The sequence below is a fragment of the Thalassobellus sediminis genome (assembly GCF_044386045.1).
In the GTDB taxonomy this organism is placed as follows: Bacteria; Bacteroidota; Bacteroidia; order Flavobacteriales; family Flavobacteriaceae; genus Thalassobellus; species Thalassobellus sediminis.
Genome location: NZ_JBISCD010000040.1, coordinates 1,960,827 through 2,018,497, shown reverse-complemented (window position 1 = coordinate 2,018,497; position 57,671 = coordinate 1,960,827). Strand labels below are relative to the sequence as shown.

Here is a 57,671-nt window from a genome sequence, read left to right as displayed (position 1 = left end):
TAAATCATCTAACCAAGTTAAATTTTTATCTTCAAGATATTCGTAAAGCTTCTCGTTAGGCGCCATAATATCTTTAAAAACATCAACAAGAAATGCTTTATCTTCCTTAAAATCTGACACCTTAGTTTGCATATACTCTTTATACAAATCGCTAGATACAATGGCTTTAAAAATAACATCCACATACTCACTATCAAGCTCCCAGTTATTTATTTTATAAGCATCTAACCTATCTTTTAATTCTAGGTTATTTTTAAGCAACAGCAATAATTGATTGTTAACAAATTTCCTATTAGGATCTTTATCTTCTTTAGTTGCTAGATGTTTCTGTTGTTTTTTTTGTAAATCGTTTTCTGCTCTTTTTTGAACTTCAAGTAATAACGATATTAATAGTAGGTACAAGTTGTACATATTATCTATACTAAACAATAAAAACTTTTGATCTTTACTTAGGTCATCACTTTCACTACCTTTAAAAGCATACATAGTTTGCATTACCTTTACGCGAATATGTCTTCTGTTTAGCATAATAAAAAAGAACTTAAATTTTAAAAAACGTAATTATCATTAATTCCGTTCGGCAAAAATAATATTATTTTAAAAAACTACTTCATATTATTTACTTTATTATCTAATAGATTTTAAAGTATATTTAACATATACTAAATGTTAATACGAAGATGTGTTTTGTTATAAACCTTTATATTTGTGCTCTCACATTTTTTTATACATAAAAGTGAATCTCTAAATTTATTAATGAAAGAATTAAAACATCTAAATAAATATTTTTTAAAATACAAGGTGCACCTTTTAACAGGTATTGTTATCACAATTGTTGCTCGAATATTTTTGCTTTTTACACCACGATTGGTTAGAGAAATTTTTGTGGTAGTAGAAAAATATAAAGCAGGAGATGTTACCCAAGGAGCAACTATTGAAAGTGAACTAGCCCTAATTATACTTTACATTATTGGTGCTGCCATTGTTGGAGGTATTCTTACTTTTTTTATGAGACAAGCCATTATAAACGTGTCTCGATATATAGAATACGATTTAAAAAACGAGATTTATGCCCAGTACCAAAAGCTTTCTTTAAATTTTTACAAAAAAAATAGAACAGGCGATTTAATGAATCGGATAAGCGAAGATGTAATGCGTGTACGTATGTATGTTGGTCCTGCCATTATGTATAGCATAAATACGATTACACTTTTTGTAATAGCATTAATTTACATGTTTAATACCGCTCCTAAACTAGCGCTTTACACCATTGTTCCATTACCTATTCTATCTATAGTAATTTATAAATTAAGTAAAGAAATACATCAAAGAAGTACTATTGTTCAGCAATATTTATCAAAGTTATCAACTTATACACAAGAGTCTTTTAGTGGTATTTCAGTTATTAAAGCTTATGGTATTGAGCCTTTAACATCTACAAAATTTAACGAATTAGCAGCTACTAGTAAAGAAAAACAAATTAGCTTAGCAAAAGTACAGGCTTGGTTTTTCCCTATGATGATACTTCTTATAGGTATTAGTAACTTATTAGTTATTTACATAGGTGGCATGCAATATATTAATGGGGAGATTGAAAGCCTCGGTACTATTGCAGAATTTATTATGTACGTAAACATGCTTACATGGCCAGTAGCAACTGTAGGTTGGGTAACTTCTATTGTACAACAAGCAGAAGCTTCACAAAAACGGATAAATGAGTTTTTAAAAATTGAACCAGAAATTAAAAACACTATTGAAACTCAAACTGAAATTACAGGTGATATTAGCTTTAAAAATGTATCGTTTACTTATGATGATACTAACATTCAGGCTTTAAACAATATTAGCTTTAGTGTAAAAGAAGGCGAAACACTTGCTATTATTGGTAAAACAGGATCCGGAAAATCTACTGTATTAGATTTAATAGGAAGACTTTATGATATTGATAATGGCAGCATTAACATTAATAATATAGAAATTGACAAGCATAACTTAACAAGTTTAAGAAACGCTATTGGTTATGTCCCACAAGATGCCTTCTTATTTTCCGATTCTATAAAAAGCAACATCAAGTTTGGAAAAGAAGATGCCACCGATGCTAATGTTATTGAAGCTGCTAAAAACGCTCAAGTCCATAAAAATATTATTAAGTTTAATAATGGTTACGATACTATTTTAGGAGAACGTGGTATTACGCTTTCTGGAGGACAAAAACAGCGTATATCTATTGCTAGAGCCATTATAAAATCTCCTGAAATTTTATTATTTGACGATTGCTTATCGGCAGTAGATACCGAAACAGAGGAAAAAATACTAAATAACCTCAATAAATTGTCTGAAGGTAAAACAACAATTATAGTAAGCCATAGAATTTCTTCGGCTAAAAATGCCGACAAAATCATTGTTTTAGATAACGGAGAAATCGCACAAGAAGGCACACATGAATCACTTATTAACGCAGATGGTTACTACAAACACCTTTACTTAAAACAATTAAGTGAAACTGTTTCAAATTAAATTTTGACAATTAAAAACACCTAATTATTCCATTTGCTTTTTTTATGCTTTTAGCACTAAATAGTAATATTTCAAAAAGAAACTACAATATTTGTTGGTTAGTATTGGTTTTTTTTAGATTTTTGGTATACAAATGCTAATCGCATAAATCTCAAAACAACACTATGAATAATTATGATATGATGGAGAAAGAAGAAATTTTTTCAAAAGTATTAAGAGCAGGAAGACGCACTTATTTTTTTGATGTAAGAGCTACTAAAGCAGAAGATTATTATCTAACAATTACTGAAAGTAAAAAATTCACTAACGATGATGGATCTTTTCATTATAAAAAACATAAAATTTATATTTATAAAGAAGATTTTTCTGAATTTAAAGAGATTTTAGCAGAAATGACAGACTACATTATAAATGAAAAAGGAAATGAAGTGATTAGTGAGCGTCATCAAAAAGACTTTAAGAAGGAGTATAATAATGCACCTATAGCTACAGAAACAGAAGGCACTGAAACAACTGAAAGTTTTACAGATGTAGATTTTGACGATATATAATTAAATCCAATAATTTCATTTATACTAAAAATCCGTTACATTTTAATGTAGCGGATTTTTTTATGTTTTTAGCTGCAATTAAAGCTATGCAACCATACTACCATTTTTAACTTTGCACTCGGGATTTAATAAAACAACATCTTTTCCATTTACGGCACCTAAAACCAAACACTCACTCATAAACTTAGCAATTTGCTTTTTAGGAAAATTAACAACAGCTACTATTTGTTTTTTAAGTAAATCTTCCTTTTTATAAAGCGTTGTTATTTGAGCCGATGTTTTTTTTATTTCTAAATCTCCAAAATCAATAATTAGTTGGTATGCTGGATTGCGTGCTTCAGGAAAATCATTCACTTCTAAAATGGTTCCTACTCGTAAATCTACTTTTGTAAAATCTTCGAAAGTTATTGTATCGTTCATTGCCTAAAAATACAAATAATCACGAACTTTGTTAAAAATTCTTATTATGGCAAACACTCCTTCAAATATGATTCCTTTAGGAACCCAAGCACCCGATTTTAATTTGTTGGACACCGTATCTGACAGTATTTTATCGCTTCAACAACTAAAAGGAAGTACAGGTACTGTTATTATGTTTATATGTAACCATTGTCCGTTTGTAATTCATATAAATTCAAAAATAGTAGAAATTGCCAATGATTATAGGCTAAAGGGCATTCAATTTATAGCTATTTCTAGTAACGATGTTGTCAACTATCCACAAGATAGCCCTGAAAAAATGAAAGTTCTAGCTAAAAATGAAGGTTACCCTTTTCCTTATTTATATGATCAATATCAAGAAGTTGCAAAAGCTTATGATGCGGCTTGCACGCCAGATTTATATCTTTTTAATAAAGAACTAAAACTTATTTATAGAGGACAATTAGACGACTCTAGACCAGGAAACGGACTCCCTGTAACTGGCAACGATTTAAAACATGCTCTAGATTGTATAATTGAAGACAAAGAAAACACAGCCATTCAAAAACCTAGTATTGGTTGTAATATAAAATGGAAGTAATTAAAATTTTAATTGCCAAAATCCTATATCATGCCATTTACCAAATTTTAATCCAGCTTCTTTTAAATGAGCCACTTGATTAAAACCAAACTTTTCATGTAATTTAATACTTGGCTCATTAGGAATAGTTAACACTCCTAAAGCTATATGAAAATGACTTTGCTTTAATAGCTTTAACAACTCTTTATATAGCTTTGTTCCAATTTGTTTTCCGTGTGCTCCATGTTTTACATAAACTGTAGTTTCTACAGTATAGTTATAAGCAGGTCTTGCTCTAAACTTACTTCCATAGGCATATCCTAAAATTTCACCCGCTTCCTGATAAACAATAAAAGGAAATTCTGCTTTAATATCTATTATTTTTTTAGTAAAAGAATTTAATTTTGAAACCTCTAAATCAAAAGTTATTACCGTATTTAAAACATAATAATTATAAATATTTAGAAGTTCTTGTGCATCATCTATATGAACCTTTCTAATCATAAACAAATATTTAAATCCAATTATTACGTTTTAGCACATTTTCTATATGTGCATAATGATGGCTGCTATGCCATGCATAATTTCCAATATTAAAACTTAATAAAACTTCGCTATTCGTTTCAGGATGTATAAAACATCTATTTAAATCAGACTCATTGAACGTTTTAAGCAAATACACTAGCTTAGTGTGAATAGCTTTTAAATGCAATAAAGACATCTCTATTGGTGCTATTTTAGAATCTATTAATTCGGCCCATCGTTCTTCATGATATGCTTTAATAACAGGTTTACCTTCTGTTAAAGCCCATTTAAAACGTGTATAGCTATGATGATGACTATCTGACAAGTGATGTACGACTTGTCTTATTGCCCAGCCTCCAGGTCTATAAACTGTATCCAACTGTTCGTTGGTTAAATCTTTAACAAGATTTTCTAACTTATCAGGAAAATGCTCTAAAATGGAAATCCAACTTGCAATATGCTCTTTAGAAATATTTGTTGGGCAATCAAATTGACCTATTGGATATTTAAGTAACTGTAGTTCTTTCTCTGTCATAAAAACAAATATAGAAATTGTTAGGCAACTTCAAGAACTCCTTTTCTAACAAAATTTATTGCAGCATACAAACTATTAAAACGCTTAATTCTATCTTTAAAAAACAAGCTTTCAATCATAGAATTTAAAGTTTTAATCTTATCAGTAGATACTACCAAATACGATTTTAAAAAGTAGCTATGTTTAAAAAACTTTAACCAATCTGAAGCAACTAAAGAATAAGAATTAATCCTGTTAGAAATATATACTAAATCGTTACCATTAGTTCCTAAAAAACAAGAGATATCTTCTGTTATTATTTTACCATGATTGTCCCAATTAAAAACAACACCTCTATTTATTTCTGAAATAATAAATCCATCAAAAATAAATATATCTCCGAAGGGGTAATTAAACTCTTTTATAATTTCTGAATATATATACGTATTTTTTACACTTACCATACTTTAAAAATATTTGATAAAGAACTATTAAAAAAATATAATCGATAAACAAAGTATTACTTAGTTTATGTAACCAAAAAGCACCCAATAATTGAGTGCTTTTAAAAAGTATATTTTCCCTGAATGTTATTTTACATTCATTAACTCTACATCAAAAATTAAAGTAGCATCTGGTGGAATTACGCCTCCAGCACCAGCACTTCCGTAAGCTAAATGACTAGGGATTACAAAACGAGCTTTATCTCCTATTTTTAATAAACCTACACCTTCATCCCAACCTGGAATAACTTGTCCAACACCTAATTGAAAATCGATTGGTTGATTACGTTTGTATGATGAATCAAACACGGTTCCATCAGTTAATTGTCCTTTATAATGTACAGATACTGTTTTTCCTTTTTCGGCTTTTACACCAGAACCTTCTTGAATAATTTGATAGCGTAAACCACTATCTGTTTTATTAAAACCAGAAGCAATTTTTTCTAAAGCTGCTTCGGCTGCAGCTTTTGCTTCTGCTAATTTTGCTTCTCTAGAACCTTCAAAAGTTCTAAAAGCTTCAACAGCATTAAAAGCTTCAGCATCAGCTCCAAATCTTAAAATGTCTAAAGTATCAATAAGATCGCCTTGAGCAATAGCGTCAACAACATCTTGCCCTGATTGTACTTTACCAAAAACAGTATGTTTATTATCTAACCAAGCAGTTTCAACATGCGTTATAAAAAACTGACTTCCATTAGTTCCTGGTCCTGCATTTGCCATAGAAAGAACACCAGGTCCGTCGTGTTTTAAATCTGGATGAAACTCATCATCAAATTTATGTCCTGGATCTCCAGTTCCTGTTCCAAGTGGACAACCACCTTGAATCATAAAATCTGGAATTACTCTATGAAACTTTAAACCATTATAATATGGTGTTCCTTGAGGTTTAACCTTGTTTTCTAAGTTTCCTTCAGCTAAAGCTACAAAGTGACCTACTGTACCTGGTGTTTTTTGATATTCTAAAGCTACAAGAATTTCTCCTTTTGTTGTATTAAATTTTGCGTATAAACCGTCTTGCATTGTTCTAATTTTTAAGTAGCTGCAAAGATATAAAACAAAGTGTGAAGTACGAAGTTAGAAGTGTAAAGTTTAGTTTGCTACTTCGCTAATAAACTTGATACGGTATAAACGAAGTTCTTCATCGTCATAATCGCCATCAAACTCTTCAATTGCTGCATCAATGTTATCAGTCTCAGATTCCATAAAATAATCATGAATTTCTTCTTGCTGATCTTCATCTAGAATATCTTGAATCCAATAATCTATATTCAGCTTTGTACCAGAATAAACAATAACTTCCATTTCTTTAATAAAGTCTTCCATAGACATGCCTTTAGAAGATGCTATATCATCTAATGGTAATTTTCTATCAATATTTTGAATGATATATAATTTATTAGCAGAATTACTTCCTGTAGATTTTACAACTAAATCATCTGGACGCACAATATCATTTTCATCAACATAATTTGAAATTAATGCGACAAAATCTTTACCATATTTTTTGGCTTTTCCATCTCCAACACCATGTACATTAGCTAATTCGGTAAGATTAATTGGGTATTTTAAAGACATATCTTCTAACGATGGGTCTTGAAAAATAACAAATGGTGGGACACCTAGTTTCTTTGCATTCTTTTTACGCAAATCTTTCAGCATCCCCATTAAAACCTCATCTGCAACAGCTCCACTTCCTTTAGATGCTGTAATTATAGAACCATCTTCTTGTTCGCCTTCAAAAATATGGTCTTCGGTCATCATAAACGACTGAGGTTTTTTAACGAATTCTTTTCCAGATTCATTTAATTTAATAACACCGTAAGTTTCTATATCTTTTTTAAGATAACCTGCAACTAATACTTGCCTTAATAGTGCCATCCAATACTTATTATCTTTCTCTTTACCTTTTCCGAAGAAAGGTTGTTCATTAGTTCTATGAGAATTAATTAACGCATTTTCTTTACCTATAATTACACTAACTAAATCTTTAGATTTATATTTCTCATTAGTATTTTGAATGGTTTCTAACAAAAGCTGTGCATCATCTTGGGCTTCATGTTGCTTTTTAGGATGGCGTACATTATCATCCATATCGCCACCGTCTCCTGTTTCATTATCAAACTCTTCTCCAAAATAATGTAAAATAAATTTACGTCTGGAAATTGAAGTTTCGGCAAATGCAACCACTTCTTGCAATAAGGCTTGTCCAATTTCTTGCTCTGCTACTGGCTTACCAGACATGAATTTTTCTAGCTTTTCAATATCTTTATATGCATAATAAGCTAAACAATGTCCTTCACCTCCATCACGTCCTGCTCTTCCGGTTTCTTGATAATAACTTTCAATACTTTTAGGAATATCATGATGAATTACAAAACGAACATCGGGTTTATCTATTCCCATACCAAATGCAATGGTAGCTACAACAACATCTACATCTTCCATAAGAAACTTATCTTGATGACTTGATCTTGTTTTTGCATCTAAACCGGCATGATATGGTACAGCTTTTACACCATTAACTTGTAACACTTGTGCTAATTCTTCAACACGTTTTCTGCTTAGACAATAAACAATCCCAGATTTACCATCATTCTGTTTTACAAAACGAATAATATCAGCATCTACATTTTTTGTTTTAGGCCTTACTTCATAATACAAATTTGGTCTATTAAAAGAAGCTTTAAATGTAGTAGCGCCATTAATACCTAAGTTTTTTATAATATCTTCTTGTACTTTGGGCGTCGCTGTAGCTGTTAATCCAATAATTGGAATATTATCACCTATACGCTTTATAATATGACGTAAATTTCTATACTCTGGTCTAAAATCATGCCCCCATTCACTAATACAATGTGCTTCATCTATAGCTAAAAAAGACACTTTTACAGAACGTAAAAACTCTACATTCTCTTCTTTTGTTAGCGATTCTGGTGCCACATAAAGTAATTTGGTTACACCATTTACTATATCTTCTTTTACACGCTTAACTTCAGTTTTATTTAATGACGAATTTAATACGTGTGCTATACCCTCTTCATTTGAAATACCTCTAATAGCATCGACTTGATTTTTCATCAAAGCTATTAAAGGAGACACTACAATGGCTGTACCTTCTTGCATTAACGCCGGTAATTGATAACAAAGTGACTTACCGCCACCAGTTGGCATTATTACAAACGTATGGTTTTTAGACATGATACTTTCAACAACACCTTCTTGAAGACCTTTGAATTTATTAAATCCAAAATATTTTTTTAATGCAGAATGCAAATCAGTTTTTGCTATTGACATGAATTTTATAAAAATTTATTTTCACTAGTTTAATACACCTTAAAAAAACGATTTTTCAATTACCAATTTAATAGTGCATTTTGAGAACCCTCATATTTTTTTCGTTAGTTTTGTAACGAAATTTCAAATTACAATAAAAATTTAATTTGACTAACATTTAAAGATAATAAAATCTTTAAAAGGATCAACAATTATAAAATAATAAATTTTGAACAGCAAAAATTCCATTATTAAAATCGCTAAGCAAACTATTGAAATGGAAAGTAAAGCCATTTTAAATTTATCAAGCCTAGTAAATGATGATTTTGCAGATGCCGTAAATCTAATTTACAATTCTAAAGGACGTGTTATAATTACTGGTATTGGTAAAAGTGCTATAATAGCAAATAAAATTGTTGCCACTTTAAATTCTACTGGAACACCTTCGGTTTTTATGCATGCTGCCGAAGCTATACATGGAGATTTAGGACTTATTCTTAAAGATGATGTTGTTATTTGTATATCAAATAGCGGCAATACACCCGAAATTAAAGTACTTATTCCTTTAATAAAAAGAGCTAATAATAAAATTATTGCTATTACGGGTAATTCAGAATCTTTTTTAGGCGAGCAAGCTAACTTTATTTTAAGTTCTTATGTTGAGAAAGAAGCTTGCCCAAATAATTTAGCACCTACCACAAGTACAACTGCTCAATTAGTTATTGGTGATGGGCTTGCTGTTTGTTTATTAGAATTACGTGGATTTTCTAGTAACGATTTTGCTAAATATCACCCAGGTGGTGCGTTAGGTAAAAAACTCTATTTAAGAGTTAAAGATATTTCTTCTGTAAACGAAAAACCAAGTGTAAACTTGAATACCAGCATAAAAGAGGTTATTATAGAAATAACTAAAAAAAGACTTGGGGTTACTGCTGTAACTGAAGATGAAAAAATTATTGGTATTATTACCGATGGTGATTTACGTAGAATGTTAACCAAAGTTGATGATTTCTCTAAACTATCAGCTAAAGATATTATGGGAACAAATCCTAAAAGCATTAATGCTGATGCTATGGCTGTTGATGCCTTAGAAATCATGGAAGCTAATGACATTTCTCAAATTTTAGTTGAAGAAAATGGCAAGTATGCTGGTGTTGTTCACCTACACGACTTAATAAAAGAAGGTATTATATAATGGCAAAAAAGAACATAAATGAGATGTCTTTTTTAGACCATCTTGAAGATTTACGTTGGCATTTAATTAGAATATGTTTAGCAGTAGTAATTGTTGGTTCTTTAGTATTTATTTTTAGCAGGTTTGTTTTTGATGCTATTGTTTTTGCGCCATTAGAAATGGATTTTCCAACTTATGAGTTTTTATGCAAAACAGGACAGCTTTTAAATGTTGAAACCTCTTTTTGCAATAGCAAAATGCCAATGATACTTCAAAACAGAACCATGGCAGGACAGTTTTCTGCAGATATATGGACAGCAGTTTTAGGTGGTTTTATTATTTCATTTCCTTATGTTATTTATCAACTATGGAAATTTATAAGCCCTGGTTTACATGAAAACGAACGAAAACATTCTCGTGGCTTCATTATTATTTGTTCACTTTTATTCTTTTTAGGTGCTTTATTTGGATATTATATTATCACTCCGCTTTCTATTAATTTCCTAGCAAACTACAGCATATCTACTAAAGTAGATAATCAAATAGATATAAGTTCAATTATTGGGTTAGTAAGATCTTCTGTATTAGCTTCAGGTTTAATTTTCGAATTACCTATAGTCATATATTTCCTTACAAAAGTTGGTTTAGTTACACCACAGATTTTACGTAAATACAGAAAATTTGCTTTAGTAGGCGTATTAATTCTATCTGCAATTATTACACCACCAGATATTGCAAGTCAAGTAATTGTTGCTGTTCCTATACTTATTCTATATCAAGTAAGTATTTATATTTCTAAAATTGTAATTAGAAATCAAAAACGAAAAGAAAAACAACTTAGTTAAACAAAATATAAATTAAACCATCTGCTACAATAGTGTATATGATTTTACTATTTTTAGCGTTCAGTATATAAAATATGATTTTAAGAGCCGAAAATTTAATGAAGTCCTACAGCGGACGTAAAGTTGTAAAAGATGTTTCTCTTGAAGTAAAACAAGGAGAAATCGTTGGTCTTTTAGGACCTAATGGTGCTGGAAAAACAACATCCTTTTACATGATTGTTGGATTAATTAAGCCTAATGGCGGTCATATTTTTTTAGATAACACTGAAATTACTAAATACCCAATGTACAAGCGTGCACAAAATGGTATTGGTTATTTGGCTCAAGAAGCATCGGTTTTTAGAAAACTAAGTATTGAAGATAATATTTTAAGTGTCCTACAACTCACCAAACTGAGCAAAAAAGAGCAACTTCATAAAATGGAATCACTTATTGAAGAGTTTGGTTTAGGTCATATTAGAAAAAGTAGAGGCGATTTATTATCGGGTGGAGAACGTCGTCGTACTGAAATTGCTCGTGCTTTAGCAACCGATCCTAGTTTTATTTTACTTGATGAACCTTTTGCAGGTGTAGACCCTGTTGCTGTTGAAGATATTCAACGTATTGTAGCACAACTTACCAAAAAGAACATTGGTATTCTTATTACAGACCATAACGTACAAGAAACGCTTGCTATTACAGATAGAACCTATCTTATGTTTGAAGGAAGTATTCTTAAAGCTGGGAAACCTGAAGAACTGGCCAATGATGAAATGGTACGTAAAGTATATTTAGGTCAGAATTTTGAGCTGCGTAAAAAGAAAATTCGCGATTAAAATTATGATTTAATGATAATAAAAAAATTCGTTTATACTATACATTTTATTATCTACTTCGTCAAAATAAAGAATAATTGTATCCTTACTTTTAACTGATTCACAAATAACCCAATTAGTTTTCAACGTATAGATGCAGTCTTTATAATTTACTTTTAAATCACTTTTATAACCATTCTCCGAAATATCCTGACATTTTATGTTTTCAACAGTAACTATAACTGTTTTTAAACGTTCATTTACTATTCTATAATTATAAATATAATAACACAAAACACCTACTAAAAGCCCAACAAAACATTTAACTATGATTATGAGATAAGATGTTCTAACTTTATTCATAATTCTTTCAAACCTCTACTCTTATAAAGATTTTTTTTAATCAACTGCAATATATTCATGATCTCACCACAAAAACTAAAAACATTACCCCTTTCTTCTTTCTAAAAGCACCATCATCATTAATCCTAAAATAACACGTTCTTCATCATCAGAATCGATATCATTAAGTTTGGATAATTCAAATTTTCTTCCGAAGAAAGAAGGTTCTTTTTTCAACCTTACAATAGGTTTATCATTTAAATCAAGTACACTATAACTTGGATTAAAAAGATAGCCTGTAAAAAAACTTAAAACTGGAATTTCTCCAATTAAAGAGTCAAGTACTTTAACCCATGCATTATCTTCTCTAATATGATATTGAAGTTTTTGATGCTGATCTATCAACTCATACTCGGCTTTCCAAATAGATTTCCATCCTTTTCTAGCAACTTTACCTATTTCTTTACCGTCTTTATCTTTTATACTATATGCTGCAGAAAAATCAATCCATCTATCTGCTTTAATTCTATATTGTATATGTTGCTTACTTTCGTCATTATAAACTAGAACATCTTCTTTTAGTTTAAACATTTTCTGCTTTACAAAGGCTATTGTAATTCCTAAAGAATCTTTTGCCGTAAAATCGTTAGCTAGAGTACCAATATTAAATTTAAAGTTTACTGGATATTTAATGTCTTGCATATAAACTAAGGTTACTTATGAGATTCTTGAGACTGTTCTTTTAATAACTTCTTTTGATAGCGCCCTTGAACAACATCCGTAATTACCAAAATAGCTATTACGAAGTAGAAGGTTGTTTTACTCATAGATTCTATTGGCTCTCCAAATAACTTTAAATGTGCTAAATGCCCACCTTCTGTTACCAACATAATACCTACAATAAACAAAATAAATAAACCAAGTACTTCATACATTCTATTTTTAGTTAAGAATTCTGAAATTTTATCGGCTAAAAACAGCATAAGTAAACCACTAATTACAATAGCAATTGCCATAACTATAAACGCAGTTGTAGCATTATCTATTTCACTAGTTAAACCAATGGCTGCCAATATAGAATCAAAAGAAAACACAAGGTTCATTAAAACAATACTAAAAATTACTGCATTTGAAGTTTTAGCACCTTTTCCATCGTCTCCAACGGCATCACTTAAATCGTGTTTAGAAATCATATGCCAAATCTCTTTTATTGCTGTATAAATAATAAAGGCTCCTCCTGCTAATACTATTATGCTATGACCATTAAAAGCAAAACTTGCAACATCTTTAATCTCTCCTGATAAAAAAGAAAATGGATCTTGAAAAAAATCAATGATAGATACTAACACAAACAACAACACAATTCTTAAAGCAATAGCAATAAGAATCCCCACTTTTCTTACTCTTTTTCTATCAAGCTCAGGTGCTTTTTTTGATTCTAAAGAGATATATAAAAGGTTGTCAAATCCTAAAACAGCTTGTAACAAAACGAGCATAAATAGTGTAAAAATAATTTCGAGCATGATTATTATTTAGAAGTTAAATTGTCTAAAACAGACATGAATATGTATAAAACTATAATTAATGGAATAGCTGCAAATTGTAAAACTATTAACGATACCAAACATAAAATTACAAAGATGTAACGGGTAGCATTAGCTTTAAACCCCCAATCTTTAAATTTTAATGCAAATAATTTAATATTACTATTTAGTAGCCAACAGCTCAATATTGTTACACTTAGTAAAAACCATTTATTAAGAATTATGGCATTTATAACATCGCTATTTTGAAATTCTATTATTAATGGAAATGAAACTATAAGTAAAGTGTTTGCAGGGGTAGGCAAACCTTTAAAATAATTTTGCTGTTCTGTATCAATATTAAATTTAGCTAACCGGTATGCTGATGCTAAGGTAATTATTAAACCTAAAAGCGGAACAAGAGGCAATGCAAAACCTTCAGATAAATCTACTTCTCCCCAATCTGATTCTACAATTTCTAATAACTTATACATCACAATACCTGGCACTAATCCGCTAGTAACCATATCTGCAAGCGAATCTAACTGTACTCCTAACTCGCTCTGTACATTTAGTTTACGTGCTGCAAAACCATCAAAGAAATCGAAAAAAACACCTAAAAACACAAATAATGATGCAGTTATAAAATTGTTATTAACAGCAAAAAGAACAGCAATACATCCACAGAAAAGATTCAAAAGAGTTAATGCATTCGGAATATATTGCTTCATATTTTGAAATTTGTTTTTGTAAAAATAATAAACAATTTACGTCTAAAACAAGTATTAAACAATATCTATTACAATTTGAAGTTTTAAAGATTGTAAATTATGTGCATCTTTGTAAAAAAATTGCGATTGAAACCTTTTATAACGGTATTATTTTATATAATATCAATATCAATATTTAGTCAAACCGCTAGAAAATACTCTAATGAGTTTATGAATATTGGTGTTGATGCTGCAGCTCTAGGTATGAGTAGTGCTGTGACTTCTCATTCTGCCGATGTAAATTCTGGTTACTGGAACCCTGCAGGGTTACTAAAACTTGAAGACAATCAATTAGCTTTAATGCATTCTAGCTACTTTGCTAATATTGCTAATTATGATTACGCAGCTTATGCCATGCCTTTGGATGACAGAAGTGCTATTGGTGTTTCATTAATTCGCTTTGCAGTTGATGATATTTTAAATACCACACAACTTATTGATGAACAAGGTAATATTAATTACGATAGAATTAGCCTGTTCTCTACTGCCGATTACGGACTTACATTTTCTTATGCAAGAGAGCTTCCTGTTCAAGGGCTTAATTACGGTGTAAATGCGAAAGTTATTAGACGTATTATTGGGGATTTTGCATCGTCTTGGGGATTTGGTTTCGATTTAGGTATTCAGTTTGAAACTGAAAACGATTGGAAATTCGGAATCATGGCACGCGATATAACAACAACTTTTAACGCTTGGGCTATAGATGAAACAGAATTTGCTAAAGTACAAAACGCGGTAGAAGGCCAAAACCAAGAACTTCCAGAAACTACTGAAATCACCATTCCTAAATTACAAATTGGTATTTCTAAATTAGTAGATTTCAACTACGATTACACCCTTTTAACATCTGTAAATTTAAATGTAAGATTTGAAGAAAACAATGATATCATTTCATCGTCATTTGCAAGTGTTAATACTGCTTTAGGTTTTGAATTTGGCTATATAGACATGGTTTATTTACGTGCCGGTTTAGGTAACTTTCAAAATGAATTACAAATAGATAATACCGAGCAATTAAGCTTTCAACCTAGCTTTGGATTGGGGTTTAAATATAATGGCATTCAAATAGATTATGCTTTTACAGATATAGGCGATCAAAGTGTGGCTTTATATTCTAATGTATTTTCTTTAAAAGTAGATTTAAGTATCTTTCGGTAATAATTAATTATGAAAAAGACTCTTCTTGTATTATTTCTTTTATTAGTTATTAAAATAACAAATGCACAACAAAATGCATTATCTAACGAAGCTGAAATAAGTGTACTTACTATTGGACCTGGTGCTTTATTAAATGATGCGTTTGGACATAGTGCTTTTAGAATAAAAGACCCGCTAAATAATTTGGATAAAACCTATGATTATGGTCGATTCGATTTTGAAGCACCAAATTTCTACTTAAATTTTGCAAGAGGTAAATTAGATTATTCATTAGGAGCTAGTAATTATTATGACTTTCTAAGTTTTTACATAAAACAAAATCGGTCTGTTAAAGAACAAATTTTAAACTTTTCAGATGTTGAAAAACAAAAGCTTTTTAAGTTTTTAGTTAATAATTACAAACCTGAAAATAGAAATTATTTATATGAATTCTTTTTTGATAATTGTGCTACTAAAATTAAAGATGTTACCAAAATCGCAGTAAACAACACCATTGAGTTCAAACTTCCTATAAATTATGAAGAAAAAACGTTTAGATCTTTAATATATGAAAACGTTACCAGGAATTCTTGGGGAAGCATAGGTATTGATGTGGCTTTAGGATCTGTAATTGATAAAAAAGCAACTCCTGAAGAGTATATGTTTTTACCAGAAAACATATATCAATTCTTTGAAGTAGCTACAATAAACAATGGAAATACACCGCTAGTAAAAACTAGTAAAACACTTTACACTCAAAAAGAAACCATAAAAACAGATTCTTTTTTTACGAGTCCGTTATTCATTTTTGGTGTTATTGGCTTCTTTATCATCTTTATCACTTATAAAGACTATAAAAACAACAGACAAAGTAAATGGTTAGATATCACTCTGTTTAGTATTACTGGACTTATTGGCATCCTTATTTTACTCCTTTGGTTTGCTACCGACCACAAAGGCACCCACCAAAACTACAACTTACTTTGGGCTTGTGCTATTAACCTTTTTGTTATAGGTCAATTTTTCAAAAAGAGAATCAGTATTTGGTTTATAAAATACTTGAAATTATTAGTTATTCTTTTATGCTTACTAACCTTACATTGGTGCATGGGAGTACAAGTATTCGCTATTGGGTTAATACCATTATTAATAGCCTTATTTATTAGATATCTTTTTTTAATAAAACATTACAACAAACAATAATTTAATTATTGTCCTCTAAAGAAAATTATTGTACTAATTGTTTTTATAAGGATATTAATATCTAGAAAAAAGCTTTTATGTTTAATATAATATAAATCATACTGAAGTTTTAACAAGCTATCATCTACAGAAGAACCGTATCTAGTGTTTACCTGTGCCCACCCCGTTAAACCAGGTTTGATAATATGCCTAGTTTCATAAAAAGGAAGGGTTTGTGATAGTTCTCTAACAAAATAAGGTCGCTCTGGTCTTGGACCAATTAAACTCATATCACCTTTTAGAATATTTAAAAACTGAGGTACTTCATCTAATCTAGAATTTCTTAAAAACTTCCCAAAAGGTGTTATTCTAATATCATTCTTTTTTGCCCAAACGGCTCCATTCTTTTCAGCATTAGTTACCATTGTTCTAAACTTAATAATTTTAAAAAGATTACCGTTTTTACCTATACGCTCTTGATAATAAAACAGAGGTCCTGTGTTACCTATTAAATTACCTAAAAAAACAAAAGGTAATAAGATTATCCCACATAAAACTCCTAAAAAAGAAATAACAACATCAAAAAAACGGTGAAAAAATTGATACATTTTGTTTTGATTACTTCTACTAAATGGGAAATATTTATAAAAATCTTTTCCAACAAATTGTACTGGTACTCTGTAAGTCATATCTTCATAAACCTGCGTGTATTCTTTTATTGAAAAGCCGCCTTCTAATAGGGTTATAAGATCTTTATAAATTTCTTGAGTTATCGATTCTGAATTATAACTAGCAATAACAATTTCAGATATATTTTCATCTTTTATAACTTGATAAATTTGCTTAGGGTTATATTCAACTATTCCTTTAAACTTAATCTTCGCCGATTTTCTTACTTCACAATTTATAAAACCAACTATTTTATAATTAGGATCTGCACCTTTGAACGCCTTTACAATAGTTTGTATATTAGATGTTTCACCAACTATTAACACCTTTTTATAAAAACGGGGAGATACTATAAAAGTTATATAAGCTAATCGCCAAAAAAATAAAGCGCACAATATCGCAAAATAAAAATAAAGAATTTGTAATCTGTTATCGGGTAAAATAGGAGTGAAAAATGGTGTTAAAAAATAAAACAAAACAGTAACCGATGCCGTTAATATAATATTGGCTATTACTTTTTCTAATCGACTAGATTTTTGTAAATCATAAAGTTCAAAAATAGTTCCGAATAAAGATATATATAGAATTAATACAAATACCCACCTCCAGTTTTCTTTATTAATTGTAAAATAAACAAAATCAAATGTGTTACTTACAAAGTATAATACAAGAAGTATTGAAACAATATCGAATACACGCAATAACACTTTACGCTCGGAAATGTTGAAATGAATCCCTTTTTTAGACATTATCGAAGAGCTTTTTTTGAGAGACTGTAAATATAGTAAGTTAATTCAACTAAAACCAAATATCATTGCAAAACACTAAACCATTTTTGTTTAACGACTTCCCAATCATAATTTTCAACTTTTTCTCTAGCTTTTAAAACTCTTGTAATAGTATCTTCTGTATTATCAAATATATCTTTTAATGCCTTGAAAAACTCATTTATATTATTTGGATCAACTAATATGCCTTCTTTTTTATGATCTATTAAAAAAGGCATCCCACCAACAAAAGTAGAAACAATTGGTAACCCTAATGCCATAGCTTCAATTACACTTACTGGCATATTATCAAAATTTGTGGTATTAATAAAAACATTATGACTCTTAGATAAATGAATCCATTCTTTCTTAGATAGTTTACCTGTAAACTGAACATCTATATTTAATTTAAGCGCATGTTCTTTTGCTTTTTTAAGAGAACCGTCATTTTCAGGGCCAACCATACATAATGATGCTTCAAATCCTTCTTTAAGTAACAGACTTAAAACATCTATTGCCAATAATGGATTATAAATTTCTGAAAAAGAACGCACCCAAAGGAGTTTCGGTTTATCAAAAACCCTTTCTTTAAAAGAATAGTTTTTAAGTTCTATAGAATTAGGAATACATAATAAATTATTAAAGCCCTGCTTTTTAAACTCAGACTGAATATATTCTGAAGGTGTAATATTTTTGTAAGCATTATTAAATATCTTCTGGCTTAACTTTGGATTTTTTTGTAACCTCATTGGTAAATTACCTCCATGCAAAATTGGAATGTATTTTAACTTTAAAAATCGACATAACTGACTACATAAATAGGCGTAATAAAAATTTTGTGTGCTGTAAGTATCAATTAAAACATAATGTACTAACTTTCTATATTTAAAAATATGAAATAGCATATCAAGTAAGCGCAATACTTTATTATTAATTTTTGAAGCAGTTAAAACATGATAGCCTTCTAACTTTAACGATTTACTTAAAGTATCAATAGTTGTTTCTGTTTTACCTTTTTGAGATAATTGATTTCCTATATACAGGATTTTTATCATGTTTTTATATCATTTTTTTTTAATGGCCACATTAGCATCTATTTAATTACTTTTTTGGGGTATGATGATTTAGTTTTAGATGTTTCATAAGTAATATTTAATAAACAAAGTCCGTAAATAAAAGCAGGAGCAGCAATCCGCATTGCGGAATGATTAATAGTTAGTAACCAAAACAAATAAAAAGAATAAAAGAAAATATTATTTCTATTTTTAATCCTATATACTAATGGTACTAATAATAATATTAAAAAAGCAAACACACCAAACAAACCATGCTCTGCAACTATACGACTCATTTCATTATGTGATGCTGCTGCAACACCTGTTTCATCTAAACGTGCTTCTTTTACTTTACCTACACCAATACCTAAAAAAGGATTATCAACAAATTCTCCTATTTCAAAAGCTAACAAATCAGTTCTTCCTGTTGTTACATCTTCCTTTTCTCTTCCTGCAGCATCTTGATTCGCATAACGTTTATCTAAAAACCCACTAGTTTGAATAGAGCTAACCATCCAAGTAACTACCACTATCGTTAAGAAAATAAATAATGAAAATTTTATGCGAAATTTCGTTTTTAAATTAACCTTTAAATAATATATAGCTAAAAAAAAGACAATCATTATAGTGGCAGTGATAACTCCCCCTCTACTAAATGTAACCAATGCTCTAAACCCTAATAATGCAAACAATAGCAAATCGATAACTCTATAATAGAACAATTCTCTAGACATAAAAAAGCGTATTGATAACACAAATACACCTAACCCTAAAACTGTTGATACTTGATTAGGACCAAAACCTCCAGAAGCATCAAAATTAGAACCTGTACTAGTTATAATCTCTTGTAAATTTGGTGTATATAAAACCAAATATACAGCCATACTAATAAGCGGAAACAAAAAAGCTAATAATATTATTCTAATCTTATTAAAGCTTATACTCCGTTTGTAACAATAAAATGCTGAGATTCCTAAACAAATAGGCCCACTTAAATTAAAAGCAATAGCTCTTCTAATATCCGATTCAAATCCCATTTGAGTTACCGCAACAAAAATTCCAGGTATTAGTAGTAATATATAAATCAAATAAATTATGGCTTGATTTGAAAAGCTATTACTTAACAATCCTAAAACAACAAATACAATAACTAAATATTTACTTGCTTCATAAAATACTGTACCACCATTCATCCTTAAAAAAACTTCAATTCCAACTATGTAGGCACATGCTAATAGCACATAAAAGGTTTTATTCTTTTTAGATGTCATTAATATTTTATAACTAAAAAAAACAGTAATAAACAGAAAATAAGCTAAAGCCAAAGGCTTAAATACAAAAACACCAATAGCTAAAACTATATGAAAAACAAGAAGTTTATAGTACAGAGACAACTTCATAGTTGATGCTTTTTGTAAATTTCTATCATTGAATTTAATATTGTTAATTGAGAAAAAGATGCATTAACCTTTGCTTGTAAACATTGTCCAGACTCAAGTCTTAAATCAGTATTATTGATATATTTAAACAAAGCATTTACTAAAGCATCAGTATTATTTGAAGGAATTAAAATACCTTCTACATCATTAGAAATTACTTTATTGCAATCTCCCACATTCGTAGCTATAGTTGCTAATCCTGCTAAGCCATATTCTAATAACGACAAAGGTAAACCTTCTGATTTTGAAGCCAAAACACCTATATCACTCTGGTTTAAAATATTAGAAATATCCGAACAACTTCCATAAACATATACATTGTTTTCTAAGCTATTATCTTTTATAAAATTTTTAATATTTAACGAATACTCATCTTTAAAATCATGTCCCACTATATGTAGCGTCCAATTCTTATTTGTATTCCAGACAACTTTAAAAGCCTTTAAAAGATTTATATGGTCTTTTTGGGGTCTTAAATTTGCTAAACAAATAATTCTTTTACTTTTTTCCCCGTTTAAATTTGTTAAGACACCTTTATTATTATTAACTGGGAAATTGGATAAATAATTAACCGATTTACAATAAAGCATTTCTTTAGACCATCTTTCTAACTTCGAATTAACTACAAAAATATGACTAAACAATTTTGAACAACATTTTAGAACAAATTTCGGACGTTTATCTAGAAACTCACTTTCCCCATAATGATCATGCCATATAACTACAAGCTTTGGAAGCACTATTTTAATAATAATTGCTAAAAAAAAAGAGCTAGAATGTGCATGGAGTATTTCAATTTTTTTTTCTACAATAAAATTTCTTAATTTGTATATGGCTCTAATATCTATCGTTTTTGTTTTATTTAAAAACAAGTATCCTACCTTACTTACAATACTTTCTTTTAATATACCTTCTTGTCGTGTAGTACACAAAAATGATTTATCTATTTTATTAGACAATCCATTTGCTAAATTTACAGCTACTCGCTCTGCCCCTCCTGCATGTAATGAATCTATTAATTGTAAAACCCTCATGAATGCATTAACAATTTAGAAATTTCTTCCTCAAAAAGATCTAAGGTATAACTTTGCGACCAATTTGAAGCCTTTATCGACATGGTTTCTAACAATGAAAAATCACTTAAAACCTTAGCAATATTAGCTAATGCTTCTGGGAATTCTGGTTCAACTAAAATACCTCTATCACCATAACCTAACATATTTGGCACACAAGAAATTCTGGTTCCAATTGGTATCACTCCAAAAAACATGGCTTCTGCAATCGCTTTTGGCCAGCCTTCAGATTTTGATGGTAATATTGAAAAATGGGCTGTTTTTAATGCCGATTTAATAATTTCTTTTGTTTGATTTCCATGTAAAATAACAAAATTTTCTAATTTATTAATCGTAATGTAATTCTGCAATGCCTCTCTTAAAACACCATCTCCAAATAAATCTAGAACAACTTCTTTTCCTTGTTTGTTTAGTGCTTCAATAACTTGAATGGCTAATAACGGACGTTTTCCTTCTACTAAACTCCCCGCGAAAACAAATCTTAATTTTCCTGAATAATCTCTTATTATCGGTTTTTCAATTTCAGAATTTGTATAAGTTGCTGTAAAAAAGGATTTGATATTTTTAGTTTGATTTTTCCAATTGCCATACACCAAAACTTGCATGTTTTTTGTTAAAAACGTATTACTTAAAATTCGTTTTTGAACTTTATAACTTAATGGTTGCTTTGCTTTAGGTTCCCAATTACCAGCATATTTAGCCGTTTTTATTTTATTTGGAAAACCTATTTGAACCAAACAGCCTAATAACCCTATATTTCCTGGGCATCGCAAATGAATATGATCTGCTTTACGACAAGCTTTAAAAATTTTAAAAATAATTTTTGGAAGTTTAATTACAGATAAAAAAACATTTTTAACAGATGTAAATTCGATAGCAGAAATATCTGTTAGCACCATTTTTGGGTGCTTATATGCCATGTCTATTTTAGAAACTTCTACACTTTCTAGTGGCGCTATAACTTCAACCTCATCAACATATTTTAACCATATATTCATTTCACGAACATAAGGTGCGTAACTAAATACAGCAGCATCTTTAGTTTTATGTAAGGCATGAGATATAATTAAAAACTTCATTTTTCTATTTTCGGTGCCTTAAAGATAAGCGAAAACCAACCAACAATACGTCCTAAACTTTCTGTAAAAGCTTCTTTTCTATTTGAAGTTGTTACTATATTAACAAGTCTAATTTTAGTAAGTAATACTACAGTAGCGTGCCATTTTAATCTGGCTTTAATTGAAGGAGTTGGATGTTTTATACGCCAAACATACCAACCATTTCTAACAACCATTTTCCCGTAGTTATATTTATTAGGACGTCCAGATCCGTCATGATAATGAGCTAATTGAGCATTTGTATTCACATAAAGCTTTCCAATTTTTGCTAACCTTAAAGAAAAATCGGCATCTTCATATAATCCGTAACCTTCAAAATAAGTTGAAAATTTAAAAGTATTGAAAATTTCTTTTCTATAAGAAGCAACCCCCCCCATAATTTGCTCTACCTCATATATCTTTCCTGATGGAGGCAAAAAACTAATAGAGCGCCCATGAGAAAACGTGGGCATAAATCCAGGGGCAACGTCTGGCAACAAACTAAATATACGCCTTATTTTAAATCGTGACGGTTCTTCCCGCATCCAACCATCATAATAAAACTTTGATCTATTATTTTTTTCATCAGATTTCACCCAATTAATTTCATTGACAATATATCCTCCTACTGCTAAGGCTTCTGTTTTTTTTGAATACGTTTTTATTAAGGCTTCAAAATAATTTGAATCTAAAACAATATCATCATCTAAAAAACAAACTATTTCTGATGTTTCTGAAACTAAATTAATCCCAAAATTACGCTGTTTGGTTAATCCTCTATTTAGTTCATCAACCTTTTTATATTTTAAATTTTTAAAAGAATTTTCATTTAAAACCAATTTAGTTTCATTATTGGTTGATCCATCAATTATTAAAACTTCATTAGGATACAAGGTTTGCTCCTTAACCGACTGCAACAACTTGAGCAGAGGTTTTGGACGCATGTAAGTACATATAATTAGTGAAAAGTTCATCCTTATTTTGTTCGTTTTCCTAAAGCTATTAATTTTTTAGCATAAAAGATTGACTTATTAAATTGCAAAATCCTCATTGGAAATTTCAATATTCTTATTGGGAGTTCTATTAATTTAGCCTTAGTAAAATAAAACACAAAATACTTGATTTTATATTCTTTACGCTGTCTTTCATCAAAATGCTTAAATAGCTGATACATAATTGTTGGGCTTGGTGTAGGTACAATATGTTTAACTGGTGTATTTAACTCCCAAGGTTGCTTTTTTCTTTCATTACCTTTTATTCCTGCTTGTTTTCCCCAAAAACGATACCCTCCAATAGGTGGCTTTAAATGTAAATTAACAGAAAACGGATTATGTAAAACCGTGACACCTAGTTTTGTAATGGATAAGCCAAAATCGCTATCTTCACCATAACCGCCATCATAATTAATATCGTTACCTACTAAAATATCTACAACACTTTTAGAAACACAAGAATTAGCATTACTAAAAGATTGTGCTGCTCCAACTTTCCATCGTTTTTCTCCTAAAACTTCTAATTTTTTATCTAAATCTTCTAAAGTTTGTTGTTGATGGTCTGCCCTTATATCTAATCCATTACAAGCTTCAGCATTATAGGTTTGTAAAAACTTAATATGATTTTCAATAAACTGTGGTTGAATTCTAATATCATCATCACCAAAAACAATATAATCTCCTGTACATAATTCTATAGCTTCATTTCTTGCTCTACAACTTCCTTTAGTGGTTTGCCATTTAAAAGTTACATTAAAAGAATAATTAAATGCATTGTATAACGATACATCTCTTGATACTTCTGGAGTAGCATCAACAACAATCACTTCAAAAGGTTTGTAAGTTTGATTTTCTAAATCATTTAAAAGATTTAAAGTAAAATCTTGACGCATCATGGTAGGAATAATATAACTTACTTTGGGGCTATTTTGAATTGATTTTAGTATTCTTGGTTTAAGTAATACAGTCTTTTCTTTAAAATGAAAGTTATTTTTAACGAACCAAAAACTCATAAACTCTTTTGGCTTCCAGATACCTCGTCGTAAAAGCATATATATACTTTGTGAACGTTTAAAATTTTTGATATAAAATGTATAAACATCTTTTGTTGAAATAGTAATAGTTTCAACACTTTCATCAAACAACCCTTTTATATATAAAGGAACTACTCCTTGATAGCGTAGAGTATTAAACCCAAAATCTAGAGCAGCTGTTTGAAGACTTTCATAATCTAAATCAAAGCCTCCAAAGTTTTCCCAAACCTGTTTTCTTATTACAAAAGCATTAGGGTTAATTCTCCAACTAACAGCCTTTTCTACATCATCTATATCTTTAGCATACCAGAAAAACACAACTGTTTGATAAATAATTTCTTGAAATATATTTTTATAACCTTGATCTAAGCTACTATGCCAAATATCGCCTTCACCTATAGCTAATGCATCAAGTAATTTAAAATTTGGATTACCATGATAAAATAAAACGTCTCCGTTAAATGCGATATATTCTTTTAATTGTATCAATATTTAAGTATGGTTTTATAAAATTCTACAGATCTTTTGGCTACCATATCATGACTGAATTTTTCTTTAACTTTTTTTCGTGCTGCTAGACCAAATTGATTTTGTTTTTCATCATCATCTAGCAATTCTAAAATACGTTCTGCATATTGTTTATGCTGTTTTGGATGCACTAAAAAACCTTCTTTACCATCATCAATCATCTCATTTGCCCAACCTATATTTGATGCAACAATAGCTTTTTCCATAGCCATGGCTTCTAGCCAAGATACGGGTAAAGCTTCGGCAAAAGTAGGAAACACACAAACTGTGACGTCTTGAATTAAATCTTGAATTTTCGAATAATCTACAGCTCCTAAATACGTCACGCTTTTAATTGACTGTGCATTAAACAAAGGTTGCATTAATTGCCAAGTAGAAGATGAATTTGTTTTTACATCTCTACTATCTTTACCAACAAGAATCAATTTCACCTGAGTATTGACTTTATGAACTAAATTAAAAATTTCAGGTAACTCCAGAAGTCCTTTTTTCCTAATAAGCGTTCCAAAATAGAGAATACTCATTTTTTTTGTCTGTTTCTTTTTCGGTTGAAACATCGATGCATCTATACTATTAGGAATTACAGTGAATTCTCTATTTAAACTCAACAGTTTATTAGTTACATTTCCTGTAAAAGCACTAACACTGATTATACCATCTGCTTTTTTAAGCGCCCGTTTTTCAAGAAACTTATTTTTAAATTTTACTTTTCTATTATCTAAATGACAAAAATAAGTGTCACTTCCATTTTCTCTAATAACCAATGGGCATTTTGGATTTACAAATGCTGTAAAACCTGTCCAATCTGGAGCTTCAACAATATCTATCTTACCAGAATCATATAACGAATTAATAAATCGCTCTACTTTTTTTTGAGTAAGAATGAGAGATAATCCTTTTACTTTTATGTTTTTTATTTTATAAAAATGAATATTATTTTCTATAAAATAGTCATCTTCTTTTTGTCTATAAACAAGAATACTTATTTCATGACCTAAAGCAGAAAGTGCTTTTGATAAATTTAGAATACTGGTTCCTATACCACCTGCACTTCCTGTTTTCGGGTGTGGATATTCTGGTGTTAAAAATGCTATTTTCATGTCCTTAAAAGTTTCAAGTGCTCCTCCACCATTCTATTTATTGAAAACTCATTTTCTATTAAAGGTCTTGTATTACCCGAAATACACTTTTCTCCTTTAATTGTTTCTGCTAACAAATTAGACAAAACCTTAGTGTTTTTAGTTTCAAATATAAATCCATTTTCATTATTTGTTACAACTTCGGTATTACCTCCTACTGGTGTTGTTATTACAGGAATATTAGCCGCTAAACTTTCTAAAATAGACAAACTAAAACATTCCATGTGTGTGGGTTGAATCATATAATCATATTCTTTATACAACGCCTTTAAATTAGAATGGCTGCCTTTAAAATTAAAAACAGAATCTAGATTATATGTTTTTATTAACGTTATTAATTCCTTCCTATAGGGACCATCTCCATAAACATCTATCTTTAAATCATTTTTTAAATTCTCCGACAATAAATTAACAGCTTGTATTAAATCTTGTATCCCTTTTGAAAACCTTAAATGAGAAACTACTAAAAACTCTGGATTCTCTTTTTTTCTTGCTGTTGTTTTAAGAATAATATCGTCTATTAAAACGCCATTGTAAATAGTCTGAGTTTTGGGTTTTAAAAAGCTTCCGAAATCATGTAAAATGGCCTGACTTGTATAATTTGAAACACCAATAAACAAATCAATATATTTTGAATACAAAAACCCCTTTAGTTTCTTTTTTAACTGTTTTTTTAGCGGATAACCTGCTAATGGTCTTGGATTATGATCTACCGCTATAACTTTAGCTTTTTGGTGTTTTCTAATATCTGCAAAAAAAGAAGTACATAATTCCACAAAATGAGTTACAATATTTGAATATTGAACCTTTTGTTCTTTTATATATGAAATAAATCCTTGTTCTAAAGTATCTCTTTTACAAGATATTATATTAAAGGTATTGTAATCTCCATACATAGCTGTATTAGGGAAAAACCAATCTACATGTATATTTTGCTTTTTACATGATGTGTTGAAAGCCCAGAAAAAATAATCCATCCCTCCCACGCGATCTTCAAGAAGTTCGTAGTTACATATTACTGCTATGTGTTTTGGTTTTAAATCCATTCTTTTAAACACCTCACTAATTTACTACTAGTCTCTTCTAAAGGCACACCTACTTGTTGAGTTATAAAGTTTTTCCTGTTTTCGGAATCTGTATCTTTTTTTAAATAGTTTGAAATAGCAATCAATAATTCATCTTTATTTTTTACAACTTTAGATGATTTACTATTAACTAAATGCTGAATATGAGCATATCCTAAAAAACGCTGATCGTTATACAAACCATTTGTAGCATTTCCGAAAATAGGATTAATTACCGACTTATCAAACAACATAAAATCTAAACTCATGGTAGAAAGCATATTTATATTTAAGTCTGAATACTCTAAAAGTGCTCTTAATTGCTTAACATCTTCAACTGTTGGAATACGTTGTGACCAAGATTCTTGATGATTTGCTCGTACTTGCTTCCATTTTGGAAAATTCCATTTTATAAAAGAAAAGTTTTCAACTAAAGATTGAAAACGTATTGGGTCTTCGGCCGGAGACGTTCTAACAATAAAATTAACCTGCTCTATTTTATTATTTTTAATAGCATTTGCAATGGTTTCAATATACAATTCATCATTCTTACTCGTAGAAATATCACCACAACTAAAACAAATGGTTTTTAATTTACTATCTAAATTAAATTCTGAATTAAAATCTTGCTTCAACACTTTATATTCAGGCATAACATAAGGCACAAATTGAGGTGTGCCCACAACTTTAATTTGTTGTTCTTTTATTGCTTTATAAAACTGAAGTAAATCTTGTTTCATTAAGTCGCTCCAAACTAAATAATAGTCAAAATTTGAAGCCATCCTTCCTTTAGAAGCTAAATTATCCCAACTAAAAATAAAGGCAGATGTTTTTAGTTTAATTTGCTTTGCTGCATAAACTAAAGGCGTAATATATGGTGGACGCTGATGTGTAAAAAACAACATACTAAACTGTTCTTTTTTTAAAACAGCATGATAGTTTTTAGTGATTTTATGATTTTTAAACGTGAAGTTTTGCAGTATCTGAAACTGTTGAATATTATTTTCTGAATGAAACAAAGAAGTTAGCTTATATATAAAGCGTGTTGCATAACCTCTAGTTGTTTTCAGTTTTGAATCGTTTGTCTTTAAATTATCTTGAATGCCTAAATTACCTTTTTTATGTAATTTAAGATGTGCTATTTCTTTAGTCTTTCTAAAAAACCAAGTTTTAAACCTTTCTTCAAACACATCTAATTCTATAACTCGAATGCTTGTGTTATCCTTATAAACATCTTTTGGCAAGCATGATAAAATGACTACCTCATCAAACGTTTCTTCTGCATATTTTAGAAAATTGCTTAAAATAAAATTTCTAAAACCAACACCATCTGTAATTACTAAACCTAATTTTTTCATTACAATTCCTTAAATTGTTTTTGATGATTCGTGTTCCAAAACGATTCTAATTCTAATGCTTTTAAAAATCCTTCAGCACTATTACCTGTTCCAAATTCAGATATTTCTTGAGGTTCAATATTTTTCACCTGTTCTATCCCATTCAGTATATCTTCTTCATTATAATCGGTATTAATTATAGAATTAGAAAACGCTCTGTTATTTTGTCGTGTTCCAATATTTATAGTGGAAATCCCATAATAAGGAGCTTCTCTAACACCTGCACTACTATTACCTATAATAAAGTTGGAATGTTTTAATAAGGTTAAAAAATATTCAAATCGTACTGATGGAAATACTCTAAAATTTGGATGCTTAAGTAACACTTGGTATGCATCTAAAATGGTTTGACTTCCTAAATCATTATTCGGATAAATAACTACATAATTTTTGTTGCTATGTATTAAAGCATTTACAAATTCACTAGCATAATTTTCCATTTGATTATGTTCTGTTGTAACTGGATGAAACATAGCAACTGCATAATCATTAAAAGATATATTATAATACGTTTTTACGGTTTGTAAATCAGGTAAATTATTAGAAAACATAATATCTACATCAGGAGAACCTATACTATAAATAGATTCTGGCAGTTCTCCCATTTGCTCTAACAATAATTTAGCTTTATTATTAGCAACAAAATGGATATGACTCATTTTACTGGTGGCATGTCTCAATAATTCATCTATTGTTCCAGACAATTCACCGCCTTCTACATGTGCAACTAAAATATTATTTAAACTCCCTACAATAGCTCCTGCTAGGGCTTCTACTCGATCGCCATGAATCACAATTAAATCGGGTTGGACTTTTTGAATAAATTTTGAAAATCCTGAGATGGTTTTAGCCAAGGTTAAATCCATGGTAGCTTCATCGGTATCATTTCTAAATGTTGAAATGTTTTTAAAACCACACCGCTCTACTTCTATAAGTGTGTACCCATAGTTTTCTAGCAGATGCATGCCTGTAACAAAAATATGGGCTTCAAAATTGTTGTGATTTTCAACAACTTGGATGAGTGATTTCATTTTACCAAAATCGGCTCTTGTACCTGTAAGAAATGCTATTTTTTTTATTCTATTCAATATCTTCCCAAATTAATTGCTCATCATTATTAATACTTCGAGTAGCCCTCTTTCCTAGAATATTTTCAAATTTTTCAGCTAGAATCTCACCTGTTCCAGGACGTTTTACCCAAATATTATCTTTTGTAAATAAATCGCCTTTTTCAATATTTGAAATACTACACACCGTAGCAAATGCAAAATCAATAGTTACCTGTTCTTCTTTGGCTGGTTCTTTTTTACCACCTCGCATTAAAGCTATTTCTTTACTACTCATAATAAGATTTTTACAAGTGGCCTCATCCATACTACAAACAATATCTGGTCCTTGACGTTCCATATGGTCTGTAAAATGACGTTCTAAAATAGAGGCACCTAATGCGACTGCTCCTAAACAAGCATTATTATTTAAGGTATGATCACTTAGTCCAAAAACTTTATCAGGAAAGGCTTCATGCAATTCCATCAGAGCCCCAAAACGTACTAAATGGCTTGGAGTTGGATATAAATTAGTGGTATGAAGTAAAGCTACCGGCACATGATGTCTGTCAAAAATTGCCACTGCTTTTTTTACACTCCCAATGGTGTTCATTCCTGTACTTAAAATAACAGGTTTCCCAAATTGAGCAATATGTTCTAATAACGGATAATTATTACATTCTCCTGAACCTATCTTATACGCAGATACGTTAAATCTATTTAAACGTTCGGCGGCAGCTCTAGAAAATGGTGTAGATATAAAAATCATGCCTTTACTTTCAACATAATTTTTTAATTCTAATTCGTCGGCTTCATTAAGAGCACAGCGTTCCATGATGTCGTAAATAGACACATCGGCATTACCCGGAATCACTTGTTTAGCAACACTACTCATTTCGTCTTCGACAATATGTGTTTGGTGTTTTACAACCTCAACACCTGCTCTGTGAGCGGCATCCACCATTTCTTTTGCCACTTTTAAAGAGCCTTCATGGTTTATACCTATTTCTGCAATTACTAATGGCGGATAATCTTGACCTATTTTACGTCCTGCTATTTCTATAAATGGGTTATTCATTAATAAATTCTTTTAATATAAATTGAGCATATACAAAATCATCTTCTGTATCAATATCAACATTTTCAAAAGGATGCTCTACAACAAACGGAAAATTATTATTTCCTAAAATTTTATCTTCAAAAATAAGTTTTGCTTTTGTAATATACAGCAATCCGTTTTCATAATATAAGGGTTCTAAATCTTGACTACGTTGTCCCATAGTATAATTAAATGGGATAAAAGTATTTTCAGATATTTTTCCTAGTTTATGATGATTTCTAGTAACTGTCATAATACTATCATAATCTCCGCTAATAAATTTAGTAAACACATCATTTAATAATGCTTTAGGACGTAACGGATTTGTAGGCTGTAATAACACCACATTTTCAATAGCATTATCATTAATAGTTTCTAAAACATGTTTTAAAGCGGTTACAGTAGGTTCTAAATCACCTGATAAATCATTGGGTCTATCAATAACTAAGGCACCGTATTTTAAAGCTATTTGTTTTATATCATTATTATCTGTGGACACATAAATAGCATCAATACAATCAAATTGTTTTGCATAGTTAATACTGTGAACCAACAACGGAATGCCTCCTAACAACTTTATGTTTTTATTTGGTAATCGTTTTGAGTTTCCTCTTGCGGGTATGATGGCTATGGTTTTCAAATTAATTACTTTCTTCCTATTATTTTTTTAATGAATTTCTTAATGTTTTTTAATGACAACTTATAATAATATTGTGTGTGTTTTAAAAATTTAAAATATGTTCCTTTTATTATTAAATTAATATACTTTACACCTAACGACTCTGTTTTTGAATTAAAAGCTAACCACCTGTCTGGAAAATAATCTTTATCGTTATTTGATGCTCTAAATTTACCTCTAAAATTTTGAATAGGTCTAATAATTTTTGAGTCTTGTCTTTCTCCCAACCAAGCTAACCACCAAGAAAATGTAGAATTACTTATTACAAAGTCTTTACATAACGTACCTAGAGCAAGTTGTTCAATTGCAGGAGTATTATCTATAAAAACTGTGTTTTTTAAAAATTTAAAATGTTTTTTGCAATAATTAATATCATCACTCGTAAAAATCAAGGTTCTTTCTTTCCAATCTGGAAAATTTTTAATGATCCCTAAAAAATAATATTTATAATCTAATTGATAATAATACGGGTGATTAACAAAATCGCCACGCCTTACCGATATTAATATATTCCTTTTAGAAAGAACTTCACTATATTTAGTTTTAACTTTATTAATAATTTCTTGCTTGAATTTAAAACAGCTATTAACTGCTTCTACATCAAAATACTTTTCAGATTGAAACCAACCATTTAAGTTATAATTCCCATCAGGTAATTCAACCTTGTTATAACAATATTCATTTTCTTTTATGAGTTGATAATCTAACTTTTCATCATATAAAGGAAAATTGAAGTCGAAATAAGCAGCATATTCCCATTTTGGAAAAGTAAATTCATGTCTATTCTTGTTAGCTATTCCAATAGTTGAGGCTACTTGAAATAGTTGATTTCCGAAATTCCCTTTTATTCCTAAATTTGAAAAGACTAACATAATTACTTAAATTTATTTTGCCTTACTTTATTAGATAATTCATTGTTATCTCCTTTGTAAATAAATATCATATTATGATAAAAATGCATTGCAACAATATGCTTATCATAATACGATTTTTGGTAATTATCAATAATAAACTCTTCATTGTTTAAACAATCAATTAGCGATTTAAAAAAACCATATATAGTTTCCTTGTTATTAAAATTCACTGAGTCTCCTCCATAATCTTTCCAGTATGATGTTTGCGTATCTTCTACAACATAAACACCTCCTTTTTTAAGTTTAGGGAAAAGGTATTTAAAGCTTTCAATAACATGTTCATTTATATGACTTCCATCATCAATAATAAGGTCAATATCTCCAATCTCATTAGTCACTTCATTTAAAAATTCAAAATCTACTTGACTTCCTTTAAAAATTTTGATTCTTTTTTCTTGAAGAAATGATTTATCATATATATCTAAAGCAAATATTTTAGAAAACGGAAAATACGATTTCCACATTCTTAAAGAATTACCTCCTATAAATGGATCTTCATAACCTCCAACGCCTATTTCTAAAATATTATTTCTTTTAAATTTATACTTTTTAAAGTGATTTTGATAATGAGGTGTGTAAAAATGATACCCAAACTTATCAGTTTTATGTGTTACTGCTATTTTAGACAAATTAAATGAGTAAAAGAAAGCTTTAAAAAACCTTAATTTATATTTAATTTTCAGCTTCTGCTGATATGACATATTTTTTTTAAAAAAATTCACAATACTCATCTTTCTTGTTTCTTTAATGGTTGCCAATAAATAATTGAATCTGGTAAACTCATATATTTTTGGTACTGTAAATTAGTCAAAGCGTTTCTTGTAATTAATAATTTCGGAACATTAATTATTAAATCAAAAATAACCCCTAAAATAGCTATAAAAGCTTTCAAATCTCCTTTAAAAACTTTTAACTTTAATTGCATCCATAAAGTATACACTAACTTCCTAGGAATTAGCCTTAATGGATAAAACAATAGATACAAATACCAACCTGATCGTAACGAACGTCTTAATCTTGTGATATAATCTTTATCGTGTATTCTTGATTTTATATCTACGCGATGATGCACCAGAACATCTGGAACAAACCATATTTCCCAATCTTTTTTAAACAACTTAAAACTAGCAAATTCCTCTTCTCCATAAAAAACAAACCAATCTGGATAGTTTGGTATATCTCTCCAGGCATCCATACGCCATACATGTCCACAACCTACAAAGCCTTTTACACGTTCATTTTTAAGTGTATGATTTGTGTGTTCAGGCATTTCTTTTCCCCAAAAAATTCTAAATGCCATAACAGCACATTGTTTATGGGTATTAAAAAATTTAGAAATTATTTCTAAAGCATTATGTGATACAATATGCGCATCATCATCTAAAGTAATAGCATATTTTGCTTTTGTTACATTAAGCAATCTGTTTCTGCTAAATATAAGCCCTTTGCTTTTTGTGTTTTTTATTAACCGTATTGTTCTATAATTAGCCTCAATATAATCTGAAGTACCATCAGACGAACCATCATCACAAATAATAAATTCCACATTATCATTTTTAATAAAACTAGAGAGTCGATTTAACGTTTCTTTTAAATCTTTTAACCTGTTTTTAGTTGTTATTAGTATAGAGAATTCTGGACTATTCTTCATCTTAATATTTTTTTACCACTTGTTTTGGTAATCCTTTCCATTTTAATATTAACCTATTGAAAAAAGAAATAGAAAAAAACTTAACAAACAGTTTATTCTTCAAAAAATAACTAAAACTATTTGTCTTTTTATTTATATTAAAATTTGATATTACTTCTCCTCTAAAATCTCTAGGCTTAGAAACAACTTCCATCCAATCTTCAAAAGTATTCCCCATGTGATACGCATAGTTATCTAGAGTAGTTAATCGCCAATAGTCTTTTTTTAATGGAGCTTTATCTAAGTAAACTTCGCTATCACCTCCTAGTTTATGTCCTAAAAATGATGTTATTACACTAAACACATTTTTTTTATAGGTAGCTACAAAATGTCCAGCTCCAATTAACACAGATAAATCCGAGCTAATTTCTAAACCTAAATTATATTTTAAATAATCTTTATTATAATTACGATCCCAACCAATACTATCGTAAAATCTCTTTAAAGCTTCTGGGTTTTTTACTGCAAAAAACTTTAATTTCTTACTAAGCAAATTATCATATATCACATTGCCACAATAGTTTTCATACATTTTAAATTGAGGCACAATGCCAACAACGCCTGCGTTAGGCACATTGTTAAAAATCTTAACGGTTTCTTGTTGCCAATTAGGAAGAAACAACACATCAGCATCTGATATAGTAACTAGCTCAATATCATTACCAACTAAACCTTTAATAATTGAATTAAGCTTTCCTATGTTTTCTGTATGAATGAGTTCCTGTATTTTACCAGTATTAAATAAAGATTCTAAATAGTCTTTAACTGCTTGACAGCTTCCATTATTTACAATAGTAATAAATGTTTTATCATGTACCGTATTAAATAGAGAAGTTATACATAATTTTAAAATTTTTAAACTGTCTGTAAAATAGCCTTCTAGATTTGGGATATAAACAGGGATAATGACTTGGTGTAAATAATCTGAAGGTTTAGAATGTATATCTTTATTTGGGTTTAGTCCAATTCTCATCTTTAAAATGAATTTGTTTTTAACAAGTATGAAGTAATTTTCGAAATATTTTCTTTTAAAATTAACATTATATAATTATTTTTTATAATAACACCACTTCTCCAAACGATAGAATTAGTATTCATTAATTCTGAAACACTAACTTTAACAAGGTTATGTTTGATAAAATATTTGTGAATGCTCTTCGACTATTCCTAATTTTATATTATAAATAATAAGTAAAATTAACTTCTTTCAAATAAAACATTATCTAACATTTCTTTAAATTTCTCATTACTAAAATAATCCCCAAAAGGACAAATAAATTCGTTTGAAATCATCCGATTATTAATAAGTGTGCGTAATTTAGTTTTTATATCCTCTATATCATTCATATCGGCAAGGAATTCATCATCTTTAATAATAGTACGCAACTCGCTTTTTTCTGGAGATACACAAAGTACAGGTTTATTATGAGCAGCTAAAAAGGCTGCTTTTCCAACTAAAATATTACAATAAAGAGGTCCGTTTTCTAAAATCACTACAATATCACTTTCATAAACCTGTTCATTGTATGAATTCGAAAAATTTAGTGTATCTAAAATTTGAATATTTGAAACATCATTAAATCGTTCTTTTAAATCTTTTAGCCCATCTCCTTTAGCTCGTATAATAAATTCAGTCTGCTCGTTATAAAGCGGGTTTTCATTTATCAAACATTCATAAGCCAACAATAAATTTTCTAAATTCCTACCATACATTAAAGCGCCGTGATAAGAAATACTGATTTTCTTAGATTTCTTTCTTACTTGACTGGTGTTAGACAAATCAAATACTGAAGCATCAAATTGATGAGGCAACGTATGAAACTTTTTTTTAGAAGCAAACAAATGTTGCAAATCATGTGACATAAACTTTGCTGTACTGGCACATGATTTAGAATGTTCTACAACCTCTATAGCCCGTTTTAAACGAAATAGATCTAAATTAGAAGGTGTTTTATTGGCACCAACATACCATGCCAGAGGATAAGGGTCATGAAAAATTAAAGTAGCATGATTTAAAATAGGTAAATTATAGGTAGCCAAAATAGTTTCATGTCCAGTTCCTGAACTTGTTATTAAGATATGATCGTAAATTTCATAATTAATCGAAGCTATAAATTTGGCATATTGCTTATGAATAAAACGTTCATTTAAAGAAACATGAAACAATCTCCAATAAAACCAATTAATAAAAGTTATATAGAATGGTCTTTTTGTCTTTACAATATACTTGGTTAAATTATTAACAGGTAATATACCTAAGTCGTCTTCTGTGTCTCTATGAATAATATAATAAACATCAATAACAGCCTCTGGATATACTTGACGCAATTTAGCTAACAAAGACCTCCTCCCCATCCCTGCACTTGTACCGCTAACCCTTAAATCTTGAGCTATAACTAAAAACTTCATTTAATACTTTTTTTAATCTTTACAAATAACGACAAAAACCTTGAAAATTGAAGGAATTGAATGTATAGACTAAACAGTTTTAACCATCGTTTAGGTGTTTTTTTATTATTACATTGTACTTTTTCAAGCCTATCAAACAACATATTAACTAACTCTTTAGGATATTGTTTCCCATACTGCTTAAGTAAATAAGTATAAAATTCAAACCAAGCTTCGTTTTTTTCAATGGAATCAGACTTACCGGTAATATTTATATCACTTAATCTAAAATACATTAATGCCTCGTTAATGGTAAATATATTTTTACCTTCTGAAAATTCAACTATAGCTAGGGTATCGCTAGACCATGCCAGCGGAAAATTTTTAAACTTAATGGCATCTACTTTCTCCTTTTTAAAAATATATTCGCTTAAAGAACTTCTGGTACCTCCTTTAAATTTTCGTATTAAAAAACCCGTAGGGGTTTCTAACTTAGGATGTTCATATTTTTTTGAAATATGTTTTCCCCTTGAATCTACAACAAGTGAAGAATATCTAACTACATTAATTTTAAATTGATTTATTTCATCTATGTGTTTATAAAAAGCTTCTACAAAATTATTGCTAATAGTATCGTCATCTCCTAAAATCATAACCCATTCTTCATCTTTTACCATATTTATGCAACGTTCCCATTGTTTAACAAGGGAAGTTCCTCCTAAATTAGAATTAAATCTTTTATAATAATAAGTAAATGCACCCTTATACTTTTCTAATAAACCGTTTGGGCTTTCAGTACTGGCATCATCGCCTATATAAACTGTGAATTGCTTATTGGTTTGATTTTTTAGTGAAAGCAAAGTAGCCTCTAAAAACATATATTTATAATAAGGGATAACTATTGCTAACATACTTAAAGCCTTACGCTATTTAGATTTAAGTTTTAAAAAAAACGGAAATAATTTTCTAAAAATTTTTAAAAGTCTTAAAGTCTTTAATACTTTCTTTATCATTAATCCTGTTTGATATGGCCCTGATTTTTTAACGATACCCAACCTTTTTTTCATTTCTTCTTGAATACGATAATATCTAGATATTAAAACTACAGAAAGTTTATTGAATTCACTTTCATTTAGTATGTCTTTTAAATGGGCATAAGCCTTTATTTGATCGTCTAGAAAACTTTTGGTCATGGTTCTGCCACCGATATTTTGCCTATATAAAGCTAATGGCTGGTCTAAAAAAATAACATTAGGATTCAATTTAAATAACTTTACCCAAACAATCCAATCTTCCTGTGCTGTTAAATTTTCAAAAAAACGAATGTTGTCAAATAATACTGCTTCAAAAAAACCACAATGTATGGGTATAGAAAAAGTCTCATTCCATTTATATAATAAACTCTGAAAAGTAAACAGTTCTTCATGTAAACTACAATATGGTTCTTTAGTTATACTTGATTCAATAGAAAACATTCTAAAATTAGATATTACTATCTTTTTACTTTCACATTTAATATCCTTTAAACCTTTTAGCGATAATTCTAACTTTCTACTATCTAATACATCATCGGCATCTAAAAACTGAATATAAGTTCCTGTAACTTTTTCAAGCGCAAAATTTCTGGTAGCACTTACACCACTATTCTCTTTATAATAATATTTAAATCGTTTATCTTTCTCAAGCCAAACCGTAGCTATATTTTCTGAATTATCTGTACTCCCATCATTAACTATAATACATTCCCAATTAGAATAGGTTTGATTGTAAACGGAAAGCAAAGTTTCATCTAAAAATGCTCCTTGGTTAAAACACGGAATTATTATTGAAACTAAATCGTTATTCATTTATTTATAATTTCATTATAAACATGTTTCCATTTTTGGTCTATAATATTTTGTGCATAATTATTATTAACAAATATAGTAGCTTGTTCTCCCATTTCTTTAATTAATGCTCGATTTTGATTAAAAAGCTCGATTTTTAGAGCCGCATCGTTAACATCAAACTCTTTACAAACAAAACCACTTACTCCATCTTTCACAGTATATTTTATACCCCCAGAATCGAATACAACTACAGGTAAACCACAAGCTTGAGCTTCAAGAGTTGCAAGTCCTTGTGTTTCTCTTCTACTAAATTCAACAGGTACAGCTAATAACAAATAAACATCATGATTCCATAAAGCTTCCCGAACCCCAAGAGGCGGCTTACTACCCTCTAAAAACACATGGTCTTCTAATTTGTGTTTTTTAATTAAAGCGTTTAAATTACATCTTTCTTCTCCTTCTCCAACGATCGTTAATATAACATTCACCCCTTTTTTTACTAACTTATTAACTACCTCTATACAATATTGATGTCCTTTTACTTTATCTAACCTACCAACGGTAATTAACTTTATTAATTTTTCTTGTTTTTTTATTCTATTATTTGGGTGAAAAAATGAAGTATTCACAGCTACTGGTATAATATCTAGTTTGTTTTTGTTACATCCTAATGCCTTAACTTTCTCTGCAAGATAATTAGTATTTACTGTAATTAAAACATTGCTGCTAAACAAATCGTCATAATAGCCATTATTTTCAATATAACCGTACAATGGAAAAAATGCATCATGCCCATGAAAAGTTACTATAATTTCAGGTTTAAAAAGCCCTGTTTTTTTTAATAAATCAACAGGATATTTATAAGTTCCATATTGTATATGAATAATATCTAAATTACTAAACTGCTTGTAAAAAACCCACTGATATAGCCATGTTAGGCTAAACGCTGGTTGTTGTTTAAAATAGCTAATTATAAAGCGAATCTGTTTTAAATTAAAAATAAATAATAAGACCCATTTTAAAACTCTAACAATTTTGTTTTTGGGAATTTTATAATCTTCGATGATGATTTTATCGAGAAGCTCATATTCCTCTATTAAATAAATGTTATTATAAATAATCTTTCTAGTAATAATTTTAATATCATAGCCTAAATTAATTGCTGTAATAATTTGTGCTACCAAAAAAGTTTCTGAAATATGAGGAAACTCAGGGATTTTAAAAACTATTTTTCTATTCATATTTAAATATTTTTTTTATTTCTCTACCCTTTTTATTAAGGACCCATATCGCATCCTTTAAATCCAATTTAAATAACGATTTAAATCTCCATTCTTTAGTGATACCTATAGATGATTTTGAAAAGTATAATGAATAATATAATTTTTCTTTAATTATTTTCAAAGCGAGTTCTAATCCATCTTGTGAGTAAATTTGAGATTTACAATTTAACTCTAGTAGTTTTTTCATCCATTTATTGAATAATGAAAACTCGTTTAATGTTATATAATGACTTTGCAAAAGCACTTTTGTAATTATTTTATCTGTAAAAACATCTACATCATAATTTAGCTTTTTAAACAAAAATAGTTTAATAGGAATATCGCCTTTTAATTGCACTTGTTTATATTTTGAAGACACTTGTGTTTCATGTACCCTGTAATAATATAAAACTTCTTGTAAATTATATAAATTAAAAGCCCAAGCTACTCTAGACCAAAAATCATAATCTTCGACATGTAATTTAGTTTCATCAAATCTAAATTCTCTTACTGACTTCTTATCAAACATAACTGCCCCCATACTCATAGGGCAACTTATTAGCATTTGATTTACAATATCACTATGAAACTCTTTATGCTTAATTATATCTTCTTTTATTCCAAATTCTTCTAACCAACACCCACATGCTTTAATTTCTGGATTGTTTTGAAGTATATGCAATTGTTTTTCAAATCTGTTTAAAGCGTTAATATCATCACCATCCATTCTAGCAATATAATCGCCATTTGCTTCACTAAATCCCATATTTAAACTATCAATTAGCCCTTTGTTTTTAGACTTTTTAATAATTCTTATTCTAGAATCTTTAATAGACTCTATTACCTCTAATGTATTATCAGTTGAGCAATCATCTATAACAAGAATTTCAAAATCTTGAATGGTTTGATTTAAAACAGAATCAATCGCCTCTTTTATATATGGAGCTACATTGTAAACAGGTAGCACGACGGATATAAGTGGTGTGTTTTTCATATCCTACCAAAAATTAAAACTACTAAACTTTTAATTTTAAATTTAAATCGATGCCATGGATATACTGTAAAGGCTTTAAACAACAGATAATATTGAGCACTCTTTTTATTTGAAAACTTTAATGCTTCAAACCGTTTTAAAAAATAATTTGAAGCATACGTTTTTATATACGGTTTAGAAAAATTATCGATATCAATTTGATTCTTTTTTCTTCTCTTGTAAGCATTTATCATGGTATAAAAATGCCAATATTCTGCTTTAAAAAGGTTTTCATTGTTTGATATACTATGTTGATGAACTCTGTAACGGTATAAAACTTCATCTAAGAAAGCATGTACGCCTTGTTCTTCCATTTTATAATATAAATCTTGATCTACAGCACGTTTCATTATTGGGTTTATTCCTTCAGATTGTTCGTATTTATCTTTTTTAAAAGTTGCAAAATGTGTCATAGCACCATTTGCGTATGTTAAATACGACTTTCCTGCAGGAATAGAACTACCATATAAACTTGATTTTGTGAAATTCATTTCTAAATCTACAAACTCATATTTCGAAGTAATAATGGCAGCGTCCTTGTATAAATTATGCGCGTCAACCATAATTTCTAAAGCTTTCGGGTACAGTGCATCATCTGGATCTAAAAACCCCATAATAGCACCTTGGGCATATTCTGCACATTTATTTTTTGTAAACCCACACCCTCGATTTACTTCATTTTCAAACAATTTAAACCGCTTATCGTCTCCTACAATGGTAGTTATTACTTGTACAGAATCATCAGAAGAACAATCATCAACAATTATAACTTCCCAATTAGTATATGTTTGCAACATAATACTTTGGTAACAATCCTTAAAAAAATGACCGTTATTGTAATTCGCTATAAGTATTGAGAATAACATGCTTCGTTTTGGTTGTATTCTATTGGTTTATTTATAATGTATAAAAATAGATCTTATTTTATTCTTTTATGAAAAATATAACCTTTTCCAAAAAAACTTAAAGAAATCAATAACAATAATACATAAATACCATTAAGTCTATATTCTTTCAAAACAGCCTTTGAGAAGGATAACTTAGGAACCCAATCTATATTTTTCTCTTCATAGCATAAATTTATACATCGTCGTAATAAAAACATTCGAGACTTTTTGTCGGCTTTCTTTTTTATATCTAAATACGTAAACCACGACACCCTAAAATAACTTTCGTTTAAAGCTGTCTGACTGGTTAATTTACTACGTATGGAATTATCATGATGCCTACGCAATGACACCACTTCATCAATAAAAAAAGCATGAGTTGTTTCTAATACTAGTTTGCTAAAATAATTATACTCTTGCCCTGAACTTAAATTTTCATTAAACTTAATAGATTTTGCGAGTTTAGCTTTAATGCAAACATCATATGTTAACCAGTTTACATACTGCAAAATGTAATTATAAGGCGTTATTTTGTGTTTTTTAAAGGTATAATAACTATCAAGACCTTTATTATCGGCATTAAAATATTGGGTTCTTGTTATTACAAAATCGCAATTATAGCTTTTTATTCCATGATACTTAATTTCTAAATGATTTGGTGTCATTAAATCATCACTATCAAAAAACACTATGTAATTACCATTAGCTTTTTCTAAACCTATATTTCTACAAGCATTGGCGCCTTTTAGTTTATTGTTTGGTCTTTTAAAACTTATAAAGCGAGAATCCTTTTTTATATAACGTTTTATAACGTCGTCACTATTATCACTACTCCCATCATCAACTATAATACATTCCCAATTTTTATAGGTTTGCATTAAAATACTATCAAGCGTTTCATTAATTAAATGGGCTCGGTTATAGGTTGGAATGATTATAGATATTAAATCGCTTTCTAGCATTTCACATATTATTTTGAAATAGAAGTTATAGCAACCGATAGGTTAGAAATATATCTATCCATACTAAACAACTCTGAAACTCGCAATTTACCTTTTTTCCCCATTTCCATTGCCTGTTGCTTATTATCTAACATCCAAATCATATTTTCTGCCATTTGCACTATATCCTTTTCTACACATAGCAAACCTGTTTCATTATTTAAAATTACATCTGGAATCCCTGCATGACTGGTACTTATTACTGGCAAGCCAGCTCCACCGGCTTCAAGTATAGCTACTGGCGTGCCCTCCATATCATTATCTTGCGCCTTTATTGAATGTTGAACAAATGCTAAAGATTCTGTTATATATTTTTGATATTCAAGAGGTGTAATTTGACCTGCAAAAAAAACATTATGCTGTATTTCTAATGCTTCTACTAAATCTTTACAACTATCTAAAAGTACACCTGTTCCTGCTAAAACTAATTTTGCTTCAGGATGCTTTTTTAAAACTTTATAGAATGCCAAAATAGTTAAATGCGGTGCTTTTTTTTCAACAAAGCGCCCTACGCCAATAAATTGAGGTTTTAAATAGTTTAATTCTAAATTTAAAAAATCGGGATTGGGGCCGTATGGATTATATACAATTTTCTCTTTAGGACAGCCTATTTGCATTAAACGCTTTGTCATTTCTTTACTAACAGAAATAACTACCACTTTCTCATAATTAAACATGGCTTTATACGAAGCCTTGTAAGCTTCTAAAACACTTTTTCTAACAGCATCATGCCCATGAAAATGAACCACTAATGGTAAAGAAAGCTCTTTGCAAACCAAAAGTAACTTGGCTCCAATCATTCCATATTGAGCAACTACAACTTTTACCTTATTCTTCTGTAATTCTTTATGCAACCTAGTAGAATTATCTCTTTTAATAAGCTTTAACTTTTTAAAAGTTTTTACTACTATACTATCATTATTACCTACATTAAAAGGTAAATTGTTTCCCCAATAATGTACTATATCAAATGGAAGCCTGTCTATTTGAGCTTTAATAAATGTTTCACACTTATCATAAGGTTTATTGGTAAAAAAGGCTATTTTCATTTTATATTATCTAAATAAATTATTCTAACCATATGTCTTCTTTTTTAATATTTACAAAAAAACATATAAATATTAAAATTCTATTTTTTCGCAATTCCATATAACCCCGTTATCATTTGACCACTTACAAAATTGACTTTGGTCTTTTTATCTTTTTTTATCAAATAATTAATAATTGGTTTTAAAACAATAGAAAGATATTTTCTTTTCTTATTTGACATTTGACTTCTACGCACCCACAACCCTAACATTTGTGCCATTGATGCATGCCATCCGCCTGTTGCTTGTATCTCTATGTCCTTAAATCCTGAATTTTCCAAATGACGTTGTAACGAAAATGGTGTATAGCGATATTCGTCATGTGGCACTTCATGTAAATTCCACAAAAAAGGTACTGTAAAAAAAAAGACCCCTCCTGATTTTAAGACTCTAAACACTTCTTTTAAAACAACTTCTGGCTCTGGACAATGCTCTAACACTTCTGTACCAAAAGCGCAATCAAAACTATTGGTCTCAAAAGGCATTGTTTTTCCGTCCCAAGTAAAGTCTGGTTTTACAGCCTTATCATAAATTAAAGCATTTTCAATATCTAAGCCAATATAGGTTGAAACCTTACTGTGTGCTAAAATATAATTCTTATAAGGCATTTTGCCACAACCAATATCTAACAGATTTCCGTTAAATTTAGGAAGTGTTTCTACTAATGCTTGAAAGATGGCCGTTCGAATACTATACCGATCCATCGTATTGTTTGACAGCTTTATATTTATAAATTGGTTTATAGACATAACTAAATTTTAAACAGGTTTCTTATTTTTAATTTTAAACTAAAACCCGATTTCTTTTTTTGAGGCAATGACATAGTTTTATTAAACAAAAATGTTTCATTATGTTTCAATAAAGAATCATGATATTGTTTTAAAAACGGTTTCAATAAATAATCATTTCCGTTAGCTATAATATTAATAGTTGCATTGGTATAATGTATAAATACAATAGGATATTCACTATTTATCAAAACTGTATCTCCTGCTGATGTGCGTTTACATTCAATCATATTCCAATTAGAAACATTACACCCTTTATGCTCCAAAATCTTCACTTGACTTGGAAAATAAATAGGCATTAAATTTAAATACGCTTGATCCACATAAAAACCATCTTTTTTTTTCATTTTATAAGCACAAACACTTAACCACCAGTCTAATACATTTGTTGAATTTGAATTACACCCAAAAAAACCGGCATTAAACAAACCTCCGGTAAACAAAGAATTGAAATTAGAAACATCTTTAATTGGGTCTTTCGATCTCCAATGCGGGGTAATAATAACATCTGAGTTATTCAAATAATCAAACAAGAATAAAGGACTATTATAAAAATAAAGATCTGGATCAACGAATATTACTTTTTCAAACCTTTTTTCAAGAAGCAAATATTTTAAAAACAATGGTTTTAATGCCCATCTTAAATTACTAGCCTTGTCATCTTCATAATGTTTAATTAAATTATAATCGTTTTTAAAACTAACTTTTAAATCATTTATTACATGTACTTCAACTCCATCATATGAAAAATCACCTTCAAAATCGTCAACTATTAAAACTTGAAGTTTTACTTTTAAATCAAAACTATTAAAAGAGTCGCATATAGCTTTTACATAAAAAAAGTAATTTGATGTAATAATGGTACAAAAACTTTCCATATTATCTTTTTAATTTATCGTTAAGACCTTTTTTAAAAAAGAAAATTAAGTATTCACTTTTTATTAGCTTACTGGTTAAATATAATTTAAGTAAAACTATAAACTCCTTAAAATTCAGTTTAGAAATACCTTCTAAGTAATCATTAACCGATTGTTTAATCTTATTAATATAAATACTCTTATAATGACTGTTAATATACTTTAATGTCTCAATGCGATTTAAAATAATAGAATTTCCTCTATGAAATCTGGTTATCCCTCCTGGATGTCTTCTATACACACACATAACCTCATTAATAAATTTTATTGTTTTTTTACCAATTATTAAGGAATAGAGCGTAATATCTCCACTTGCCGCTTTATAAAACCAACTAGGAAATTCTTTAATATCATTTCTAAAAACAACACTTGCTGTTGCCATAAACGGACCATTAAAGACATCAAAAATTGTATAAATACTCTTTGATGTATCCATTTTATTCCATGCAAACTGGCTATTTAATTTTATGTTGGAATTGAAACTGTTATTTTGACTCCATTCTATAGCTGCCTCATGAAAACAAATACCATAATCATCATTTGCCTCCAAAAAACCAACTTGTTTTTGTAACTTCAATGGATCTGTCCAATAATCATCACCTTCACATAATGCTATATACTTTCCCTTGCTAGCTTTTAAGTTTTCAATAAAATTATAACGCCCTGTTGCATTACCATTGATATAAATAACATCTTTACGTGAACGCAAGAACAATTTAATTTTATCTGGATATTTATTGGCATAGTCGATACAAATTTCCCGTGTACCATCCTCACTCTCATCTTCACCTAATATAATTTCGAATGGAAACGTAGTTTGTTGCATTAAAATGCCATCAAGACATTGCTTGATGTAGTTAACGTGTTGGTATGTTTGTACACAAACAGAAACTAAAGGTTTGTTCATTTTATATTATCAAATTTTGTCTTTAAAAAACTGCACTTGCTCTTTTAAATATTCAACTTCATCTTCTTTTAAATTTACCTTTTTGTTCGCTATAAACGAATTTTGAGATAAGGCATATTCATCATAATCTAAAATTTTATTATTAGATATTTGATTATATTTTTCTGTTAATAATTTTAAAAACCCTTCTGGGTTAGAACAAAAATTATCATAGCTTATATTTAAAACATTTTGCTCTGGTATATTTAATAACCCATCTTGCACAGCTTTTTGCGTATAAATAACTTGCCCCGCAACTTGTTTTATAGGGTCATCATTTTTTAAAAAATTATATTCTGGTGGTTTAAATGAATACCATTTGTTTCTATCGTTAAAATAAGTCTCTCTAGCTAATAATAATGATTGGGCATTATAAAACGGCTCTCTTGTTAAATTAATAAATATAAAATTTTTATTTAATTGATATAAATAAGGAATATTCCAATTAAGCAACATACCCTTTAAAACTAAAGGTTTTTGAGTTAAGTGCTCAAAAGCATATAGTTTATTTACGAATGCATCTCCTTCAATCGTTTTTAGTTGAGCTTTGGTTAGCTTTTGTTTGTCATCTTCAAATTTAAAATACTCTCGCCAAAAGTACCAATATTCACTCGGACTTAAAGCTCCAGTAGTTTTTCCTAATGATGATTTAAAAGCGTCACAACCTTGATTAAAGCCTATTTGATTTAATGGATCGTACTCTAAAAGCGCTTGTTGAACACGTATTCCAATATATGGATTTGAATAAAATCTTGCAATTAAGTTAGAAGGGTAAGAGAACAAACCTAATGAAGCCAACCACTGAAGCATTAATGTAGAACCTGAACGTGCACATCCCATTATTAAAATAATTGGTTGATTACATGAAAAACGCATATCTTTATATTGAACACCATCTATAAGTTGATTTAAATCCAGAAGTGCTTCTTCAAGGCGATTATCCTTTTTATAATAAGATGTTCTGTTTTTATTTTCATACATATCTGACATAAACCCTAAATCATTTTTTTAATTGCAATTGAAACCCTTATTAAATCCTCTTTGGTATAGCGGTGGTCTATTGGTAATGGTAATAATTCTAAACTTAATTTGTTTTCAAATTGAAAACCTTCTACCATTTTTCTTTTAGTAACATCTAGCCAATAAGACGGAATAAATATATTTTTATTGAACAATAACTCTTTATCAATTGGTTTATTTAATAGCAGCGGGTAACAAAAACAGTCCGTTTCATCATTAATACTAATTTGATTAAGTTCCTGAAATTCTTTTTTAAAGAAACTGAAGTTTTCATCTCTAATAGCTCTTACTTTACTATAATTAATTGTTTTTAATATTTTTTCAGAAACTATTGAAATTATATTAATATTGGAATCAAGATTTTTTTCGTAAGAAACAAATTCTTGATAAGCTTGTTTTTGTTTACCAAGTAATCTATTTAAATTATGATTCAAAGAAACTCGATTATTTCTATAAAAATTAGTTGTTATTATTTTATTAGGAGCATATAAAAATGCCCCATCTGGCACTCCAAAATATTTTCTAGCAGTTGTGAATGAAAAATTATTTTTATACCCTTTTATAAAAAACGCATGTGAATTATCTATAATAACTTGTTCTTTATAAACCTCTACCAAATGGTTAACATATGCCGCCTTTATTCCAAAAAAATTACAATATATAATAGCCTCTGTAGGTTTTAAGACAATATTATTACAAATTTCTAATTGCTCATCAATATTATAAAACTCATATGAAATTCCACATAAATCCAAAGGTTCTATTGAAGCATTGCAGCAATAAAAAGGAAGATACACTTTACTATATCGTTTAGTTTGTAAAATTAGGTTTAAACATGCTCTAGCAGTTGACAGTTTAATAGAGTTATCATGAAATAATGACTCCCCGTCTGCTATTTCCAACTCGAAAAAACCTCCTATTTTTTTCATACATTCAACTTTTAATATTTCTTCAACTAAATTAAAGAAAAGACCTATATATTTAATATCATGATGAATCAAAAGATTCAAAATATTTTTAGAGAAACACTACATTTCATTAAATTCATCTATTTGAAAAAATTATATTAAACTACGATATTAAAAGAAAGCAAAATACTTTTCAAATAACCCAAAATACAGTTTCTCATTTAAATTCTCTTTTACATTCATTAGGTAATTGATTAAAACATTCTTTCACCTAATCTTTTCAACAATTAAACTTAACGCTTATAAATTGGTAATATCAACTCTATTTATCATTAATTTAATTTCTTCTTTACCACAAAACATCATAACATCAAGAATAGATAAGTAACCAACAAAGTCTTGGCCAAATTGTTGATATGACTCTCCAAATATTTCTAAAAATTTTAAATCAATCCCTGCCCTACTATATTTTTCCTTATCGAAAAAAGAACGTCCACCAGGAAGATTAAAATAACTCTGCGCTTTTAAAGCTTTACTAATATTTAGTGCCCATTCATCTGGCGCATTAACAGGTTCTATTTCAATATTCATTTCAGACCAAATAGATATAGGTGTTTTTATATCTAAATAGTTACATATTACTTCTAACGATTTATAATTTAAGTCTACAATACTTGTATATTCATCTTTAAAAATAGCATCTAAAAGTTCAATCACATTTTTATAATAAGGTGCCTTTTTCTTATAATGTACTAATTGTGCTAAAATTTTAGATTTCCAATCTATTGTATTATTAATAGCTATTTGACATATCTGGGTATTTCTATGGTGTTTTATCAAAGAAACTTTAACATACATAGGTTCTCCATTTAACTTTAAAACCCTATTGCGCTCAATCCAACCATGCCTTATATATTGAGGTGTATCAAATAGAATAAATTGATCTACTTGATTTATCAATGCAAAATACCCCATATAAGGCATGAAATAAGGTTGCATGATTCCTAATTTCATAAACTCTTTTTTATTAGTTTACACATGTCATCTACTTCACTTAACAATAAACTATCATATAAAGGTAAACACAATATTCTTCTGGTGATGGATTCAGAAATAGGCATGCTGTTATATTTTAAATATGGCAATTCATTTAAACTTGGAAAAAAATAACGCCTAGGAAATATTTCTTTTTTTTCTAAAGCTTCCTTTACCTTTAGCAAGGCTGCTTCAGAATTAAATATAACTGGATAATAGGAATAATTCCATTTAGTTTCCTTTCTGAGCTTTAATGTTTTTATATTAGTTTCTTTTAAAGTATCATTATAATAAGCTACAATTTGTTTTCGTAACTTCAATATAGTTTTCATATAGGGCCTTACTGCTAAACCCATAGCTGCCTGAGGTTCGCTCATTTTCGCATTAATTCCCAACCCTTTAAATGCTTCTTTGCCCTGATGCCCAAAATTATGATGATAAAACATGGTTTCATAATAATTGGTTTTACAAAACAAAGCACCACCTTCTCCTGTATGGAATAACTTGGTGGCATGAAAGCTACAGGTGCTTACATCTCCATAATTAAAAATAGATTGACCTTTATAGGTTACACCAAAACAATGGGCGGCATCATAAATGACTTTTAAGTTATGTTTGGAGGCTATTTGCTCTATAGCTTCAACATCACAAGGATTCCCAAACACATGGGTCGCCAGTATTGCCGAAGTTTTAGGGGTTATTGCAGCTTCAATTTTAGTTTCATCTATAGTCAAATACTCTGGATGAATATCTACAAAAACAGGATTACAACCTTCCCAAACAATACTACTTGTGGTTGCCACATAACTAAAAGGTGTTGTTATAATATCTCCTGTAAGACCTAATGCTTTTATTGCAATTTGTAATGGCAAGGTGCCATTAGTCATAGCAAGTATATTATTAACTCCTAAATATTGTTTTAAATTAACCTCAAGTTCTTGTACCAAAACGCCTCTATTAGTCATCCAACCTGTATCCCAAGCACGTTTTAAAATAGCTTGATACTCTTCTTGAGGTGGCAAGAATGTTTTGGTTACGTTTATCACAAATAGTTATTTAATAATTTTTTTTAAAATTTTAAAACCAGGTATTTTTTTAAATAAGCCTAAAACTTTATTTGTTTTTTTTTCGATGTTAGTGGACAAAATTTCAAGTTTATTAACTTTTTTTGACAAACCTTCTACTTTTAGAGATAAGTTTTTTAAATCTGAGTAACATATTCTTATATCTGCATTCATATCTGATTTATTAAACCAATAATCATCAGGAATCTCCTTTTTAAACGTAAGATGATCTGTAACCTTTAAATCATCCATTAATTTTATAAAATTATCAAATCTATGCACATATAGTTTGTTAAACTCATCAAAATTTGCATCCTCATATATTTCTTGTATTGTTTTATTTCCAACATCCTCATATTTTATATATGGGATTTTATAAAACTCAGCAATTTCTTGAACACGAATATCTCTAGCTATCATTACTGCAGGTATTCCTTGAATAAGGGCTGCTATACACCCATGAAGTCTAGCTCCTAAAACAAAATCATGTTTCTTTATTTCATTAAACCATTCTTCAAATGTTCTATAAAAAACTCCATTCTCAGCTACTTTCTCCAAGGTATAACTTCCGTTCTTATGTTCTGAATACCTATTGAGCTCTAGTTCTTTTATTTTATGCTGATTACTTATACCATTATTAAAAATAACTTCATCTAAAAAATCTTGCCCTAATAATGGAGCTCCATCTACTAAACTTTTATTTAAATTTGCCATAGTTCGATGAAAAACTATAAGCGGCTTATTAAAATTCTGATTTTTAGTGATTTTCAAACCTCTTTTAAGCGGTCTAAATAAAGTTGGGCATCCTAGTCTAATAATGTTTTCTGGTTTGTAGCCTGCCTTTATAAGCACAGAAGCAGTATTAGGCCCCCTTACACCACAAAATCCAGATGAAATTATAACATAATCTAATAATTTTTTTAATGATGGATGGATTGTATTAACATTAGACGATGCTTTTGCATAGTCTTGAATACCTAATGAAAAAGCAATTGTCTTTATTCCTAAAGCTTTAACAAATTCAGAATACCTTGAAACATCTCTCCAATCTGTAACATGTGTAGCGAAAGCAATTACACATAAATCGTATTCTTTTTTATAATATTCTATATTCGAAAAATCATCAATATAATCAGCATTAAAAAATTCAATCAACGTTCTAGAAATTAAACTAGCCCCATGATTACTTGCATACTTGGTATTATCATTACTCCAAACTGAATGATTTTTAACATTATAATTATATTCAGGTCCAAGACCTATAACCATTGTTTTCATATAAATTATTTTTTAACAATTCTCGAATTTGGACTTAAGTAAAAAAGGAGCCCAAACCTGTTCCTTATGAATAATTTGGAAAGCCAAAACATTATTAATTCTTAATAGTGGCTCTTTCCGCTTTGTAATTACAACTATACTTATAGAATAAAGCCCTTTTGATAATTGAATATTTTCATGAGTCATATTAAACTCAATGTAATTATCTTTAAATGATAAAAAAGAATTCTCATTATTCCTTTCAAACATAGCCACTTGCCTCTGTTCTTTATCTAATAAAATTATAGAAAACATAGGTAACCCTATTTTTTTTAATATTTTAAAATTAAAATACAATTTTAAATTAGAACCTCTATCTAATTGAGGTATTTTATCAATAATATTAGTAGGTTTTATTAACTCTACAGTTATCAATTCTATTGAGTTATCTGTGTAAACAATGTCTATTTTATTATCAACAAAACGGCTATAATAAATATCTATGGCTTTACTAATATCTTTTCCTTTAAATTTTGCCCTTCCTTTATCCATTAAAATAATTTGGTTACATATTCTAGAAACCATGGGCATACTATGCGACACAAAAATAATGGCAGTATGTGGTAAAATAGTGTCTATTTGTTTATAACATTTTAATATAAACCCTAAATCCCCCACCGCCAACACCTCATCAATAATCAACACATCAGGTTCCATTTGTGCTGCTACAGCAAAGCCTAAACGTACTTTCATTCCAGAACTATAATTTTGCACAGGCATATCTATAAACTCGCGTATTTCAGAAAAATCTATAATGTCTTCAACTTTACTATCTATCTCTTTTTTAGTAAAGCCTAAAACCGCACCATTATTGTAAATATTTTCACGTCCGCTTAAAACAGGATTAAAACCTGCTCCTAATTCTATAAGCGCACCTACACGTCCTTTTATAGTTACTTTCCCTGCATCTGGGTTAATTAAACCATTTAGTATTTTAAGTAAGGTAGATTTTCCTGCGCCATTATGCCCTATTAAGCCTAAACATTCGCCACGACGCAACTCGAAATTAATATCTTTTACCGCCCAAAACTCTTTATCTCGTAATTCTCTTTCGTTTTTATTACCTCGAACATTAGACACTAAATCTTTAACTCCATACCACAGGCTTGCTTTTAAATCTTTACAGAATTTTTTTGAGAGCCCTTCTACTTTTATCAATACTTCGTTCTCTTTCATATTAAGCACTTAAACGTTCTACAATAATAGGAATGGAAATCCTATAAAACAGCAAGCCTATAAAAAACAGGGAACTACTTACTATAAAAATCCAGCCGAAATAAACCAAATATTCTGGCATGCTTCCTAATGCTAAATCACGTGCGGTTAAAATTAATGCTGTAAAAGGGTTTATCTCCATAACCGTTTTCATTATTCCTGCTTTAGGAATAACATACACTACAGGAGTTATATACATTAACAAGCCTAATGCCATACTAATAATTTTAGAAATATCGTTATAAATAAGACTTATTGGTGTAATAAATAAGCCTAAAGTGGTGCCAAATAAAATGGCTACCATAATGGCTAAAGGAAACAATAATAGTGACCAATGAAACCCGATGCCAAAAGCGAAAATTAAAATAATTAAAAGTCCTATTTTTATAGAACTATTAAAAAGCAGCTTGTAAATACCCGATAATACCAAGGCTTCTTTAGGAAAATTGATTTTAGTTAAAATCCCCCTTGCGGCATTAGTGTTACTTGTTGGTAAATTAATGGACTCTTTTATAATGGACCATATTAAAGTACCTGAAAACACAAACACTGGATATGGCACACCTGTATCAGAAAGTTTTATAGTACCAGTAGTACTTAAAAATATCCAAACAAAAGCAGACATAAGTGGCGTAATAAAAGCCCATATAATACCTAAATACGATTGCCTATACTGCGATTTAATATCGCGGGTCGCTAATTGTTTTGCTAAAAAATGCGAACCAAAAAAATCTTTAGCACTCGCTTTTAATAGCTTGCCAATTTTAAGGTTGTTTTCTTTTTGATATATTTTGGTTTCTAGTTGCATTTTAAAGTACCTAATTTATAGTTTACTTGTTAAAACTGTTAAAATTCTAGCAACAGCCTCTTCAGGACTTTCGTTAACTGTTTTAATTTCTATTGTTGGATTTATAGGCACTTCATAAGGAGAACTAATACCAGTAAAATTTTTAATTTCTCCTGCTCGTGCTTTTCTATATAAACCTTTAAAATCGCGTTGTTCGCATACTTCTAGTGGTGTGTTTACAAAAACCTCAATATAATAATCGCTTCCCACAATAGCTTTTATATCTTCTCGTATTTTATTATACGGCGAAATAAATGCCGCAATAACTACTATGCCCGCATCTACAAAAAGCTTCCCTACTTCGGCAGTACGCCTTAAGTTTTCTATACGGTCTTGTTTTGAAAACATTAAATCTTTATTTAGCCCTTGTCGTAAATTATCGCCATCTAAACTATAGGTATGAATCTTTTTTTTATATAGCTCTTTTTCTAATAAATTAGCTATGGTAGATTTTCCTGAACCAGACAAACCTGTAAACCATATTAAACAGGGCTTATGACTGTTAAGTTCTGCTCTATCTTGTCTGTTTATAGTATAGTTTTGCTTTTTAATCTGTTCCATATACTACTGCACTATAAAATAAGGGTTTAACAAATTTTCTTTATTATACTGCAATTCGTCTTTTTTATTAGCTTGTATCACTTTTAAACCAACGGCATTACAAATAGCATGTCCTGCAGCAGTATCCCATTCCATAGTTGGCGCAAATCTAGGATAGATATTTGCTTTACCTTCTGCTACCAAACAAAACTTTAAAGAACTGCCTTTTGAAACGAGACTAACTTCTTTTCCTTGGTTTTCTATGTTTTGAATAAAAATATCGGTTTCTTTACTTTTATGAGAACGACTGCCAACTATTTTTAGATGGTTACTTAAATTTTCTTCTTTAGATAGTACTACACTATTTTTAAATATATCGTTTGTAAACTCGTGACTATTTAAACAATACTTATAAGCTTTATTCGCAGTACTATTAGTATAATACAAGGTTTTAGATACTGGCACGTAAATAACACCTAAAACAGGCTTATTATTTTTAATTAGCGCTATATTTACTGTAAACTCTCCATTTTGTTTTACAAACTCTTTTGTGCCATCTAAAGGATCTACCATCCAGCAAGTATTCCATTTTTTTCTAACAGTATAGTCAGTTTGTTTATTCTCTTCACTTATAACAGGAAAGTTTGTATCTTTTAAATAAGAGTTTATCACGTCATTTGCCTTTTCATCTGCTTTAGTTAATGGTGAATTATCCGATTTTAAAACCACATCAAAACTATTTGAATAGATTTTCATTATTTCTGCTCCTGCTAAAATGGCTGCTTCTATAGCTATTGAAAGTAACGTATTCATTATTTAATTAACTCAAAACCTCACCAAAACTATAATAAAATCATCTATTTTAAATGATATACTTTTGACTACTACTTCTATTTTGCTTTTAGATTAAACTCGTTTAAATATTTTTTTTAATTTATTTAAAACGCCTTTTTTTGATTTTCCATCATCATGATACCCGTTTGCATAATTTCCATAGCCATATCCATATCCATAACCGTAACCATAACCATAACCATATTTCGCTTTTTGGTCGTAGCCGTTATAAATTAAACTAATGTTTTGTATCTGCTTGGTTTTGTATTTTTCGTTTATAAAATTAAGCATCCCCTTTTTAGTATAATCTTGCCTAATTACATATAAAGATGCATCTACAAAGTCTAATAATCCTAAAGCATCAGCTACCAAACCTACAGGAGGTGTATCAAGAATAATATATTCGTAATCCTTTTTTAAAATTGTAATTAACTCCCCTAATTTTTCACTCATTAATAACTCAGAAGGGTTTGGAGGAATAGGCCCTGATGTAATAACATCTAAATGTTTTATATCTGTTTTTTGAATAACCAATTCTAAAGAGGCTTGACCTATGATATAATTAACCACACCCATATCATTTTCTATATTAAAATCTCCAAATATCTTTGGTTTTCTTAGGTCTAACCCTAACAAAATAGTTTTCTTACCGCTTAAAGCAAAAACAGTTGCAACATTAATGGAACAAAATGTTTTTCCTTCACCACTTACAGAAGAAGTTACCATTAATGTTTTAGCTCCATTTAATTCTTGAGACTTATAAAAGTACTGTAAATTAGATCGAATAGCCCTAAAAGCTTCTGCTACCGCCGATTTTGGTTTTCTATGAACTACTAAATTATTATCAAGCTTGTTTTTTCCAACAACACCCAACATTGGAATAGTCGATAATTTTTCTACATCCATAGGGCTATGAATATTTTTATCTAAAATTGTTAAAACAAAAGCTAAAAGTAACGGTATAAGCAATGCTGTAAAAAAGGCAAAAACGTAACGAACATTTAGATTTCTAGCTAAAAGTTGCGCCCCTATATTTTTAGCTGGATCTATTATTAAAACATCAGACACATTGGAAGCTTTAATCATTTGAGCTTCTCCGCGTTTAGCTAAAAAAACATTATAAGTTTGTTGACTTAGTGAATATTGTCGTTTAATGGTTAATAGTTGTTGTTGATCTTCGGGTAATTTGCTAAATTGAGATTCCAAAACACTTAAATTTGTATTTACAGTAACCAACTCTCTTTTTAAACCATCTGTAACTGAACTAATATTTTCTAAAAGCACATTTTTTAAACCTTCTATTTGCCTGTTTAAATCATTAAAAACAGAGGCATCACTACGAACCGAATATTGCAATTTTGATTTTTGAACCGACAAATCATTTATTTTAGAAACATTGCCTAATATATTAGCATCACCAATTCCCGCAATAGACGGCGCAGGTATATCTGTAAACGAACTACTTGTCAATAAATAGTTTTTAAGACTAGAATAATAGTTTAATTGCCTATCTATAGATTCTTTTTCGCCTTCAAGTTTTGTTAATTTATCATTAAGTAATCCGCCTTCATTATCAAGATTGTAAATTTTATTTTTCTTTCTATAGTTGTTAAGCGCTTCAACATTATCGGTTAACTCGCCTTTAACCCTTGATATTTGTTCATCTATAAAACTTATTGCATTTGTTGCATATTGGTTTTTTATATTTAATTGATCTTCGCTTAGTACAGCTATAACACCGTTTAAATAATCTACTATTTTATGAGTATTTTTATCAGTAAGTGAAATATCTAGAATTGGTGAATTCCTTGTATTACCTACACTTATTCTACCTCGATAACTAGCAACTACACTATCAAAATTTCTAAATTGAATAAAAAACGGGGCGCCAATTATGGTATTTCGGTTTTTAGGCAAATTAATAACACCTTTTAAAAAAGGAAGATCTATAATTTCTCCTAATTTAAATTGTTTTTTATAAACACCTACTGGAACACTAACAGTAGATATATTTTTTGTAATATAGTTTTGCACCTGTGCTACCGGATTTAAAAACTCTGCTTCTAATTGATAGGAATCGGGAGTTAGAAACGTAATTTTTATTGGAATATTTAAAAGCTGTGGTGCATTATAATCATGACGAAACCTAAAAGGAGCAGACTTATAAATATCTTGCATCCTAAACCTACCCTGCTTTAAATAACTTTTATAAAACTCTAAACGATCTACTACTTTTTCATGATGGGTTCGCGATTTTAAGGTTACAATCATGGTTTGCACCTTAGACGTTACACCTCCCCAATTGAAAGTTAAACTCGCGTTAGATGTAAAAAGTGGATTACTATCTTCCTGCACAGATATTTTGGTTCCTAATCGAAATGAAAACTCTTCTCTTATATTTTTTTGATACACATAAAAAA

The 57,671-nt window shown here is 29.3% G+C and carries 57 protein-coding genes (2 of these 57 cut by a window edge); 8 read left to right on the top strand and 49 right to left on the bottom strand.

Translation table 11 applies throughout. The features are described from left to right. Positions 1-528, bottom strand: partial view of a transcription antitermination factor NusB gene (gene nusB, locus ACH5TW_RS15440; RefSeq protein ID WP_439337397.1) — the 5' portion only. It extends 417 nt beyond the left edge of the window; only the first 528 of its 945 coding nucleotides appear in the window; it begins with the start codon at positions 526-528; its stop codon lies beyond the left edge, outside the window. Positions 529-756: 228 nt separating this feature from the next. On the opposite strand from nusB, the gene ACH5TW_RS15435 reads away from it, so the two are divergent. Both ACH5TW_RS15435 and ACH5TW_RS15430 read left to right on the top strand, forming a co-directional pair. Further along, on the top strand, positions 757-2,517 hold the full coding sequence (locus ACH5TW_RS15435) for an ABC transporter ATP-binding protein (RefSeq protein ID WP_439337396.1): 1,761 nt from the start codon (positions 757-759) through the stop codon (positions 2,515-2,517). Positions 2,518-2,681: 164 nt separating this feature from the next. Beyond that, positions 2,682-3,068 carry a PUR family DNA/RNA-binding protein gene (locus ACH5TW_RS15430; RefSeq protein WP_439337395.1) on the top strand — a complete coding sequence of 129 codons (387 nt, stop codon included), beginning with the start codon at positions 2,682-2,684 and terminating at the stop codon, positions 3,066-3,068. An 84-nt stretch (positions 3,069-3,152) separates the two neighbouring features. Here ACH5TW_RS15430 and ACH5TW_RS15425 read toward each other — a convergent pair whose 3' ends face one another. Then, positions 3,153-3,488 (bottom strand): tRNA-binding protein, encoded by a 336-nt coding sequence (locus tag ACH5TW_RS15425; RefSeq protein WP_439337394.1) that lies wholly within the window; start codon positions 3,486-3,488, stop codon positions 3,153-3,155. Positions 3,489-3,534: 46 nt separating this feature from the next. Between ACH5TW_RS15425 and ACH5TW_RS15420 the strand changes: the two genes are divergently transcribed. Beyond that, positions 3,535-4,089 carry a thioredoxin family protein gene (locus ACH5TW_RS15420; RefSeq protein WP_439337393.1) on the top strand — a complete coding sequence of 185 codons (555 nt, stop codon included), beginning with the start codon at positions 3,535-3,537 and terminating at the stop codon, positions 4,087-4,089. On the opposite strand, the gene ACH5TW_RS15415 is transcribed toward ACH5TW_RS15420, so the two are convergent. The 5 genes from ACH5TW_RS15415 to ACH5TW_RS15395 form a co-directional block, all read right to left on the bottom strand. After that, complete coding sequence (locus ACH5TW_RS15415) at positions 4,090-4,572, bottom strand: GNAT family N-acetyltransferase (protein ID WP_439337392.1); 483 nt, start codon at positions 4,570-4,572, stop codon at positions 4,090-4,092. 10 nt (positions 4,573-4,582) lie between these two features. Then, positions 4,583-5,128 carry a YfiT family bacillithiol transferase gene (locus ACH5TW_RS15410; RefSeq protein WP_439337391.1) on the bottom strand — a complete coding sequence of 182 codons (546 nt, stop codon included), beginning with the start codon at positions 5,126-5,128 and terminating at the stop codon, positions 4,583-4,585. 20 nt (positions 5,129-5,148) lie between these two features. Next, entirely contained in the window at positions 5,149-5,571 is a 423-nt protein-coding gene (locus ACH5TW_RS15405; RefSeq protein WP_439337390.1) for a hypothetical protein, read from the bottom strand. Positions 5,572-5,697: 126 nt separating this feature from the next. Then, entirely contained in the window at positions 5,698-6,630 is a 933-nt protein-coding gene (locus ACH5TW_RS15400; protein WP_439337389.1) for a peptidylprolyl isomerase, read from the bottom strand. A 69-nt stretch (positions 6,631-6,699) separates the two neighbouring features. Next, positions 6,700-8,904, bottom strand: a complete 2,205-nt coding sequence (locus tag ACH5TW_RS15395) for a RecQ family ATP-dependent DNA helicase (protein WP_439337388.1) — start codon at positions 8,902-8,904, stop codon at positions 6,700-6,702. A 208-nt stretch (positions 8,905-9,112) separates the two neighbouring features. Here ACH5TW_RS15395 and ACH5TW_RS15390 point away from each other — a divergent pair, with 208 nt between their 5' ends. The 3 genes from ACH5TW_RS15390 to lptB all read left to right on the top strand — a co-directional run bounded on the left by ACH5TW_RS15390 (position 9,113) and on the right by lptB (position 11,717). Then, positions 9,113-10,078 carry a KpsF/GutQ family sugar-phosphate isomerase gene (locus tag ACH5TW_RS15390; protein ID WP_439337387.1) on the top strand — a complete coding sequence of 322 codons (966 nt, stop codon included), beginning with the start codon at positions 9,113-9,115 and terminating at the stop codon, positions 10,076-10,078. Continuing rightward, complete coding sequence (gene tatC, locus ACH5TW_RS15385) at positions 10,078-10,902, top strand: twin-arginine translocase subunit TatC (protein WP_439337386.1); 825 nt, start codon at positions 10,078-10,080, stop codon at positions 10,900-10,902. Before ACH5TW_RS15390 ends, tatC begins: the two co-directional genes overlap by 1 nt. A gap of 74 nt (positions 10,903-10,976) precedes the next feature. Then, entirely contained in the window at positions 10,977-11,717 is a 741-nt protein-coding gene (gene lptB, locus ACH5TW_RS15380; RefSeq protein WP_439337385.1) for an LPS export ABC transporter ATP-binding protein, read from the top strand. Between the two features lie 9 nt (positions 11,718-11,726). On the opposite strand, the gene ACH5TW_RS15375 is transcribed toward lptB, so the two are convergent. From ACH5TW_RS15375 to ACH5TW_RS15360, 4 genes are all read right to left on the bottom strand, one after another. After that, complete coding sequence (locus tag ACH5TW_RS15375) at positions 11,727-12,059, bottom strand: hypothetical protein (protein ID WP_439337384.1); 333 nt, start codon at positions 12,057-12,059, stop codon at positions 11,727-11,729. An 84-nt stretch (positions 12,060-12,143) separates the two neighbouring features. Next, a complete protein-coding gene (locus tag ACH5TW_RS15370) occupies positions 12,144-12,740 on the bottom strand; it encodes an LURP-one-related family protein (protein ID WP_439337383.1) in 597 nt (198 codons plus the stop codon). 11 nt (positions 12,741-12,751) lie between these two features. Further along, positions 12,752-13,561, bottom strand: coding sequence for a TerC family protein (locus ACH5TW_RS15365; protein WP_439337382.1), 810 nt, complete (start codon positions 13,559-13,561; stop codon positions 12,752-12,754). A 5-nt stretch (positions 13,562-13,566) separates the two neighbouring features. Then, positions 13,567-14,292 carry a CDP-alcohol phosphatidyltransferase family protein gene (locus ACH5TW_RS15360; protein WP_439337381.1) on the bottom strand — a complete coding sequence of 242 codons (726 nt, stop codon included), beginning with the start codon at positions 14,290-14,292 and terminating at the stop codon, positions 13,567-13,569. Between the two features lie 126 nt (positions 14,293-14,418). On the opposite strand from ACH5TW_RS15360, the gene ACH5TW_RS15355 reads away from it, so the two are divergent. Further along, positions 14,419-15,489 (top strand): putative type IX sorting system protein PorV2, encoded by a 1,071-nt coding sequence (locus ACH5TW_RS15355; protein WP_500691799.1) that lies wholly within the window; start codon positions 14,419-14,421, stop codon positions 15,487-15,489. Between the two features lie 9 nt (positions 15,490-15,498). After that, complete coding sequence (locus ACH5TW_RS15350) at positions 15,499-16,671, top strand: lipoprotein N-acyltransferase Lnb domain-containing protein (RefSeq protein WP_439337380.1); 1,173 nt, start codon at positions 15,499-15,501, stop codon at positions 16,669-16,671. Positions 16,672-16,676: 5 nt separating this feature from the next. Here ACH5TW_RS15350 and ACH5TW_RS15345 read toward each other — a convergent pair whose 3' ends face one another. The 38 genes from ACH5TW_RS15345 to ACH5TW_RS15160 all read right to left on the bottom strand — a co-directional run. Next, a complete protein-coding gene (locus tag ACH5TW_RS15345; RefSeq protein WP_439337379.1) occupies positions 16,677-18,068 on the bottom strand; it encodes a sugar transferase in 1,392 nt (463 codons plus the stop codon). Positions 18,069-18,130: 62 nt separating this feature from the next. Continuing rightward, a complete protein-coding gene (locus ACH5TW_RS15340) occupies positions 18,131-19,141 on the bottom strand; it encodes a glycosyltransferase family 4 protein (RefSeq protein ID WP_439337378.1) in 1,011 nt (336 codons plus the stop codon). Positions 19,142-19,179: 38 nt separating this feature from the next. Continuing rightward, positions 19,180-20,541 (bottom strand): O-antigen ligase family protein, encoded by a 1,362-nt coding sequence (locus tag ACH5TW_RS15335; protein ID WP_439337377.1) that lies wholly within the window; start codon positions 20,539-20,541, stop codon positions 19,180-19,182. Continuing rightward, on the bottom strand, positions 20,538-21,614 hold the full coding sequence (locus ACH5TW_RS15330) for a glycosyltransferase (RefSeq protein ID WP_439337376.1): 1,077 nt from the start codon (positions 21,612-21,614) through the stop codon (positions 20,538-20,540). The genes ACH5TW_RS15335 and ACH5TW_RS15330 overlap by 4 nt, the downstream gene beginning before the upstream one ends. Then, positions 21,611-22,732 (bottom strand): glycosyltransferase family 4 protein, encoded by a 1,122-nt coding sequence (locus ACH5TW_RS15325; protein WP_439337375.1) that lies wholly within the window; start codon positions 22,730-22,732, stop codon positions 21,611-21,613. Before ACH5TW_RS15325 ends, ACH5TW_RS15330 begins: the two co-directional genes overlap by 4 nt. Then, on the bottom strand, positions 22,729-23,724 hold the full coding sequence (locus tag ACH5TW_RS15320) for a glycosyltransferase family 2 protein (protein ID WP_439337374.1): 996 nt from the start codon (positions 23,722-23,724) through the stop codon (positions 22,729-22,731). Before ACH5TW_RS15320 ends, ACH5TW_RS15325 begins: the two co-directional genes overlap by 4 nt. 2 nt (positions 23,725-23,726) lie before the next feature. Further along, positions 23,727-25,265 (bottom strand): glycosyltransferase family 2 protein, encoded by a 1,539-nt coding sequence (locus ACH5TW_RS15315; protein WP_439337373.1) that lies wholly within the window; start codon positions 25,263-25,265, stop codon positions 23,727-23,729. Then, positions 25,262-26,404 (bottom strand): glycosyltransferase family 4 protein, encoded by a 1,143-nt coding sequence (locus ACH5TW_RS15310; protein ID WP_439337372.1) that lies wholly within the window; start codon positions 26,402-26,404, stop codon positions 25,262-25,264. The genes ACH5TW_RS15315 and ACH5TW_RS15310 overlap by 4 nt, the downstream gene beginning before the upstream one ends. Beyond that, positions 26,401-27,489 (bottom strand): glycosyltransferase family 4 protein, encoded by a 1,089-nt coding sequence (locus ACH5TW_RS15305; RefSeq protein ID WP_439337371.1) that lies wholly within the window; start codon positions 27,487-27,489, stop codon positions 26,401-26,403. Before ACH5TW_RS15305 ends, ACH5TW_RS15310 begins: the two co-directional genes overlap by 4 nt. Then, positions 27,480-28,865 carry a hypothetical protein gene (locus tag ACH5TW_RS15300; protein WP_439337370.1) on the bottom strand — a complete coding sequence of 462 codons (1,386 nt, stop codon included), beginning with the start codon at positions 28,863-28,865 and terminating at the stop codon, positions 27,480-27,482. Before ACH5TW_RS15300 ends, ACH5TW_RS15305 begins: the two co-directional genes overlap by 10 nt. Then, a complete protein-coding gene (neuC, locus tag ACH5TW_RS15295; RefSeq protein WP_439337521.1) occupies positions 28,865-29,983 on the bottom strand; it encodes a UDP-N-acetylglucosamine 2-epimerase in 1,119 nt (372 codons plus the stop codon). Before neuC ends, ACH5TW_RS15300 begins: the two co-directional genes overlap by 1 nt. A 1-nt stretch (position 29,984) precedes the next feature. Beyond that, positions 29,985-31,028, bottom strand: coding sequence for an N-acetylneuraminate synthase family protein (locus ACH5TW_RS15290; protein ID WP_439337369.1), 1,044 nt, complete (start codon positions 31,026-31,028; stop codon positions 29,985-29,987). Next, entirely contained in the window at positions 31,021-31,689 is a 669-nt protein-coding gene (locus ACH5TW_RS15285) for an acylneuraminate cytidylyltransferase family protein (protein WP_439337368.1), read from the bottom strand. The genes ACH5TW_RS15290 and ACH5TW_RS15285 overlap by 8 nt, the downstream gene beginning before the upstream one ends. Before the next feature lie 5 nt (positions 31,690-31,694). Next, complete coding sequence (locus tag ACH5TW_RS15280; protein ID WP_439337367.1) at positions 31,695-32,600, bottom strand: alpha-1,2-fucosyltransferase; 906 nt, start codon at positions 32,598-32,600, stop codon at positions 31,695-31,697. 2 nt (positions 32,601-32,602) lie between these two features. Next, on the bottom strand, positions 32,603-33,271 hold the full coding sequence (locus ACH5TW_RS15275) for a class I SAM-dependent methyltransferase (RefSeq protein WP_439337366.1): 669 nt from the start codon (positions 33,269-33,271) through the stop codon (positions 32,603-32,605). Positions 33,272-33,369: 98 nt separating this feature from the next. Continuing rightward, entirely contained in the window at positions 33,370-34,293 is a 924-nt protein-coding gene (locus tag ACH5TW_RS15270) for a glycosyltransferase family 2 protein (protein ID WP_439337365.1), read from the bottom strand. Position 34,294: 1 nt separating this feature from the next. Then, on the bottom strand, positions 34,295-35,305 hold the full coding sequence (locus tag ACH5TW_RS15265; RefSeq protein WP_439337364.1) for a glycosyltransferase family A protein: 1,011 nt from the start codon (positions 35,303-35,305) through the stop codon (positions 34,295-34,297). Between the two features lie 224 nt (positions 35,306-35,529). Beyond that, positions 35,530-36,741 carry a glycosyltransferase family protein gene (locus tag ACH5TW_RS15260; RefSeq protein WP_439337363.1) on the bottom strand — a complete coding sequence of 404 codons (1,212 nt, stop codon included), beginning with the start codon at positions 36,739-36,741 and terminating at the stop codon, positions 35,530-35,532. Beyond that, entirely contained in the window at positions 36,738-37,631 is an 894-nt protein-coding gene (locus ACH5TW_RS15255; protein ID WP_439337362.1) for a glycosyltransferase, read from the bottom strand. The genes ACH5TW_RS15260 and ACH5TW_RS15255 overlap by 4 nt, the downstream gene beginning before the upstream one ends. Positions 37,632-37,646: 15 nt before the next feature. After that, positions 37,647-38,567 (bottom strand): glycosyltransferase family 2 protein, encoded by a 921-nt coding sequence (locus ACH5TW_RS15250; protein WP_439337361.1) that lies wholly within the window; start codon positions 38,565-38,567, stop codon positions 37,647-37,649. Next, positions 38,564-39,790, bottom strand: a complete 1,227-nt coding sequence (locus ACH5TW_RS15245; protein ID WP_439337360.1) for a glycosyltransferase — start codon at positions 39,788-39,790, stop codon at positions 38,564-38,566. The genes ACH5TW_RS15250 and ACH5TW_RS15245 overlap by 4 nt, the downstream gene beginning before the upstream one ends. Then, on the bottom strand, positions 39,783-40,805 hold the full coding sequence (locus ACH5TW_RS15240) for a glycosyltransferase family 2 protein (RefSeq protein WP_439337359.1): 1,023 nt from the start codon (positions 40,803-40,805) through the stop codon (positions 39,783-39,785). Before ACH5TW_RS15240 ends, ACH5TW_RS15245 begins: the two co-directional genes overlap by 8 nt. Continuing rightward, the gene (locus ACH5TW_RS15235; RefSeq protein ID WP_439337358.1) at positions 40,802-41,710 is read right to left on the bottom strand and encodes a glycosyltransferase family 2 protein; all 909 of its coding nucleotides are present in this window, start codon (positions 41,708-41,710) and stop codon (positions 40,802-40,804) included. The genes ACH5TW_RS15240 and ACH5TW_RS15235 overlap by 4 nt, the downstream gene beginning before the upstream one ends. A 53-nt stretch (positions 41,711-41,763) precedes the next feature. Then, the gene (locus tag ACH5TW_RS15230; RefSeq protein WP_439337357.1) at positions 41,764-42,693 is read right to left on the bottom strand and encodes a glycosyltransferase family 2 protein; all 930 of its coding nucleotides are present in this window, start codon (positions 42,691-42,693) and stop codon (positions 41,764-41,766) included. Positions 42,694-42,701: 8 nt separating this feature from the next. Then, positions 42,702-43,781 carry a glycosyltransferase family 4 protein gene (locus tag ACH5TW_RS15225; protein WP_439337356.1) on the bottom strand — a complete coding sequence of 360 codons (1,080 nt, stop codon included), beginning with the start codon at positions 43,779-43,781 and terminating at the stop codon, positions 42,702-42,704. 80 nt (positions 43,782-43,861) lie between these two features. Next, complete coding sequence (locus ACH5TW_RS15220; RefSeq protein WP_439337355.1) at positions 43,862-44,524, bottom strand: class I SAM-dependent methyltransferase; 663 nt, start codon at positions 44,522-44,524, stop codon at positions 43,862-43,864. Positions 44,525-44,571: 47 nt separating this feature from the next. Then, the gene (locus ACH5TW_RS15215; RefSeq protein ID WP_439337354.1) at positions 44,572-45,486 is read right to left on the bottom strand and encodes a hypothetical protein; all 915 of its coding nucleotides are present in this window, start codon (positions 45,484-45,486) and stop codon (positions 44,572-44,574) included. A gap of 1 nt (position 45,487) precedes the next feature. After that, positions 45,488-46,432 (bottom strand): glycosyltransferase, encoded by a 945-nt coding sequence (locus ACH5TW_RS15210; protein ID WP_439337353.1) that lies wholly within the window; start codon positions 46,430-46,432, stop codon positions 45,488-45,490. A gap of 9 nt (positions 46,433-46,441) precedes the next feature. Beyond that, positions 46,442-47,461: a sulfotransferase gene (locus ACH5TW_RS15205; protein ID WP_439337352.1), complete on the bottom strand. Its 1,020-nt coding sequence runs from the start codon at positions 47,459-47,461 to the stop codon at positions 46,442-46,444. Positions 47,462-47,466: 5 nt separating this feature from the next. After that, positions 47,467-48,420 carry a hypothetical protein gene (locus ACH5TW_RS15200; RefSeq protein ID WP_439337351.1) on the bottom strand — a complete coding sequence of 318 codons (954 nt, stop codon included), beginning with the start codon at positions 48,418-48,420 and terminating at the stop codon, positions 47,467-47,469. Positions 48,421-48,699: 279 nt separating this feature from the next. Further along, the gene (locus ACH5TW_RS15195) at positions 48,700-49,413 is read right to left on the bottom strand and encodes a WbqC family protein (protein WP_439337350.1); all 714 of its coding nucleotides are present in this window, start codon (positions 49,411-49,413) and stop codon (positions 48,700-48,702) included. Continuing rightward, positions 49,410-50,480, bottom strand: a complete 1,071-nt coding sequence (locus ACH5TW_RS15190) for a DegT/DnrJ/EryC1/StrS family aminotransferase (RefSeq protein ID WP_439337349.1) — start codon at positions 50,478-50,480, stop codon at positions 49,410-49,412. Before ACH5TW_RS15190 ends, ACH5TW_RS15195 begins: the two co-directional genes overlap by 4 nt. Positions 50,481-50,486: 6 nt before the next feature. After that, positions 50,487-51,776: a polysaccharide pyruvyl transferase family protein gene (locus tag ACH5TW_RS15185; protein ID WP_439337348.1), complete on the bottom strand. Its 1,290-nt coding sequence runs from the start codon at positions 51,774-51,776 to the stop codon at positions 50,487-50,489. A 12-nt stretch (positions 51,777-51,788) separates the two neighbouring features. After that, positions 51,789-52,991: an ABC transporter ATP-binding protein gene (locus ACH5TW_RS15180; protein ID WP_439337347.1), complete on the bottom strand. Its 1,203-nt coding sequence runs from the start codon at positions 52,989-52,991 to the stop codon at positions 51,789-51,791. Position 52,992: 1 nt separating this feature from the next. Next, positions 52,993-53,838 carry an ABC transporter permease gene (locus ACH5TW_RS15175; protein ID WP_439337346.1) on the bottom strand — a complete coding sequence of 282 codons (846 nt, stop codon included), beginning with the start codon at positions 53,836-53,838 and terminating at the stop codon, positions 52,993-52,995. Between the two features lie 15 nt (positions 53,839-53,853). After that, positions 53,854-54,438 (bottom strand): adenylyl-sulfate kinase, encoded by a 585-nt coding sequence (gene cysC, locus ACH5TW_RS15170; protein ID WP_439337345.1) that lies wholly within the window; start codon positions 54,436-54,438, stop codon positions 53,854-53,856. 3 nt (positions 54,439-54,441) lie between these two features. Beyond that, a complete protein-coding gene (gene cysQ / locus ACH5TW_RS15165) occupies positions 54,442-55,230 on the bottom strand; it encodes a 3'(2'),5'-bisphosphate nucleotidase CysQ (RefSeq protein ID WP_439337344.1) in 789 nt (262 codons plus the stop codon). Positions 55,231-55,323: 93 nt separating this feature from the next. Beyond that, positions 55,324-57,671: the 3' portion of a polysaccharide biosynthesis tyrosine autokinase gene (locus ACH5TW_RS15160; RefSeq protein WP_439337343.1), read on the bottom strand. 115 nt of this gene lie beyond the right edge of the window; the window shows 2,348 of its 2,463 coding nt (coding positions 116-2,463); its start codon lies off the right edge, out of view; it ends in the stop codon at positions 55,324-55,326.

Excerpts from the sequence above, each read along its gene's own strand:
- ACH5TW_RS15265 (WP_439337364.1), bottom strand. The coding sequence starts at position 35,305 with ATGAGAATTGGACTAAACCCAAATAAAGATATACATTCTAAACCTTCA.
- ACH5TW_RS15430 (WP_439337395.1), top strand. The coding sequence starts at position 2,682 with ATGAATAATTATGATATGATGGAGAAAGAAGAAATTTTTTCAAAAGTA.
- ACH5TW_RS15330 (WP_439337376.1), bottom strand. The coding sequence starts at position 21,614 with ATGAGGGTTTTACAATTAATAGATTCATTACATGCAGGAGGGGCAGAG.
- ACH5TW_RS15230 (WP_439337357.1), bottom strand. The coding sequence starts at position 42,693 with ATGCTAGAAAGCGATTTAATATCTATAATCATTCCAACCTATAACCGA.
- ACH5TW_RS15420 (WP_439337393.1), top strand. The coding sequence starts at position 3,535 with ATGGCAAACACTCCTTCAAATATGATTCCTTTAGGAACCCAAGCACCC.
- ACH5TW_RS15180 (WP_439337347.1), bottom strand. The coding sequence starts at position 52,991 with ATGAAAGAGAACGAAGTATTGATAAAAGTAGAAGGGCTCTCAAAAAAA.
- ACH5TW_RS15300 (WP_439337370.1), bottom strand. The coding sequence starts at position 28,865 with ATGAAAAAATTAGGTTTAGTAATTACAGATGGTGTTGGTTTTAGAAAT.
- cysC (WP_439337345.1), bottom strand. The coding sequence starts at position 54,438 with ATGGAACAGATTAAAAAGCAAAACTATACTATAAACAGACAAGATAGA.
- ACH5TW_RS15195 (WP_439337350.1), bottom strand. The coding sequence starts at position 49,413 with ATGAAATTAGGAATCATGCAACCTTATTTCATGCCTTATATGGGGTAT.
- ACH5TW_RS15245 (WP_439337360.1), bottom strand. The coding sequence starts at position 39,790 with ATGAATAGAAAAATAGTTTTTAAAATCCCTGAGTTTCCTCATATTTCA.
- ACH5TW_RS15220 (WP_439337355.1), bottom strand. The coding sequence starts at position 44,524 with ATGGATCGGTATAGTATTCGAACGGCCATCTTTCAAGCATTAGTAGAA.
- ACH5TW_RS15210 (WP_439337353.1), bottom strand. The coding sequence starts at position 46,432 with ATGAACAAACCTTTAGTTTCTGTTTGTGTACAAACATACCAACACGTT.
- ACH5TW_RS15280 (WP_439337367.1), bottom strand. The coding sequence starts at position 32,600 with ATGTTAGTCTTTTCAAATTTAGGAATAAAAGGGAATTTCGGAAATCAA.
- ACH5TW_RS15340 (WP_439337378.1), bottom strand. The coding sequence starts at position 19,141 with ATGATAAAAATCCTGTATATAGGAAATCAATTATCTCAAAAAGGTAAA.
- ACH5TW_RS15290 (WP_439337369.1), bottom strand. The coding sequence starts at position 31,028 with ATGAATAACCCATTTATAGAAATAGCAGGACGTAAAATAGGTCAAGAT.
- cysQ (WP_439337344.1), bottom strand. The coding sequence starts at position 55,230 with ATGAATACGTTACTTTCAATAGCTATAGAAGCAGCCATTTTAGCAGGA.
- ACH5TW_RS15200 (WP_439337351.1), bottom strand. The coding sequence starts at position 48,420 with ATGAAAAAAATAGGAGGTTTTTTCGAGTTGGAAATAGCAGACGGGGAG.
- ACH5TW_RS15175 (WP_439337346.1), bottom strand. The coding sequence starts at position 53,838 with ATGCAACTAGAAACCAAAATATATCAAAAAGAAAACAACCTTAAAATT.
- ACH5TW_RS15370 (WP_439337383.1), bottom strand. The coding sequence starts at position 12,740 with ATGCAAGACATTAAATATCCAGTAAACTTTAAATTTAATATTGGTACT.
- tatC (WP_439337386.1), top strand. The coding sequence starts at position 10,078 with ATGGCAAAAAAGAACATAAATGAGATGTCTTTTTTAGACCATCTTGAA.
- ACH5TW_RS15395 (WP_439337388.1), bottom strand. The coding sequence starts at position 8,904 with ATGTCAATAGCAAAAACTGATTTGCATTCTGCATTAAAAAAATATTTT.
- ACH5TW_RS15215 (WP_439337354.1), bottom strand. The coding sequence starts at position 45,486 with ATGGAAAGTTTTTGTACCATTATTACATCAAATTACTTTTTTTATGTA.
- ACH5TW_RS15410 (WP_439337391.1), bottom strand. The coding sequence starts at position 5,128 with ATGACAGAGAAAGAACTACAGTTACTTAAATATCCAATAGGTCAATTT.
- ACH5TW_RS15240 (WP_439337359.1), bottom strand. The coding sequence starts at position 40,805 with ATGAAAAACACACCACTTATATCCGTCGTGCTACCTGTTTACAATGTA.
- ACH5TW_RS15255 (WP_439337362.1), bottom strand. The coding sequence starts at position 37,631 with ATGTTAGCAATAGTTATCCCTTATTATAAATATATGTTTTTAGAGGCT.
- ACH5TW_RS15325 (WP_439337375.1), bottom strand. The coding sequence starts at position 22,732 with ATGAAGTTTTTAATTATATCTCATGCCTTACATAAAACTAAAGATGCT.
- ACH5TW_RS15400 (WP_439337389.1), bottom strand. The coding sequence starts at position 6,630 with ATGCAAGACGGTTTATACGCAAAATTTAATACAACAAAAGGAGAAATT.
- ACH5TW_RS15375 (WP_439337384.1), bottom strand. The coding sequence starts at position 12,059 with ATGAATAAAGTTAGAACATCTTATCTCATAATCATAGTTAAATGTTTT.
- ACH5TW_RS15435 (WP_439337396.1), top strand. The coding sequence starts at position 757 with ATGAAAGAATTAAAACATCTAAATAAATATTTTTTAAAATACAAGGTG.
- ACH5TW_RS15360 (WP_439337381.1), bottom strand. The coding sequence starts at position 14,292 with ATGAAGCAATATATTCCGAATGCATTAACTCTTTTGAATCTTTTCTGT.
- ACH5TW_RS15365 (WP_439337382.1), bottom strand. The coding sequence starts at position 13,561 with ATGCTCGAAATTATTTTTACACTATTTATGCTCGTTTTGTTACAAGCT.
- ACH5TW_RS15270 (WP_439337365.1), bottom strand. The coding sequence starts at position 34,293 with ATGAAGAATAGTCCAGAATTCTCTATACTAATAACAACTAAAAACAGG.
- ACH5TW_RS15225 (WP_439337356.1), bottom strand. The coding sequence starts at position 43,781 with ATGAAAATAGCCTTTTTTACCAATAAACCTTATGATAAGTGTGAAACA.
- ACH5TW_RS15405 (WP_439337390.1), bottom strand. The coding sequence starts at position 5,571 with ATGGTAAGTGTAAAAAATACGTATATATATTCAGAAATTATAAAAGAG.
- ACH5TW_RS15415 (WP_439337392.1), bottom strand. The coding sequence starts at position 4,572 with ATGATTAGAAAGGTTCATATAGATGATGCACAAGAACTTCTAAATATT.
- ACH5TW_RS15185 (WP_439337348.1), bottom strand. The coding sequence starts at position 51,776 with ATGAAAACAATGGTTATAGGTCTTGGACCTGAATATAATTATAATGTT.
- ACH5TW_RS15350 (WP_439337380.1), top strand. The coding sequence starts at position 15,499 with ATGAAAAAGACTCTTCTTGTATTATTTCTTTTATTAGTTATTAAAATA.
- ACH5TW_RS15250 (WP_439337361.1), bottom strand. The coding sequence starts at position 38,567 with ATGAATAACGATTTAGTTTCAATAATAATTCCGTGTTTTAACCAAGGA.
- ACH5TW_RS15345 (WP_439337379.1), bottom strand. The coding sequence starts at position 18,068 with ATGTCTAAAAAAGGGATTCATTTCAACATTTCCGAGCGTAAAGTGTTA.
- ACH5TW_RS15310 (WP_439337372.1), bottom strand. The coding sequence starts at position 26,404 with ATGAAAATAGCATTTTTAACACCAGAATATCCACACCCGAAAACAGGA.
- ACH5TW_RS15260 (WP_439337363.1), bottom strand. The coding sequence starts at position 36,741 with ATGAAGTTTTTAGTTATAGCTCAAGATTTAAGGGTTAGCGGTACAAGT.
- ACH5TW_RS15425 (WP_439337394.1), bottom strand. The coding sequence starts at position 3,488 with ATGAACGATACAATAACTTTCGAAGATTTTACAAAAGTAGATTTACGA.
- ACH5TW_RS15205 (WP_439337352.1), bottom strand. The coding sequence starts at position 47,461 with ATGTCAGATATGTATGAAAATAAAAACAGAACATCTTATTATAAAAAG.
- ACH5TW_RS15320 (WP_439337374.1), bottom strand. The coding sequence starts at position 23,724 with ATGAACTTTTCACTAATTATATGTACTTACATGCGTCCAAAACCTCTG.
- lptB (WP_439337385.1), top strand. The coding sequence starts at position 10,977 with ATGATTTTAAGAGCCGAAAATTTAATGAAGTCCTACAGCGGACGTAAA.
- ACH5TW_RS15305 (WP_439337371.1), bottom strand. The coding sequence starts at position 27,489 with ATGGATTTAAAACCAAAACACATAGCAGTAATATGTAACTACGAACTT.
- ACH5TW_RS15335 (WP_439337377.1), bottom strand. The coding sequence starts at position 20,541 with ATGAAGTTGTCTCTGTACTATAAACTTCTTGTTTTTCATATAGTTTTA.
- ACH5TW_RS15235 (WP_439337358.1), bottom strand. The coding sequence starts at position 41,710 with ATGTTATTCTCAATACTTATAGCGAATTACAATAACGGTCATTTTTTT.